This is a genomic window from Ruegeria sp. AL12 (assembly GCF_056540885.1).
The window spans coordinates 1,350,084-1,404,652 of record NZ_JBQFXN010000001.1; the positions used below are offsets into that span (position 1 = coordinate 1,350,084).

The 54,569-nt window shown below is 58.2% G+C and carries 62 protein-coding genes and 1 tRNA gene (2 of these 63 cut by a window edge); 33 read left to right on the top strand and 30 right to left on the bottom strand.

Annotated features, from left to right (window positions below; all coding sequences use genetic code 11):
• The 3 genes from ACR0C6_RS06780 to ACR0C6_RS06790 form a co-directional block, all read left to right on the top strand.
• Window positions 1–594: the 3' portion of an EamA family transporter gene (locus ACR0C6_RS06780; protein WP_171328829.1), read on the top strand. It extends 309 nt beyond the left edge of the window; only the last 594 of its 903 coding nucleotides appear in the window; its start codon lies beyond the left edge, outside the window; its stop codon occupies window positions 592–594.
• 16 nt (window positions 595–610) lie between these two features.
• Window positions 611–1,216, top strand: a complete 606-nt coding sequence (locus ACR0C6_RS06785; protein ID WP_480444776.1) for an inner membrane-spanning protein YciB — start codon at window positions 611–613, stop codon at window positions 1,214–1,216.
• 115 nt (window positions 1,217–1,331) lie between these two features.
• Window positions 1,332–2,000, top strand: a complete 669-nt coding sequence (locus ACR0C6_RS06790) for a Crp/Fnr family transcriptional regulator (RefSeq protein ID WP_171170683.1) — start codon at window positions 1,332–1,334, stop codon at window positions 1,998–2,000.
• A 223-nt stretch (window positions 2,001–2,223) separates the two neighbouring features.
• On the opposite strand, the gene ACR0C6_RS06795 is transcribed toward ACR0C6_RS06790, so the two are convergent.
• The 6 genes from ACR0C6_RS06795 to rpiA all read right to left on the bottom strand — a co-directional run bounded on the left by ACR0C6_RS06795 (window position 2,224) and on the right by rpiA (window position 8,427).
• A complete protein-coding gene (locus tag ACR0C6_RS06795; RefSeq protein ID WP_480444775.1) occupies window positions 2,224–3,738 on the bottom strand; it encodes a Do family serine endopeptidase in 1,515 nt (504 codons plus the stop codon).
• A 110-nt stretch (window positions 3,739–3,848) separates the two neighbouring features.
• The gene (locus ACR0C6_RS06800; protein ID WP_152457591.1) at window positions 3,849–4,043 is read right to left on the bottom strand and encodes a DUF2065 domain-containing protein; all 195 of its coding nucleotides are present in this window, start codon (window positions 4,041–4,043) and stop codon (window positions 3,849–3,851) included.
• Window positions 4,043–4,939, bottom strand: coding sequence for a protease modulator HflC (hflC, locus tag ACR0C6_RS06805; protein WP_152457590.1), 897 nt, complete (start codon window positions 4,937–4,939; stop codon window positions 4,043–4,045). Before hflC ends, ACR0C6_RS06800 begins: the two co-directional genes overlap by 1 nt.
• A complete protein-coding gene (hflK, locus tag ACR0C6_RS06810; protein WP_152457589.1) occupies window positions 4,939–6,081 on the bottom strand; it encodes an FtsH protease activity modulator HflK in 1,143 nt (380 codons plus the stop codon). The genes hflC and hflK overlap by 1 nt, the downstream gene beginning before the upstream one ends.
• 72 nt (window positions 6,082–6,153) lie before the next feature.
• Window positions 6,154–7,512 (bottom strand): glutathione-disulfide reductase, encoded by a 1,359-nt coding sequence (gene gor, locus ACR0C6_RS06815; RefSeq protein ID WP_480444774.1) that lies wholly within the window; start codon window positions 7,510–7,512, stop codon window positions 6,154–6,156.
• A gap of 126 nt (window positions 7,513–7,638) precedes the next feature.
• Entirely contained in the window at window positions 7,639–8,427 is a 789-nt protein-coding gene (rpiA, locus tag ACR0C6_RS06820) for a ribose-5-phosphate isomerase RpiA (RefSeq protein ID WP_152457587.1), read from the bottom strand.
• A gap of 167 nt (window positions 8,428–8,594) precedes the next feature.
• Here rpiA and ACR0C6_RS06825 point away from each other — a divergent pair, with 167 nt between their 5' ends.
• From ACR0C6_RS06825 to ACR0C6_RS06840, 4 genes are read left to right on the top strand one after another with little or no spacing between them, the layout of a single operon-like run.
• Window positions 8,595–9,296, top strand: coding sequence for a glutathione S-transferase family protein (locus ACR0C6_RS06825; RefSeq protein ID WP_171363172.1), 702 nt, complete (start codon window positions 8,595–8,597; stop codon window positions 9,294–9,296).
• Window position 9,297: 1 nt separating this feature from the next.
• Window positions 9,298–10,671: an L-serine ammonia-lyase gene (locus tag ACR0C6_RS06830; RefSeq protein ID WP_480618711.1), complete on the top strand. Its 1,374-nt coding sequence runs from the start codon at window positions 9,298–9,300 to the stop codon at window positions 10,669–10,671.
• A gap of 23 nt (window positions 10,672–10,694) precedes the next feature.
• Window positions 10,695–11,111, top strand: a complete 417-nt coding sequence (locus ACR0C6_RS06835; protein ID WP_171231881.1) for a GFA family protein — start codon at window positions 10,695–10,697, stop codon at window positions 11,109–11,111.
• A 45-nt stretch (window positions 11,112–11,156) separates the two neighbouring features.
• Entirely contained in the window at window positions 11,157–12,071 is a 915-nt protein-coding gene (locus tag ACR0C6_RS06840; RefSeq protein WP_480618712.1) for a DMT family transporter, read from the top strand.
• Here the strand turns inward: ACR0C6_RS06840 and ACR0C6_RS06845 are convergent.
• Window positions 12,016–12,723 (bottom strand): thiamine diphosphokinase, encoded by a 708-nt coding sequence (locus ACR0C6_RS06845; protein ID WP_480618713.1) that lies wholly within the window; start codon window positions 12,721–12,723, stop codon window positions 12,016–12,018. The two genes, ACR0C6_RS06840 and ACR0C6_RS06845, sit on opposite strands and share 56 nt — an antisense overlap.
• Window positions 12,724–12,846: 123 nt before the next feature.
• Here ACR0C6_RS06845 and ACR0C6_RS06850 point away from each other — a divergent pair, with 123 nt between their 5' ends.
• Window positions 12,847–14,547, top strand: coding sequence for a hypothetical protein (locus ACR0C6_RS06850; RefSeq protein ID WP_480618714.1), 1,701 nt, complete (start codon window positions 12,847–12,849; stop codon window positions 14,545–14,547).
• A gap of 149 nt (window positions 14,548–14,696) precedes the next feature.
• Here ACR0C6_RS06850 and ACR0C6_RS06855 read toward each other — a convergent pair whose 3' ends face one another.
• The 5 genes from ACR0C6_RS06855 to nthA form a co-directional block, all read right to left on the bottom strand.
• Window positions 14,697–14,933, bottom strand: a complete 237-nt coding sequence (locus ACR0C6_RS06855) for a DUF2842 domain-containing protein (RefSeq protein WP_171228487.1) — start codon at window positions 14,931–14,933, stop codon at window positions 14,697–14,699.
• Window positions 14,933–16,228, bottom strand: coding sequence for an adenylosuccinate synthase (locus ACR0C6_RS06860; RefSeq protein WP_152457579.1), 1,296 nt, complete (start codon window positions 16,226–16,228; stop codon window positions 14,933–14,935). The genes ACR0C6_RS06855 and ACR0C6_RS06860 overlap by 1 nt, the downstream gene beginning before the upstream one ends.
• 223 nt (window positions 16,229–16,451) lie before the next feature.
• Window positions 16,452–16,781: a nitrile hydratase accessory protein gene (locus ACR0C6_RS06865; protein ID WP_480444767.1), complete on the bottom strand. Its 330-nt coding sequence runs from the start codon at window positions 16,779–16,781 to the stop codon at window positions 16,452–16,454.
• Window positions 16,778–17,455 carry a nitrile hydratase subunit beta gene (gene nthB, locus ACR0C6_RS06870; protein ID WP_480444765.1) on the bottom strand — a complete coding sequence of 226 codons (678 nt, stop codon included), beginning with the start codon at window positions 17,453–17,455 and terminating at the stop codon, window positions 16,778–16,780. Before nthB ends, ACR0C6_RS06865 begins: the two co-directional genes overlap by 4 nt.
• A complete protein-coding gene (gene nthA, locus ACR0C6_RS06875) occupies window positions 17,452–18,066 on the bottom strand; it encodes a nitrile hydratase subunit alpha (protein ID WP_480444763.1) in 615 nt (204 codons plus the stop codon). The genes nthB and nthA overlap by 4 nt, the downstream gene beginning before the upstream one ends.
• 151 nt (window positions 18,067–18,217) lie before the next feature.
• Between nthA and secG the strand changes: the two genes are divergently transcribed.
• The 12 genes from secG to ACR0C6_RS06935 all read left to right on the top strand — a co-directional run bounded on the left by secG (window position 18,218) and on the right by ACR0C6_RS06935 (window position 27,458).
• Complete coding sequence (gene secG, locus ACR0C6_RS06880) at window positions 18,218–18,580, top strand: preprotein translocase subunit SecG (RefSeq protein ID WP_480618715.1); 363 nt, start codon at window positions 18,218–18,220, stop codon at window positions 18,578–18,580.
• A 160-nt stretch (window positions 18,581–18,740) separates the two neighbouring features.
• Window positions 18,741–20,384: a CTP synthase gene (locus ACR0C6_RS06885; protein WP_152457574.1), complete on the top strand. Its 1,644-nt coding sequence runs from the start codon at window positions 18,741–18,743 to the stop codon at window positions 20,382–20,384.
• Window positions 20,385–20,506: 122 nt separating this feature from the next.
• Window positions 20,507–20,989 carry a bacterioferritin gene (locus ACR0C6_RS06890; RefSeq protein WP_480618716.1) on the top strand — a complete coding sequence of 161 codons (483 nt, stop codon included), beginning with the start codon at window positions 20,507–20,509 and terminating at the stop codon, window positions 20,987–20,989.
• A 167-nt stretch (window positions 20,990–21,156) separates the two neighbouring features.
• Window positions 21,157–21,933, top strand: a complete 777-nt coding sequence (locus ACR0C6_RS06895; RefSeq protein WP_480618717.1) for an isocitrate lyase/PEP mutase family protein — start codon at window positions 21,157–21,159, stop codon at window positions 21,931–21,933.
• Between the two features lie 75 nt (window positions 21,934–22,008).
• Window positions 22,009–22,302 (top strand): DUF1330 domain-containing protein, encoded by a 294-nt coding sequence (locus tag ACR0C6_RS06900; protein WP_152457571.1) that lies wholly within the window; start codon window positions 22,009–22,011, stop codon window positions 22,300–22,302.
• Between the two features lie 42 nt (window positions 22,303–22,344).
• Window positions 22,345–22,794 carry a tellurite resistance TerB family protein gene (locus tag ACR0C6_RS06905; protein WP_152457570.1) on the top strand — a complete coding sequence of 150 codons (450 nt, stop codon included), beginning with the start codon at window positions 22,345–22,347 and terminating at the stop codon, window positions 22,792–22,794.
• Between the two features lie 20 nt (window positions 22,795–22,814).
• Window positions 22,815–23,252 carry a tellurite resistance TerB family protein gene (locus ACR0C6_RS06910; RefSeq protein WP_152457569.1) on the top strand — a complete coding sequence of 146 codons (438 nt, stop codon included), beginning with the start codon at window positions 22,815–22,817 and terminating at the stop codon, window positions 23,250–23,252.
• Window positions 23,253–23,257: 5 nt separating this feature from the next.
• Window positions 23,258–24,016: a phosphate/phosphite/phosphonate ABC transporter substrate-binding protein gene (locus ACR0C6_RS06915; protein WP_480618822.1), complete on the top strand. Its 759-nt coding sequence runs from the start codon at window positions 23,258–23,260 to the stop codon at window positions 24,014–24,016.
• A gap of 109 nt (window positions 24,017–24,125) precedes the next feature.
• Window positions 24,126–24,902, top strand: a complete 777-nt coding sequence (locus ACR0C6_RS06920; protein ID WP_152457567.1) for an ABC transporter ATP-binding protein — start codon at window positions 24,126–24,128, stop codon at window positions 24,900–24,902.
• Window positions 24,903–24,935: 33 nt separating this feature from the next.
• Complete coding sequence (locus tag ACR0C6_RS06925) at window positions 24,936–25,685, top strand: transporter substrate-binding domain-containing protein (RefSeq protein ID WP_480444759.1); 750 nt, start codon at window positions 24,936–24,938, stop codon at window positions 25,683–25,685.
• Between the two features lie 82 nt (window positions 25,686–25,767).
• Window positions 25,768–26,655 carry an ABC transporter permease gene (locus ACR0C6_RS06930; protein WP_171170555.1) on the top strand — a complete coding sequence of 296 codons (888 nt, stop codon included), beginning with the start codon at window positions 25,768–25,770 and terminating at the stop codon, window positions 26,653–26,655.
• Window positions 26,652–27,458 carry an ABC transporter permease gene (locus ACR0C6_RS06935; RefSeq protein ID WP_152457564.1) on the top strand — a complete coding sequence of 269 codons (807 nt, stop codon included), beginning with the start codon at window positions 26,652–26,654 and terminating at the stop codon, window positions 27,456–27,458. The genes ACR0C6_RS06930 and ACR0C6_RS06935 overlap by 4 nt, the downstream gene beginning before the upstream one ends.
• A 94-nt stretch (window positions 27,459–27,552) precedes the next feature.
• On the opposite strand, the gene ACR0C6_RS06940 is transcribed toward ACR0C6_RS06935, so the two are convergent.
• Together ACR0C6_RS06940 and ACR0C6_RS06945 are read right to left on the bottom strand one after the other, a co-directional pair.
• Window positions 27,553–27,629, bottom strand: a tRNA-His gene (locus tag ACR0C6_RS06940).
• A gap of 47 nt (window positions 27,630–27,676) precedes the next feature.
• Complete coding sequence (locus ACR0C6_RS06945; protein ID WP_480444757.1) at window positions 27,677–28,159, bottom strand: N-acetyltransferase family protein; 483 nt, start codon at window positions 28,157–28,159, stop codon at window positions 27,677–27,679.
• 77 nt (window positions 28,160–28,236) lie between these two features.
• Here ACR0C6_RS06945 and ACR0C6_RS06950 point away from each other — a divergent pair, with 77 nt between their 5' ends.
• Window positions 28,237–28,425 (top strand): DUF6324 family protein, encoded by a 189-nt coding sequence (locus ACR0C6_RS06950; protein ID WP_171228478.1) that lies wholly within the window; start codon window positions 28,237–28,239, stop codon window positions 28,423–28,425.
• Window positions 28,426–28,427: 2 nt separating this feature from the next.
• Here the strand turns inward: ACR0C6_RS06950 and ACR0C6_RS06955 are convergent, their stop codons facing one another.
• Window positions 28,428–28,859 carry an MmcB family DNA repair protein gene (locus tag ACR0C6_RS06955; RefSeq protein ID WP_152457561.1) on the bottom strand — a complete coding sequence of 144 codons (432 nt, stop codon included), beginning with the start codon at window positions 28,857–28,859 and terminating at the stop codon, window positions 28,428–28,430.
• Window positions 28,860–28,973: 114 nt separating this feature from the next.
• On the opposite strand from ACR0C6_RS06955, the gene ACR0C6_RS06960 reads away from it, so the two are divergent.
• A complete protein-coding gene (locus tag ACR0C6_RS06960; RefSeq protein WP_152457560.1) occupies window positions 28,974–29,297 on the top strand; it encodes an ArsR/SmtB family transcription factor in 324 nt (107 codons plus the stop codon).
• Complete coding sequence (locus ACR0C6_RS06965; RefSeq protein ID WP_171170550.1) at window positions 29,290–29,715, top strand: SRPBCC family protein; 426 nt, start codon at window positions 29,290–29,292, stop codon at window positions 29,713–29,715. Before ACR0C6_RS06960 ends, ACR0C6_RS06965 begins: the two co-directional genes overlap by 8 nt.
• Window positions 29,716–29,929: 214 nt before the next feature.
• On the opposite strand, the gene ACR0C6_RS06970 is transcribed toward ACR0C6_RS06965, so the two are convergent.
• The 5 genes from ACR0C6_RS06970 to ACR0C6_RS06990 all read right to left on the bottom strand — a co-directional run bounded on the left by ACR0C6_RS06970 (window position 29,930) and on the right by ACR0C6_RS06990 (window position 33,136).
• The gene (locus tag ACR0C6_RS06970; RefSeq protein WP_152457558.1) at window positions 29,930–30,235 is read right to left on the bottom strand and encodes a hypothetical protein; all 306 of its coding nucleotides are present in this window, start codon (window positions 30,233–30,235) and stop codon (window positions 29,930–29,932) included.
• A 59-nt stretch (window positions 30,236–30,294) separates the two neighbouring features.
• A complete protein-coding gene (gene nusB / locus ACR0C6_RS06975) occupies window positions 30,295–30,777 on the bottom strand; it encodes a transcription antitermination factor NusB (RefSeq protein ID WP_152457557.1) in 483 nt (160 codons plus the stop codon).
• Entirely contained in the window at window positions 30,774–31,325 is a 552-nt protein-coding gene (locus tag ACR0C6_RS06980; protein ID WP_171206893.1) for a 6,7-dimethyl-8-ribityllumazine synthase, read from the bottom strand. Before ACR0C6_RS06980 ends, nusB begins: the two co-directional genes overlap by 4 nt.
• Window positions 31,326–31,327: 2 nt before the next feature.
• Window positions 31,328–32,449, bottom strand: coding sequence for a 3,4-dihydroxy-2-butanone-4-phosphate synthase (ribB, locus tag ACR0C6_RS06985; protein WP_170346543.1), 1,122 nt, complete (start codon window positions 32,447–32,449; stop codon window positions 31,328–31,330).
• A 99-nt stretch (window positions 32,450–32,548) separates the two neighbouring features.
• Window positions 32,549–33,136: a riboflavin synthase gene (locus ACR0C6_RS06990; RefSeq protein WP_480444755.1), complete on the bottom strand. Its 588-nt coding sequence runs from the start codon at window positions 33,134–33,136 to the stop codon at window positions 32,549–32,551.
• Window positions 33,137–33,286: 150 nt separating this feature from the next.
• Here ACR0C6_RS06990 and ACR0C6_RS06995 point away from each other — a divergent pair, with 150 nt between their 5' ends.
• The 3 genes from ACR0C6_RS06995 to ACR0C6_RS07005 are packed head-to-tail and all read left to right on the top strand — an operon-like array spanning window position 33,287 to window position 37,794.
• A complete protein-coding gene (locus ACR0C6_RS06995) occupies window positions 33,287–34,603 on the top strand; it encodes a capsule biosynthesis protein (RefSeq protein ID WP_480618718.1) in 1,317 nt (438 codons plus the stop codon).
• Between the two features lie 53 nt (window positions 34,604–34,656).
• Window positions 34,657–35,790: a polysaccharide biosynthesis/export family protein gene (locus tag ACR0C6_RS07000; protein WP_480618719.1), complete on the top strand. Its 1,134-nt coding sequence runs from the start codon at window positions 34,657–34,659 to the stop codon at window positions 35,788–35,790.
• A gap of 3 nt (window positions 35,791–35,793) precedes the next feature.
• On the top strand, window positions 35,794–37,794 hold the full coding sequence (locus tag ACR0C6_RS07005) for a capsular polysaccharide biosynthesis protein (RefSeq protein ID WP_480618720.1): 2,001 nt from the start codon (window positions 35,794–35,796) through the stop codon (window positions 37,792–37,794).
• Between the two features lie 2 nt (window positions 37,795–37,796).
• Here the strand turns inward: ACR0C6_RS07005 and ribD are convergent, their stop codons facing one another.
• From ribD to ACR0C6_RS07025, 4 genes are all read right to left on the bottom strand, one after another.
• Window positions 37,797–38,897 carry a bifunctional diaminohydroxyphosphoribosylaminopyrimidine deaminase/5-amino-6-(5-phosphoribosylamino)uracil reductase RibD gene (gene ribD / locus ACR0C6_RS07010; protein WP_480618721.1) on the bottom strand — a complete coding sequence of 367 codons (1,101 nt, stop codon included), beginning with the start codon at window positions 38,895–38,897 and terminating at the stop codon, window positions 37,797–37,799.
• Window positions 38,894–39,364, bottom strand: coding sequence for a transcriptional regulator NrdR (gene nrdR / locus ACR0C6_RS07015; RefSeq protein ID WP_117869416.1), 471 nt, complete (start codon window positions 39,362–39,364; stop codon window positions 38,894–38,896). Before nrdR ends, ribD begins: the two co-directional genes overlap by 4 nt.
• A 120-nt stretch (window positions 39,365–39,484) precedes the next feature.
• Window positions 39,485–39,898, bottom strand: coding sequence for a secondary thiamine-phosphate synthase enzyme YjbQ (locus ACR0C6_RS07020; protein ID WP_480618722.1), 414 nt, complete (start codon window positions 39,896–39,898; stop codon window positions 39,485–39,487).
• Window positions 39,899–39,919: 21 nt separating this feature from the next.
• Window positions 39,920–40,324, bottom strand: a complete 405-nt coding sequence (locus ACR0C6_RS07025; protein ID WP_152457548.1) for a hypothetical protein — start codon at window positions 40,322–40,324, stop codon at window positions 39,920–39,922.
• Window positions 40,325–40,783: 459 nt separating this feature from the next.
• On the opposite strand from ACR0C6_RS07025, the gene ACR0C6_RS07030 reads away from it, so the two are divergent.
• Window positions 40,784–41,824, top strand: a complete 1,041-nt coding sequence (locus tag ACR0C6_RS07030; protein ID WP_171639737.1) for a helix-turn-helix domain-containing protein — start codon at window positions 40,784–40,786, stop codon at window positions 41,822–41,824.
• A 161-nt stretch (window positions 41,825–41,985) separates the two neighbouring features.
• On the opposite strand, the gene rpoD is transcribed toward ACR0C6_RS07030, so the two are convergent.
• The 4 genes from rpoD to ACR0C6_RS07050 all read right to left on the bottom strand — a co-directional run bounded on the left by rpoD (window position 41,986) and on the right by ACR0C6_RS07050 (window position 47,961).
• A complete protein-coding gene (gene rpoD, locus ACR0C6_RS07035; RefSeq protein WP_171119526.1) occupies window positions 41,986–43,974 on the bottom strand; it encodes an RNA polymerase sigma factor RpoD in 1,989 nt (662 codons plus the stop codon).
• Between the two features lie 113 nt (window positions 43,975–44,087).
• Entirely contained in the window at window positions 44,088–46,034 is a 1,947-nt protein-coding gene (dnaG, locus tag ACR0C6_RS07040) for a DNA primase (protein WP_480444742.1), read from the bottom strand.
• An 80-nt stretch (window positions 46,035–46,114) separates the two neighbouring features.
• Window positions 46,115–46,411, bottom strand: coding sequence for a hypothetical protein (locus tag ACR0C6_RS07045; RefSeq protein ID WP_152457544.1), 297 nt, complete (start codon window positions 46,409–46,411; stop codon window positions 46,115–46,117).
• A gap of 119 nt (window positions 46,412–46,530) precedes the next feature.
• Window positions 46,531–47,961 (bottom strand): Glu/Leu/Phe/Val family dehydrogenase, encoded by a 1,431-nt coding sequence (locus ACR0C6_RS07050; protein WP_152457543.1) that lies wholly within the window; start codon window positions 47,959–47,961, stop codon window positions 46,531–46,533.
• 402 nt (window positions 47,962–48,363) lie between these two features.
• On the opposite strand from ACR0C6_RS07050, the gene ACR0C6_RS07055 reads away from it, so the two are divergent.
• Genes ACR0C6_RS07055 through ACR0C6_RS07065 form a run of 3 tightly spaced genes read left to right on the top strand, consistent with a single transcriptional unit; the run spans window position 48,364 to window position 51,123 of the window.
• Window positions 48,364–49,992, top strand: coding sequence for a Tad domain-containing protein (locus ACR0C6_RS07055; protein ID WP_480618723.1), 1,629 nt, complete (start codon window positions 48,364–48,366; stop codon window positions 49,990–49,992).
• A complete protein-coding gene (locus tag ACR0C6_RS07060; protein ID WP_480618724.1) occupies window positions 49,989–50,519 on the top strand; it encodes a TadE/TadG family type IV pilus assembly protein in 531 nt (176 codons plus the stop codon). The genes ACR0C6_RS07055 and ACR0C6_RS07060 overlap by 4 nt, the downstream gene beginning before the upstream one ends.
• A gap of 4 nt (window positions 50,520–50,523) precedes the next feature.
• Window positions 50,524–51,123 (top strand): TadE/TadG family type IV pilus assembly protein, encoded by a 600-nt coding sequence (locus tag ACR0C6_RS07065; RefSeq protein ID WP_152457540.1) that lies wholly within the window; start codon window positions 50,524–50,526, stop codon window positions 51,121–51,123.
• On the opposite strand, the gene ACR0C6_RS07070 is transcribed toward ACR0C6_RS07065, so the two are convergent.
• A complete protein-coding gene (locus tag ACR0C6_RS07070; protein ID WP_480618725.1) occupies window positions 51,082–51,564 on the bottom strand; it encodes a hypothetical protein in 483 nt (160 codons plus the stop codon). The two genes, ACR0C6_RS07065 and ACR0C6_RS07070, sit on opposite strands and share 42 nt — an antisense overlap.
• Before the next feature lie 157 nt (window positions 51,565–51,721).
• Here ACR0C6_RS07070 and ACR0C6_RS07075 point away from each other — a divergent pair, with 157 nt between their 5' ends.
• Window positions 51,722–52,633, top strand: a complete 912-nt coding sequence (locus tag ACR0C6_RS07075) for a pirin family protein (RefSeq protein ID WP_480618726.1) — start codon at window positions 51,722–51,724, stop codon at window positions 52,631–52,633.
• Between the two features lie 21 nt (window positions 52,634–52,654).
• Here ACR0C6_RS07075 and ACR0C6_RS07080 read toward each other — a convergent pair whose 3' ends face one another.
• Complete coding sequence (locus ACR0C6_RS07080) at window positions 52,655–53,242, bottom strand: TetR/AcrR family transcriptional regulator (protein ID WP_171170526.1); 588 nt, start codon at window positions 53,240–53,242, stop codon at window positions 52,655–52,657.
• Between the two features lie 102 nt (window positions 53,243–53,344).
• Here ACR0C6_RS07080 and ACR0C6_RS07085 point away from each other — a divergent pair, with 102 nt between their 5' ends.
• Window positions 53,345–53,593, top strand: coding sequence for a hypothetical protein (locus ACR0C6_RS07085; protein WP_171119520.1), 249 nt, complete (start codon window positions 53,345–53,347; stop codon window positions 53,591–53,593).
• Window positions 53,594–53,720: 127 nt separating this feature from the next.
• On the top strand, window positions 53,721–54,569 hold the 5' portion of the coding sequence (locus ACR0C6_RS07090) for a homoserine dehydrogenase (protein ID WP_480618727.1). It continues 438 nt past the right edge of the window; only the first 849 of its 1,287 coding nucleotides appear in the window; its start codon is at window positions 53,721–53,723; its stop codon lies beyond the right edge, outside the window.

Below are 54,569 nucleotides of genomic sequence, written 5' to 3' on the forward strand. Positions count from 1 at the left end.
CCGGTGGTGCGCGGGACGGGCCCGCTGTTCACGGTCATCGGTGCCTATCTTCTGTTCGGCGAAACATTCTCGGCCGTTCAATGGCTGGGCGTGGCCACCTTGCTGGCGGGGATTTTCGGGTTGGCTGCCTACAACTTCAGGTTCCTGGAAACCAACAGGGATACGCTAGGCATCGCGCTGACACTGGCGATCATCACTGGCCTGTTTGTGGCCCTGTACACCACCTATGACGCCTATGGCATTCGCGCCACCGCCGATCCGTTCACCTTTCTGGCCTGGTTCTTCATGATCGACGGCGCGGCCATGCCGATCTACGCATTTCTCAGGTGGCGCGCGATGGCGCACAGACCTGCGCCTGGTCCGCTGATGCTGCGCGGCCTCGCTGGCGGTATCATCGCCCCTTTGTCCTTCGGGGCGATCATGCTGGCCACCCGGCTGGACAAAGTCGGTGAAGCAGCCGTTCTGCGCGAAACCTCAACAGTCTTCGCTGCGCTGATCGGCTGGCTTGTGCTAAAGGAAACGGTTGGCCCAAGACGCATTGCCCTGATGGCATTGATTGCACTTGGCGCCGTAATAGTTGAAATGGGCGGATAAGCAGCAGGAAGTACAGATGACAGGCAAAAAAGACATCAACCCGTTTCTGAAACAGGTTCTGGAACTTGGCCCCCCGCTGGCCTTCTTCTTCATCTACCTGCGCCTGCGCGACGACAGCTTTCTGATCGGCGGCATCGAGTATTCCGGCTTCATTATCGCCACGATTATCTTTGTCCCCCTGATGCTGGTGGCAATGGGTATCCTATGGTATTTGACCGGCAAACTCAGCCGGATGCAGATCTTCACGGCCATCATGGTGATTTTCTTCGGCGGTCTCACAGCCTGGTTCAACGACGAGCGGTTCTTCAAGATGAAAACCACACTTGTCTATGGTCTGTTTGCCCTGATCCTCGGCATCGGTCTGATGCAAAAGAAATCCTACCTGGCCTATGTTCTGGACGAAATGCTGCCGATGAAACACGAAGGCTGGATGATACTCACGCGCCGTCTGTGTGCTTGTTTCGCCGTTCTGGCCGCCGCAAACGAATTCGTCTGGCGCACCATGTCGACGGATCTGTGGGTCAAGATCGAGACCTTCGGCTTTCCCATCGCGCTGATGGCCTTCCTGATGCTTCAGTTCAGCATTCTGCAACGCTATATGGACGATCCCGAGCAGAAATAGCGGCCTTTACACCCGCCAGACCTGCCAAAACAAACAAAATTCTTGGCTTGAGCGCCCAGCTATGGGAAGTTGTGCCACCACCCACTCTCATACCCTGCCCAAGATCGGTGCATACATGACGGCCTTTCCCACCAGCGGCTTCCTTGCCGAAGCTTCCGACGGGCTCAGAGAAATGCTTTCGGCGCAGGCGACCGAAATATCTCTGTCCCAAGGTGAAATACTTTTTGAACAAGGTGACGAGGGCGACTCTCTCTATGCCATTTTGGAAGGCACGTTAGAGGTTTCCTTTCTGGCAATGAGCGGCCGCAAACTGACACTTACCTTGATGCGCCCCGGCGAAGTCTTCGGTGAAATCGCGTTGTTCGACAATGGTCCGCGTACGGCCACCATTGCGGCGGCAGAAAAGTCGCGTGTACTGCGCGTGCGCCGCAACGACGTTATGAACCAGATCAGACAACAGCCAGACCTTGCCGTGGATATGATCCGTCTGGCCGGATTGCGGATGCGATGGATGGGATTGCAATTGAACGAGCAGGTCTTTCTGCCCATGCCTATTCGGCTGGCCCGCAAGCTGCTGCACCTGTCCAGTTTGCAGGACGACCCGGCCGCGCGCATCACCCTGTCGCAGAGCGAACTGGCCGAATTTGTCGGTGCCACACGCGAGGCAGTATCCAAAACCATCTCGATCTGGAAACGCGACAACATGGTCGAAGCCTCTCGAGGTGGTTTGCTGATCCAGGACTTTGAAGCCCTGCGAGAATTGGCTGATTCAGATCTTATTTGATCCGGTGTGATCTGGTTCACAGACCATCGATTACGCTTTGACCTAACGTGAGATTGTTACCGTAGGAGGTCAGAGAATCATCCCCGATATCTGTCCACTGACCTCTCCCTGTATCTGAGCCATACGCAATCACTGCGTATGGCTCATTTTTTTGGCGCATCAGTGATACCTGGTCTGGCCCGCAATCAGAAAAAAGGCCGGGAGGTTTTCCCGGCCTGTTCAATCAGTTCTCGAGGCTCAGCGCCACAAAACGCGGATCGCCGCCCCTGCGCACCAACAGCAGCAGAGATTTGCGACCAGCTTCGCGCGATTCTTCCATGCGGGCTTCGAGATCTCCGATGGTTTCCACCTTTTGCTGGCCTGCTTCGGTGATCAGATCACCTGCCCGCATTCCCTTGGCATACGCCTCAGATGCTTCATCGACATCTGTAATCACAAGGCCGTCTGCATCACCATCCAGACCCAAATCTGCACGCAGCGTATCGTTCAGGGGGGAAATCGTCAGGCCCAGAATATCCGCGTTCTCTTCAATCGGAGCTTCCTGCGGTTCCTCCTCGCCAGTGTCAGCGCGTTCCGCATCTTCCCGACGCCCCAGTGTCACAAGTACGGTCTGGGTTCCGCCGTCGCGGTGCACGACCACTCTGACCGACTTGCCAACTTCTGCTTCGCCGACCTGACGCACCAGACCTCGGGTGTCTTCCACCTCGACGCCATCAAAGCTGAGGATCACGTCACCCGCCTTCAACCCAGCTTCCTTGGCGGGGCCGTCCGGTACATCGCTGATCAGCGCCCCGCCCGGCTTTTCCAGGCCCATGGCCTCGGCCATGTCCTCGGTTACGTCCTGAATACGGACGCCCAACCAACCGCGGCGGGTCTCGCCATATTTGCGCAATTGATCCACGACTTTTACGACAACATTCGACGCCATCGAGAAACCGATGCCGATTGAACCGCCGTTGGGCGAAAGGATTGCGGTGTTAACTCCGATCACTTCGCCGTCCATGTTGAACAGCGGTCCGCCCGAGTTGCCCCGGTTGATCGCCGCGTCCGTTTGAATGTAATCGTCATAGGTTCCGCTCAGCGCTCGGTTGCGTGCTGAAACGATCCCTGCCGATACCGAAAAGCCTTGCCCAAGCGGGTTGCCCATGGCGATAACCCAGTCACCCACACGTGCTACGTCGCTGTCGCCGAATTTCACATATTTTAGTGGGCCCGAAGCCTCGACCTTGAGCAGCGCGATATCGGTTTTCTCATCCGTTCCGATAACCTTGGCCACCAGCTCTTTCTTGGGTTGGCCATCGCCGGGGAAGAATTCCACAAGTATCTCATCAGCTTCGGCGATCACATGGTTGTTTGTGACGATAAAGCCATCTTCCGAGATCACGAACCCAGATCCCAGCGCGTTGCTTCTGCGCGGCGCGTTGTCACCGTTGTCACCGTTGCGATCCTGAAACTCGCGAAAGAAATCCTCGAACGGAGAGCCTTCAGGAACAATACCTTGCGGTCCAGTTTGGCCTTCGATCAAAGTGCTGGTGGTAATGTTCACTACTGCCGGGCTGATTTCCTCGGCCAGCGGTGCCAAACTTTCACTTTTGGCCTGCGCCGCAACCGATTGCGCCAGCAACAGCAGTGAACCTGCAAAAGCCAGCCACATCAGCCGCATCCAAACACTCACTTCGTCCCACCGGACGGATACACTGCGCGCTTTCGCCTGCACTTGAGCTCTCCTTGTCGACATTCACGCCAAGACCGCTTGTTCTCGGCCTTTCTTACAAACCAATGTAGTCAGTTTGCCCCCACGAGCAACTCGGGATCGCAGCGAAATCACCAGCAAGTGAAACCACAGCGTCAAAATCCCAATTGTTGCGCGCCCCAAAGCAGGACCAAACCGCTGATCACGCATAGCAATCCGACCAGGCGCCGGGCTTGCTCTGGCATGTCCCGCAAGGCTTCAAGCATCCGCTCGATAAGCGAAGGGGCCAGCGCATAGGCCAGCCCCTCGACAATCAGTACCAGCCCGAAAGCCAGAAGGATCATACCCATTATTCAGACGCCGCAGCCGCCGGTGCTCGCCGTCCGGTTGGCGAAGCGAGGTAGTTGAAAAACTCGGAATCCGGGCTCAGGATCAATGAGCTATTACCACCTTGCAGCGCATTTTCATACGCGGTCAGCGAACGGTAGAACTCGAAGAACTCCGGGTCTGCACCATACGCTTCTGCAAAGATCGCGTTGCGTTCGGCGTCAGCTTCACCGCGGATGATTTCCGCCTCACGTCGGGCATCCGAGACCAGTTCGACCACGGTACGGTCTGCCTGAGCGCGAACACGTTGTGCAGCTTCGTTACCGCGGGCGCGCTCGTCGGTTGCCTCACGTTCGCGTTCAGCCTTCATCCGGTCGAAGGTTGCCTCGAGGTTCGCCTGCGGCAGGTCGGTTGCCTTCAGGCGCACGTCGATCACGTTGACGCCCAGCGCACGTGCCTCGGCAATCGCACTATTGCGGATGCGCAGCATCAGCGCGGCACGGTCTGAACTGAGGATGTCACGCGAGGACACCGAACCCAGTACTTCGCGGGTTTCAGCGCGCAGGATACGATCCAGACGGTCTTCGGCGACCGGAATACCACCGACACCAACGGCCTGACGGAACTGTTCCAGATCCGAAATTCGATAGCGGGCAAAAGCGTCCACCACCAGTCGGCGATCATCCAGAGGCGTAACCTCCAACGGCTGAACGTCGATGGACAGGATCCGGTCGTCATAGCGGACAACTTCCTGAATCAGCGGGATCTTGAACGCCAGACCCGGCTCTTCCTTGACCGCAACAACGCGGCCAAATTGCAGAACCAACGCGCGCTCACGTTCATCCACGATAAAGATCGAGGACAGTACACCAACAATCGCGATGAAAACGATCGGCAGAATAAAGGTCGCTTTACGCATCAGTTGCTCTCCTGTCCGGAATTGCGGCGCAGTTCGTTCAGCGGCAGGTAAGGTACGACGCCCTGCCCCGATCCGGTCGAGTTTTCGTCCAGAATGATCTTGTCGACATCACCCAGAACCTGCTCCATCCGCTCCAGGTACAGACGTTTGCGAGTCACATCAGGCGCTTTGGAATATTCTTCCAGAACCGCGCTGAAACGGCTCGCCTCACCCATGGCGCTGTTGATCTGCTGTGCGCGGTAGGCTTCGGCTTCTTCCAGTACCTGGGCAGCTTCACCGCGCGCCTCAGCCAAAACCCGGTTGGCGTAGGCGTCGGCGACGTTTTGCAGCCGATCACGCTCCTGCGCGGCGGCCTGAACATCGCGGAAGGCGGCGATCACGTCCTGCGGCGGGTCGGCCTTGTCGAAGTTCACGCGGATGATGTTCACACCCGAATCGTAGCTGTCCATCGTCGTCTGGATCAGTTCCTGCAGGCGCTCGGCAATGATGCCGCGATCCCGGTTCAGGATTGGTGCCAGCTCGCTCTGCGCGATAATCTCACGCATCGCCGATTCCGACACGGCGCGGATCGTCTGACGCGGATCACGCAGATTGAACAGGAACTTGGCCGGGTCGTTGATATTCCAGACGACCTGGTAATCGATATCGACCACGTTTTCGTCGCCGGTCAGCATGAGGCCATCGTCGCTGCCCCGGGCTCCGCCCATATCTTCGGTCTGTTCGCGGGTGACCGGAATCACCTCGGCAGTGACAAACGGCCATGGCGCGAAGTTCAGACCCGGATTGCCAACCGCAGAAAACTCACCCAGAAACAGCTCAACTGACTGTTCTTCCGGTTTTACAGTATAAAAGCTGGCCAGCCCCCACAAAACGGCAGCCGCCACCAGACCAATCGCAACTGTACCTTTAGTAAAGGCCGGGCCTCCACCGCCCTGACCACCGCTGCCACCACGGCCACCGCCGCCGCGACCGCCCATCAGGACGCGCAGCTGCTCTTGGCCTTTTTTCATCAGCTCGTCGATCTCGGGAATCTGCGGGCCTTCGCCTTCGGGTGGGCGTCGCCCGTCCCCGTTGTTACCCCGATTTCCTCCACCTCCTGAAGAGCCTCCGCCCCCCCAGGGGCCACCGCTGTTGCCCGCCATATGTATCATTTCCTTCGTTTAGGCCCGTGTGATCACGGGCACACTTGTAACTTGTGTGCGCGCGCTTGCAAATCAAGCGGAGCGTACAGGTTGCCGCATTGTCACCAGTTCTTCCGCCATAACGGGATGTACTGCAACCGTGCGATCGAAATCTTCCTTTGTCGCGCCCATCTTTACGGCAATTCCGGCCAGCTGGATCATCTCTCCTGCTCCGGGGGCGACAATATGGCAACCCAGTACCTTGCGCGTGGCCTGAGACACGATCAGTTTCATCAGAACCCGTTGCGTGCCACCGGCAAACGCCTTCTGCATCGGTTTGAATGAAGTGGCATACACATCGATCGGTTCCAGGGCCGAGGCTTCTTCCTCGCTCAGGCCAACTGTGCCGAATTCCGGTTGCGTGAAAATGGCGGTTGGGATCAGCGCGTGATCCACAGGCGTGGGGTTGCCTTTGAAGACGGTTTCCACAAAGGCCATACCCTCGCGGATGGCCACGGGTGTCAGGTTGACCCGGTCGGTGACATCGCCAATGGCATAGATCGACGGAACGGCGGTCTGGCTGTATTCATCCACGACGATCTCGCCCTTGCGCCCACGTTCAACGCCCAGCTCTTCCAGCCCGAGGTTATCGGCATTCGGTGCCCGACCGGTGGCGTACATGACAACGTCAAAACGATCCTCGGTGCCGTCCGTCGCCTTGACACGTATCTGGTCGCCATCTTTGGCCATTTCCAGCACATTGGTGCCCAGCCGTACGTCGATGCCGTTCTGGCGCATCTCTTCGCAGATCAGCCCACGCGCTTCTTCATCAAAGCCACGCAGGATCTGCGCACCGCGGTAGAATTGCGTGGTCTTGACGCCCAGACCGTTCATGATCCCGGCAAATTCGCTGGCGATATAGCCACCGCCGACGATCAGGATGCTTTCGGGCAGCTTGTCCAGATGGAAAATCTCATTCGACGTGATCGCAAGATCCGATCCCGGGAAATCCGGCACCACCGGTCGACCGCCTGTTGCAATCAAGATGTGTCTGGCGGTTTTGCGGGTGCCATCGGCCAGCTCGACCGTGTGCGCATCCACCAGGCGCGCGCGCCGATCAAAGCTTTCAACGCCGTTGTTTTTCAGGATGCTGCGATAAATCCCTTCCAACCGGTCCAGTTCTGCAACCAGTTTGCCGTGAAACATGTCCCAGTCAAACGCGCCGGGCTGAACATCCCAACCATAAGCTTGCGCATCTTCGATCATGCCCGAGTATTCACTGGCAAAAACCATCAGTTTCTTAGGCACGCAGCCCCGGATCACACAGGTGCCGCCATAGCGGTCTTCTTCAGCCAGCGCGACCTTTGCACCGGCTTCACCCGCTGCCACGCGTGCCGCCCGGACCCCGCCCGAGCCTCCGCCGATCACAAAAAGATCATAGTCAAAGCTCATGCCGGGTTCCTTCGTTCAACTTGCAAAAATCCTCTGGATATCTGGGCGCGAAAACCCCGGTGCCAACCCCCGGGCGTGGAATTTTCGATCTTTTGCCGACGCTTGTCCGATTGGCTTGCATAAAACTCAGTCCGTTTGGTCGGAAAACAGGTTTTCCCGGGATCCGCTCAGCAGCTGATCCAGTTCCAGGGTGCCCGCGTTGATATCCCGCAGTTCGACCCGCCCGTCGCCGTGGCCGATGATAACCTTGTCACAGATATCGATGAACAGGCCGTTTTCCACCACGCCGGGAACCTGGTTGAGGATCAGGGCCATCTGACGGGGATTGCCGATGCGTTGCAGGTGCAGGTCCAGAATGTGGTTGCCCTCATCCGTCACGAACGGGGCCGCGCCATTCATACGCAGCGCCGACGAGGTCCCAAGTACATCCATCGCGTCCAGCGCTTCTTCGATCAGTGTTCGCGTGGTTTGCCAGCCAAATGGAACAACCTCGACCGGCAAGGGGAAAGCACCCAGCGTTTCCACCTCTTTCCCGGCATCTGCGATGACGATCATCTGATCGCTGGCCGTGGCAACGATCTTTTCCTGCAAATGCGCGCCGCCGCCGCCTTTGATCAGGTTCAGGTCAGGGTCGAATTCATCCGCGCCGTCGATGGTCATGTCCAGCCACCCGGCCTGATCCAGAGAAATGACTTCGATCCCGACTTCGCGTGCCAGCTGCGCGGTGCGGGTGGACGTGGGAACGCCCTTGATCCGCAGACCTTCGTCTTGCACCCGTTCGCCCAAACGACGGACCAGCCAGGCCGCAGTGGATCCCGTTCCAAGACCCACGCGCATGCCGTCCTCGACCATCTCGGCGGCACGACATGCGGCCACGTATTTTGCGGTGTCGATGGGCGACAGTTCTCCGGTCATGGCAGCTTTCCCAGTTTGGCCTGCCGGAGTTATAGGGAATGCGCCGCGCGACTGCGACCACAATTTGCGGTTCGGCAAGCGTAAAGATGCCTGAAGACTGCGCGTTTCCTATCGGAAACGTCGCAATCATGTCTTACGCCCTCGTCTTTGTCATATAGATTGCCCACATGTTGACCCGATACCGCCTGCACTACGCCCCTGACAACGCCTCGCTGGTGATCCGGCTGGTGCTGGAAGAAATGGGTGTGCCCTATGAAACTGTGCTGGTCGATCGGCGTCGCAACGAACAGGACAGCGCGGCGTACAGGGCATTGAACCCCAACGGGCTGATCCCGGTGCTTGAAACTCCGCAAGGGCCGATCTTTGAAACGGCGGCAATCCTGCTGTGGCTGTCCGAGCGCCACGGGCAACTGGCCCCGGCGGCAGGCGCCCCCGAACGCGCAGAGTTTTTGAAATGGCTGTTCTTTGCGTCCAACACGCTGCACGCCGATCTGCGCATTCTGTTCTATGCCGAGAAATACATCACCCCACCACAGGCTGATACCCTGCGCGCAGGCATCAGACCCCGTTTGAAGCAGCACCTGCAACTGCTGGACGCGCTGGCAAAACGCGCGCCAGCCTGGTTTTGCGCGGAATGCCCGTCGGTTTTGACCTATTATGTCGCCTGCATGATGCGTTGGATGGCCTTGTATCCGGCCGAGGCAGATCGCAGTTGGTATGCGCTGCCTGACACCCCGGCCATGCAAACCATCCTGGCACAGCTCGAGACACGCCCCGCCACTCACACGGCCATCGCGGCCGAGGGTCTGGGCCCCGCACCCTACACCTCTCCAATTTACGCCAACCCCTTAGAAGGCTCAGCTACCTGACATGTTCCTCTCTGTCTTCGATATGTTCAAAGTGGGCATCGGCCCGTCCTCCTCGCACACCATGGGCCCCATGGTGGCGGCGGCGCGCTTTCTGGATATGATGCGTGCTTCACCCTTTGAATTTGCGGGTCTGAAGGGCTCGTTGCATGGCTCGCTCGCCTTTACCGGCGTCGGCCATGCGACCGACCGGGCGACCATACTGGGCCTGGCCGGCTTCGTTCCGGACACCTACGACAATAACAAGGCCGAGGCCGCATTGGCGAATATTGCCAAGACGCACACGGTTACCCCCGACGGCCTGCCGACGCTTCAGTTCGATCCCAAAACAGACCTGATTTTCGACTATGACACCAACCTGCCGGGACACGCCAACGGGATGATCCTGATGGCCACGGACGCGCAGGGGGACGTGATCCTGCGCCAGGTGTTCTATTCCATCGGTGGCGGTTTTGTCCTGACCGAAGAAGAACTGGCCGAAGGCAAGGCAACGGATGAGGGCGCACCGGTGCCGTTCCCGTTCAAATCCGCGGCTGAAATGCTGGAGATGGCCAAGTCCAGCGGCAAAACCATCGCCGAGATGAAGCGCGCCAATGAGATTGCGCGCGGCTGCGCCGACAGTTTCGCCAAGGGCTGCGCCCGTCTGTGGGACGTCATGAATGCCTGTATCGAACGCGGTTTGACGACCGACGGCATTCTGCCCGGCGGGCTGAAAGTGCGACGCAGGGCAAAGGGTATCTATGACGCACTGATGGCCGAACGCGGCATGAACCTGACCGCGCCGCATACGATCAACGACTGGATGAGTGTCTACGCCATGGCGGTCAACGAAGAAAACGCCGCCGGTGGGCAAGTCGTAACGGCACCGACCAATGGGGCGGCGGGCGTTCTTCCTGCGGTGCTGCGCTATTACCTGGACCACGTTCCTGGTGCCTCGGAGAGCCATATCGAAGATTTCCTTCTGACCGCGGCCGCGATTGGCGGGCTGGTCAAATACAATGCGTCCATCTCGGGGGCCGAAGCGGGGTGCCAGGCCGAGGTCGGCAGCGCATCAGCCATGGCCGCGGCGGGGCTCTGCGCCGTGATGGGCGGTACGCCCGAACAGGTTGAAAACGCCGCCGAGATCGCGTTGGAGCATCATTTGGGCATGACCTGCGATCCCGTCGCCGGGTTGGTTCAGGTGCCCTGTATCGAACGCAACGGGCTGGGGGCCATCAAGGCTGTGTCCGCTGCGTCTTTGTCCCTTCGCGGGGATGGAGAGCATTTCGTGCCGCTGGATGCGGTGATCGAAACGATGCGTCAGACCGGTCATGACATGCACGAAAAATACAAGGAAACCTCGCTTGGTGGATTGGCCGTGAACGTGCCAAACTGCTGAGATCGCAACAAATGGGGGTCGATATGCGTGGACATTGCCTGTGCGGCAGCATCAAGTACGAAATCGACCCTCCTGCCCTGTCCTGCGTCACCTGTCATTGCGACAGCTGCCGACGCCAATGCGCCGCGCCGATGACAACCTATTTCGCGGTTCGTGACGGTCAGTGGCGCTGGATCGGAGAAGAGCCAAAACGCTTCAACTCTTCGCCCGGAGTCGAGCGCAGCTTTTGCCCGGATTGCGGCACGCCAATCTCGTTCCGCTCGGCCAAAATGTCGGATGTGCTGCATCTTTACGTCGCCACTTTGGAGAACCCCGAAGCAATGCAGCCCACATTGCACGTGGCTCATGAAGAAAGGCTGAGCTGGCTGCATCTGGATGACAACCTGCCCACCTGCACCGGGCCGGATTACACAAAGGTTCAACCCCTGCCCGAGGCCTGACATTCGACCTTTCCACTGCGCCGCGAAGCAGATAGCGTCGCGCGCATGACTCAGGATCGTCCCGTCTTGGGCATCTTCTTGATGCTCGGTTTTTGCGTGCTTGCACCCTTGGGGGATGCGATGGCAAAGCTGTTGGGCGAAACGACACCGTTGGGTTTGCTGGTTGCAGCCCGGTTCGCGGTGCAAGCGCTGATTCTTATCCCGTTGGTGATGATAACAGGCCGGCCCTGGCGGATGCACGGGCGTATCCTGCGCCTGACAGTCATCCGCACGCTGTTGCACATCATCGGCATAACCGCGATGTTCAGTGCGTTGCAGTTCCTGCCCCTGGCTGATGCCGTCGCCATTGCCTTTGTCATGCCGTTCATCATGTTGCTGCTGGGCAGATACGTTCTGGGCGAAGAGGTCGGCGCGCGGCGCCTCGTGGCCTGCATCGTCGGTTTCATCGGCACACTTCTGGTCATCCAGCCCAGCTTTGCCGAGGTGGGCTTACCTGCCCTGCTGCCGTTGATCGTTGCCGTGGTCTTTGCCCTTTTCATGCTGGTCACGCGGCAAATCGCCAAAGAAACTGATCCAATTTCCTTGCAGGCGGTGTCTGGTGTCATGGCCACTGTGGGGCTGGTTCCTGTCCTTGTGATCGGAACATCGCTTGGTATCTGGAACCTGTCAGCTGCCTTGCCCGCCCCCGATTTGTATTGGCTGCTGATCGCGATAGGAGTTTTGGGAACTGTCGCACATCTGCTGATGACATGGTCGCTGCGCTATGCACCTTCGGCCACGCTGGCCCCGATGCAATATCTGGAAATCCCTGTGGCGACTCTGATTGGCTGGGCCATCTTCAGCGACCTGCCCGACGGGCTGGCGGCGGTTGGGATCATGATCACGGTCGCCGCCGGTCTGTACGTTATTCTTCGCGAACGGGCCACCGCTCGCTCTGCCCCGACAGAAACACCTGCATAAGCGGATCGAGTGCGGCGCGGGGAACCATCACCAACAGGCCGGGCCCATCCATCTGCAATTCAACATACGACAGCGCGCGATTGGAGGTACCCACCTGCCCGTCCGGTTGCAACCGCAGGCCGTCGATGGGCCATTCCAGCCCGGTGCTGCGCCCCGTCACAGGGCGCATTGGAAACAGCGACACCACATCCCCCGGCAAAACCGGCAGCCGGATTTGGCGGGGCGCATGAAACACCACCTCATGCGCGCCCAGCAGAATGCAGGCCTGTTCCTGACGCCTGACCAGCACGTTCAGAACGGCAAGCTGATGGTCAAGCCGTCCGCCCAGAAAACCGGCCCCCAAAACCAGTGGAGCCTGCACATTGCGCAAGGCCTTGTCGAAATCGGTGCTGTCCTGTTCACGAATGGCGAAAAGCCGGTCAGACGGGATTTTGGCTTTCGTTGCTTTGTCCAGCGAATCGAAGTCCCCGATGACCGCATCCGGAATCCGGCCTGATTCTGTCAGAACCGCCGCTCCACCATCCGCTGCAACGACAGAAGTGACGCGGTTCAGCACCAAATTCAGGTCCTCGGAACCAACAAAACCACCCCCAAACAACCCGATTGGATCGGCAGAGCGTACAATTGGTTCATTTTTCCAAAGATTGGCCATTTTTCCCGGATTTGGACACATTAAGACCACAAAATGATAGGTTCATGCATAAAGTTCAGAGCCTTCGTGTGCTCCCGATTCCGGGTAAGTGGGCTCTCGTAGTTTGTAAAGGACGTGCGTCTGATGGTACAGAATAACAAGGTATTGACCGTTTCATATGGAACCTTCTCCTGCACTTTGGAAGGATTCGACGATTCCTTTGAAACGATGAAAGCCATTGCCGAATATTTCCGCGATCTTGCTGCAGATGATCGTTACTTCGGCTCAGAGCCTCCACAACCAGACGCCGAAATGCTGACCCGTATCGCACGCCGCGACGCATCGCAACGCGTCGAAGCCAGCCAAAACGAATCCGGGCTTCTGCTGCGTGCCGCTCCAAACACCGAAGCCCCGGCACCGGTCGCTTCTGACGCACCGGTCCCGCACGCGCAAAATGCAGATGCCATGACCACTCCCCCTCCCACATATACCCAACCAAACCCGGGGCAGACCGCGTTCACGGACGCGGAGGCCGTCGACGTCACCACATCTCCGCCGGCCGACAGCATTGCCGCAAAACTGCAACGCATCCGGGCCGTTGTTTCCCATTCGGACGTCCCCCCTACTGCTTATTCCGAAGACGAGGAATCTTCGCTGCTGGCCAACACCGCCCCTCCGGTGGACGCCGTGGCCGCCGCGTTCGAAGCAGGTGCTCTCAATGCGGATGACTTTGCTGAACCTGCTGAGCCCGAGGCCGCAGAAATCGAGGATCTGCAAGCGCTTGACGCGGAAGACGTACAAGACGACGCGCCGGCAGTATCTGAACACCAGGCCTTCGAATCCGCCGCGCCGAGTATCGAGAACGATTCCGAACAGCAGGTGCAATTGACCCCCGACCACCTGCGAGATGAAGAAATCGAGGTCGCAACGGACGACGCGCAGCTTCCTGCTGAGCCCCTGTTCTCGGATATGGAAGAGGATACCGACGAGGAAATCGACGAAGAAGATGTTCCAAACATCCTCAACGTCGAAGACGTGGCGATCGAATCCGAAGATGAAGCAGATGACGAGCCGCAAGACGATCAGGCGCAAGGAGTATTGTCGGAAGAGGACGAAATTCAGCTGCTGTCCGAGATTTCCGAAATCGAAAAAGACATGGCAGGCCGTTCAGGCCAAAAACTGACGGATGACGCCGATCCTGATCAGGATATCTCGCGACTGATGGCCAAAACCGGTGAACATATGGAGGATCCCTCCAGCAGCGACGCGCGAGAAACCTATTCGCACCTTCGCACCGCCGTTGCCGCGACCGAGGCCGACCGTGATGACCAACCGGCCCCGAAAACCTCGCCTGTTGATGAGTATCGCGTTGATCTTGCGTCAGCGGTCAGCCCGCGCCGCCCCGAAGTGAACGTGACCAGCATACGCCCGGAGGCAGATACTCCGGCTCCGTTGAAGCTGGTTGCTGAGCAGCGCGTGGACGATCAAAGCGAATCCAATGGCCCCGTGATGCCGCGTCGCGTGACCACTCAGGTGGAAGAAACCGGGTCGGAAGAAGGCGGTTTTGCGCAATTCGCACAGGATCAGGGTGCACAGTCGCTTCAGGACCTGCTTGAAGCGGCCGCAGCCTATCTGTCTTTCATTGAAGGACAGCAACAATTCTCGCGCCCGCAACTGATGAACAAAGTCCGTTCTTTGAAGCAGGATGAGTTCAATCGCGAAGAAAGCCTGCGTTCCTTCGGACAGCTGCTGCGCGATGGAAAAATCGAAAAAGCCGGTGGCGGCCGTTTTGCGGCCTCTGACCTGATCGGCTTCCGTCCTAATAATGAGCGCGCAGTAGGCTGACTGCCGCGCCAATTGACAAAAAGGGCCGGGTAAACCCCGGCCCTTTTGCTATGGCGCGCCCAGAGACAAACGCACGTTGTTAAACAAGACACAGCGTTGCCCATTGTACCGGGCCCGACCAGCCGCCTTGGTCCGAGCAATGGCCCGGCTCAGGATTGATCTGGGTCCTCTTTGCCAACGCCGCGAAAAACGAACTTGAACGGCAGGGCCCAAAGAATGCCCAGAACGATATAGACCAGAAGTTCCACCCATATTGGGGGGCGCTCCAGCCAGTTCAGAACCGTCACCACCGCCACAATGTAAAGTGGCAGGCCGATCACAAGAATAACCAACGACCAACGCCGGCGCGCCTTATAGCTCAGACCTGTTTTCTGCTCTTTGTTCATCAATCTGCAAACGGGTCGGTCACCAGAATGGTGTCGTCCCGCTCCGGGCTGGTGGACAAAAGGGCCACAGGGCATTCGATCAGCTCTTCCACCCGGCGCACATACTTGATTGCGTTCGCGGGCAAATCGGCCCAGCTGCGCGCGCCTTCAGTGGATTCGCTCCAGCCCGGCATTTCTTCGTAGATCGGGGTGCAGCGCGCCTGCTGTTCTGCGGCAGTCGGCAGATAGTCGAGGCGCTCGCCGTCCAGTTCATAGCCTGTGCAGATCTTCAGGGTTTCAAACCCATCCAGAACGTCCAGTTTTGTCAACGAGATACCGTTCACGCCACTGGTCGCGCAGGTCTGACGGACCAGGCACGCATCGAACCAGCCACAGCGGCGCTTTCGACCTGTCGTCGTTCCGAACTCATGCCCGCGTTCCCCAAGGCGCTGACCATCCGCATCCTCAAGTTCTGTCGGGAATGGGCCTTCGCCGACACGGGTGGTGTAGGCTTTGACAATCCCCAGCACAAAGTCGATCGATCCCGGTCCAATCCCCACCCCGGTCGCGGCCTGACCTGCGATCACGTTGGACGAGGTCACGAATGGATAGGTGCCGAAATCGATGTCAAGCAGAGCGCCTTGCGCCCCTTCGAACAGGATGCGTTTACCCGCTTTGCGCTTTTCGTTCAGCACTTTCCACACAGGCGCAGCAAATGGCAGAATCTCTTGCGCGATCTCTTTCAATTGGGCGATCAGCGCGTCGCGGTCGACCGGCTCGATTCCCAGACCCTTGCGCAGCGGGTCATGGTGCTGCAAAGCACGGTCCACCCGAGCCTCGAGCGTGGCCTCATCCGCCAGATCCGCGACGCGAACGGAACGGCGCCCGACCTTGTCTTCATACGCGGGTCCAATCCCACGACCTGTAGTGCCGATCTTGGTTCCCTTGCTGGCCGCCTGTTCGCGCGCACGATCCAACTCGCCGTGGATCGGCAGGATCAACGGGGTGTTCTCGGCAATCATCAGCGTATCGGGGGTGATTTCCACACCTTGTGCCTGGATGGTCGCGATTTCCTTGACCAGATGCCAGGGGTCCAACACCACGCCGTTGCCGATGACGCTCAGCTTACCGCCGCGCACGACACCGGACGGCAGAGCGTGCAGCTTGTAAACTTCGCCATCAATCACCAGCGTATGTCCGGCATTATGCCCGCCCTGAAAACGCGCGATCACGTCCGCCCGTTCGCTGAGCCAGTCGACGATCTTGCCTTTTCCTTCGTCACCCCACTGGGCGCCGACAACAACCACGTTGGCCATATCCGGTCCTTTTGCGCTGAGTTATCAAACCCGGCTCATATAGCGGGGCGCAAACGGCAGGGAAACCGATATTTCGCCGCAGATGAAAATCGCGCGAACGCGCGATGCCTCCGGCGGGGATATTTATGGCCAGATGAAAAGCGGTCCCCTGCTTCATCTGGCTGAAAATATCCCGGGGGAGCCGCACGGAACGGGCGGCGGGGGCAGAGCCCCCTGCCCGGCATCAACGCAGATGCACCGGTTGCCCATGAGGTGTCGTCAGATAAGCCTCTTCCCAGGACTGACGTAGCCCTTTTACCTCCTGTGGCGGCGCGACGCCCTGCTCGGCCAGCAACCCCTCGAGCGTTTCCAGCCATGCATGGAAATAGTCGTCGCCGCCGTCCAGCTCTCGCGCGAGCCCGTGGCGTTTCAACGTGCTCGAGAACCGTGCCGCCCAATCGGACCAATCGAACCGCCCCGCCTCGTTCAGGGCAACGGTGACGGCAAAGACCTGAGCGTGCCAGGGTTCGGCAAACACCGGTTCTGGGGCTGAATGCTCGTTGCAGCCGCTCATGCCGGTTCCAGATAACTTTGCCATAGGTCCAGTACCACTTCGTCATCCGGATGCTCCGGGCTGGTCCAAAGTTCCGAAGCGGGGAAGACCACGGCATAGATCGGTTCGGGCGCTTCGCCCAGCCCATGAGCATTGGAATCGGGCAGGACATGGGTTCCGTGCAGGCGCAGTATTCGACCCCTGGCACCGGACGCATAATTCGGCAGGCGTGTGTGCCCGCCATCCACAATGCGATTTCCCGCCGGACGGGTCGTGACCACTTGTTGACCGACGGAAAACTGTACCGCCACGTTCGAAGGTCTGTCCGCTGGTCCACCTTTGGCCAGGGCGGCTGACACGGCGTCCGCCTTGAGCATCCGTTCCGCCAACGGATGCGGCCCATCCTCTCCGCCGCTGCGCAGGTCATCCAGAGAAAGAACGCCGCGTTCAACCAACAGGTCAGCCAGGCCCGAAATCCATTTCTCGTAATATGAAAACCGGGCATAGTCCTTTGGCGACAACCGTTCCCTTGCGTGGCGGGATACGTCGATATTCCACTGCCCCAGAAAGCCGGATGCAAGTGTCACCGCCAGCGCCCGTGCGTGCCAGTCTTCGGCAAAAACCGGCCCATCCTCGGCCTCGGGATTTATCGGACCATCTCCAAAGCGGCCGCCCATATCGTGAACGCGGGTCATGAAGGGGCCTTCGGCAGGCCCGTGCCGATCATGCTGTCACGTGTCACAAGTGCGGCAAGCGCCTCCTCACTCATCCCATCAGTTCCATCAGGACGCATCGGCAGAACGAGATAGCGAACCTCGGCCGTCGAATCCCAGACCCGCACCGAAGTGTCTTCAGGCAGGGTGAGGCCGAATTCGGCCAGTACCTTGCGGGGTTCACGCACCGCTCGGGCACGGTAGGCATCAGATTTGTACCAGCCCGGCGGGATACCCAACAACGGCCAAGGATAGCAGCTGCACAAGGTGCAGACGACCATGTTGTGCCGGGTTGGCGTGTTCTCGACAACAACCATGTGTTCACCCTGGCGACCATAATAACCAAGATCCGCGACCATCGAGGTGGCGTCTTCCAGCAGAGCGGCCTTGAAAGCTGGGTCGCGCCAGGCTTTGGCAACCACCCGCGCACCGTTCTGCGGGCCAATCTTGTTCTGATAGGTGTCGATGATTTCGTCCAGAGCCGCCGGGTCGATCAGGCCCTTGCGGGTCAGAATCGTTTCCAGCGCTTTGACGCGCAGCGCGGGTTCGGGCGGCAAAAGGGCGTGCGGGTGGTCGTGGTCGTCATGAGGCATGGGCCGCAGCCTGCGTCACGCATCGGCGTTCTGTCCAGTCCCTTTGACGTGATATGACATATCACGTGCGGTGATGCGAACTCCTCACTTGCCCCCGCTGGCAAACTTGCATAGATACCACGCGATACACGCCACGCTGTACAGGACCACCATGGAAAACGTCGTTCTCATCATCCACCTTCTTTTGGCTCTGGGCCTGATTGCCGTTGTTCTGATGCAGCGGTCCGAAGGCGGTGGCCTTGGCATGGGCGGCGGCGGCGGTGCCATGACAGGCCGTGCAGCAGCGACCGCTTTGGGCAAACTGACCTGGATCCTTGCCGCTTGCTTCATCGTGACCTCGATCACGCTGACGATTCTGGCGGCGCAGAAATCTTCGGGCAGCTCGGTGATCGACCGTTTGGGCGTGCCGGCTCCGACTTCAAGCGAAGAAAATACTCCGGCGATTCCGTCGGCGGATGACCTTCTGCCGCCTGCACAGGGCGACAACGCGCCGCTGATCCCGCAGGCCGACTGACCTACAAAACCTAGAAACCTGGAAGAGGACTGCAACAGCATCTTGCGGTTCTCTTGCGCTTTTGGCGCGAATCCTTTATACGTGAAGTCCCGTGATGCAGCGGTTTTTCGAAACCGTCGGGCAGCTGATAATGACGTCTCACGGGAGCAGCCGAAAAACTATGGCGCGTTTTATTTTCATCACTGGTGGTGTGGTTTCGTCCTTGGGCAAAGGACTGGCTTCGGCGGCGTTGGGCGCCTTGTTGCAGGCCCGGGGATACTCGGTACGGCTGCGCAAGCTGGACCCCTATCTGAACGTCGATCCGGGGACGATGTCGCCGTTTGAGCATGGCGAAGTATTCGTCACCGATGACGGGGCCGAAACCGACCTGGACCTGGGCCATTACGAACGGTTCACCGGCGTGGCCGCGCGCAAGACCGACTCGGTCAGTTCGGGGCGGATCTATTCCAACGTGCTCGAAAAGGAACGCCGCGGGGATTATCTGGGCAAGACCATTCAGGTGATCCCGCACGTCACCAACGAGATCAAGGATTTCATCGCCATCGGCGAGGATGAGGTTGATTTCATGCTATGCGAAATCGGCGGCACCGTGGGCGATATCGAGGGTCTGCCGTTTTTCGAGGCGATCCGCCAGTTCAGTCAGGACAAGCCGCGCGGGCAGTGCATTTTCATGCACCTGACGCTGCTGCCTTATATCAAGGCCTCGGGCGAGCTGAAGACCAAACCGACTCAGCACTCGGTGAAGGAACTGCGCTCGATCGGTCTGGCGCCCGATATTCTGGTTTGCCGCTCGGAAGGGCCGATCCCGACCAAGGAGCGCGAGAAACTGGCCCTGTTCTGCAACGTGCGCCCCGACAGTGTGATCGCAGCGCAGGACCTGAGCACCATCTATGACGCGCCGCTGGCCTATCACCGCGAAGGTCTGGATCAGGCCGTTCTGGACGCGTTCCAAATCAGCCCTGCGCCCAAACCCGATCTGGCAAAATGGGAAGATGTCAGCGACCGCATCCACAACGCCGAGGGTGAAGTGAAGGTCGCCATCGTAGGCAAGTATACGCAGCTTGAAGACGCCTATAAATCGATTGCCGAGGCACTGACCCATGGCGGCATGGCCAACCGGGTCAAGGTCAAGGTCGAATGGGTTGATGCCGAGGTGTTCGACAACGAAGACGTCGCACCCTATCTTGAGGGTTTCCACGCCATCCTCGTCCCCGGAGGCTTTGGCGAACGCGGCACAGAGGGCAAAATCAAGGCCGCGCAATATGCGCGCGAGCACAAAGTCCCCTATCTGGGCATCTGCCTTGGGATGCAGATGGCCGTGATCGAGGCCGCCCGAAATGCGGCTGGCATCAAGGAAGCTGGTTCGGAAGAATTCGACCACGAAGCCGGGAAGAAACGTTTTGAACCTGTCGTGTACCATCTGAAGGAATGGGTGCAGGGCAATCACAAGGTCGAACGCAAGGTCGGTGACGACAAGGGCGGCACCATGCGCCTGGGCGCTTACAATGCGGTGCTGGCAGAAGGATCGAAAGTCGCTGAAGTTTATGGCGGCACACAGATCGAAGAGCGCCACCGTCACCGCTATGAAGTGGACATCAAGTACCGTGAGCAGCTTGAAAAGGCCGGGCTCAATTTCTCGGGCATGTCGCCGGACGGACGCCTGCCTGAGATCGTGGAATGGTCGGATCACCCGTGGTTCATCGGCGTGCAGTACCACCCGGAACTGAAGTCCAAGCCGTTCGACCCGCATCCCCTGTTCCGCGATTTCGTGCGCGCTGCGAAAGACACCTCGCGCCTGGTCTGACCCTGGGCTGTGTCGGACTGTCACCCCGCGTTGTTTTGTGCGGGCTGATCTCTTAACTGTATGTGCAAGCAGAATTTCTGCTTCGTAGGCTCAATGCCGTTCAGAGTTTCAGGAGATTTCCGATGAGCAACGCAACAACGATTACCAACCTCCAGCAAGCGCTTCATATGGAGCTGACGGCGGCGCACCAGTACCAGCTGCATGCCCATGTGCTGGAGGACTGGGGGCTGGACATCCTTGCCGAAAAAATGCGCGCTGAAATGCAGGAAGAATTGGGTCACTCCGACGCGTTCATCGAGCGTATCCTGTTCCTTGGCGGCGTGCCCGAGCTTGCGTTTCAGAAAAGCCCAGTCGCCGCGGGGTCTCTGGAAGACATGTTTGCTGCGGACCTGAAGGATGAAACCGAGGCGGTCGACTTCTATACCAAGGCCGCGTTGCAGGCCGCCGAGGTCGGCGATGTCGGGTCAAGGACCTTGTTCGAACGCATCTTGCTGGAAGAAGAAGGCCACAAGGACTGGCTGGACACTCAGCTGAAACTGTTGAAGCGTTTGGGTGAGGCCAACTTCAGCGCAAAATTCGTATCCGGCGCCGCAGAAGAAGCCTGAGGCACGCACCGCCGCTTGCCCATGCACCAGCATGGCCCGGACCATCTTGCAATGGACCGGGCCGTGCGGTTTCCGTCACTTCAATGTGACGCTGCCGAGCAAAAAACCTCTACTCGGTCTGCCCTCATGGGGTTAACTGTTGATCACACGACGACAGGAGAGCCCCGATGAGCGATCAATCCCAAAGCGCGAAGACCTTTGCCAGCCTTCACAAAAAGGGCGACCCCGTCATTCTGTTCAACATCTGGGATGCTGGCAGTGCCGGCGCGGTGCGGGATGCAGGCGCGCAAGCCATTGCAACCGGCAGTGCACCTGTTGCCATGGCACAGGGTTTTGGCGACGGTCAGAACATCCCGCTTGAGGCCGCATTGAACAATGCGCGCCGCATCGTTGCTGCGGTTGATCTTCCGGTGACACTGGATTTCGAAGGGGCATATGCCGAAGATCCACAGGGCATTGCGCAAAACGTCAAGCGTGCGCTGGATTGCGGCGTGGTAGGTTTCAACTTCGAAGATCAGATCATCGGCGGCGACGGGCTGTACGATACAGCGGTTCAGGCCAAACGCGTCGAAGCCATGCGCGCGGCCTGCGAAGACGCGGGCATACCTGCCTATGTCAACGCAAGAACCGACATTTTCCTGAAAGCCCCGGCAGAAACACATGATGAGGCCATGCTGAACGACGCCATTGCCCGTGCTTCGGCCTATGAGGCTGCGGGCGCCAGCGGTTTTTTTGCTCCGGGGCTGAAAGACGAGGCGATGATCGGCCATCTGTGCGAGCGCACGAACCTTCCGGTCAACATCATCGCCCTGCCCGGCACCCCCGGCACACCGCGTCTGGCTGAACTGGGGGTTGCGCGCGTCAGCTATGGTCCGGTTCCTTATCGTCAGATGATCAAGTGGTTAACAGATCAGGCGCACGCCGCTATTCACTACCGCAACTGATCACCCTGAAGTTGTGGGATTGCAATTGCCGTCACTTCTCATCACCCTGCTTTTGAAACCAAACAGGAGGCAAGCCTGATGAAAGGCTATTGGGTTGCACATGTCGATGTGGACGACATGGACACGTACAAGACCTACATTGCTGCAAATGCGGAGCCCTTTGCAGCTTATGGTGCGCGCTTTCTGACGCGCGGAGGAAAGCGCGAAGTTAAGGAAGGCGCAGCGCGCGCCCGGACCGTTGTGATCGAATTTCCCAGCTATGAGGATGCGCTTGCCTGTTACGAAAGCGAAGCATACCAGAAAGCCAAAGCACTGCGCGCCCCGGTATCGATGGGCGATCTTGTGATCATTCAAGGCTATGACGGGTAGACTACGCTTGGCGCACCACAAAATATGGAATAATCTTTTGCCATGTTGAAAAAGTTCCTTCAGGCGCTCAGACCGCCCCAGCATGAACATCTTCCGGACCCGGATGCCGAACTTGCTCTGGGTGCGCTCATGGTGCGCGTGGCGCAGGCTGATCGGGACTACAAGCTGGAAGAGATCCGCCTGATCGACAAAATCCTGGCCCGTCTTTACCAGCACAACGCGATCGAAGCAGCCAAGGTGCGCGCCACATGCGAAAAGCTTCACGCGGCAGCGCCGGATACCGATACCTTCGGCAAGCTGATCCGTGAGACCACGGATCTGAAGGAACGCCTGGCCGCTCTGGATGCGCTATGGGAAGTTGTTCTGGCAGATGGAAACACCGACGAAGGCGAGGTGAAAATCGTCGAGGAAGCCCGCGTTGCCATGGGGTTGAGCTTTAACGACAGCAAGGCTGCGCGTGAACGCGTTCAAAGCCGCTTGGATGTGAGTTAGTCGCTCGCTATATCTAACGCATGTTCAGTGAATTTCTTTCCAGGCTCACGCAGCCTCAGCCCGATCCTCTTGTCGACGATGACGCCCGCCTGGCCCTGACGGCCCTGCTGGTGCGTCTGGCACGGTCCGACAATGACTATTCCGATACCGAAATGGCCCGTATCGACCGAATTTCGGCGCAACGCTATGGCCTGTCCCCGTTCGAATGCGCCGCCCTGCGTGCCCGCGCAGAAGATCTTGAGGCCGAGGCCCCGGACACCGTCCGCTTTACCCGAGCCATCAAAGAGGCGGTTGCCTACGAAGATCGTCTTGCGGTCGTTCAGGCGCTGTGGTCCGTGGCGTTGGCCGATGGGCACCGTACAAGCGAGGAAGATTCGCTGCTGCGTCTGGTGGTCAGTCTTCTGGGCGTGAGTGACGTGGATTCCGCTTTGGCACGGCAAAAGGCTGCAAAATCGTGATTGCCATGCTGGGCATGTATGACATGCCTGCCCTGCAAGCCGCCAATGACAGGTTCTGGAACCTGATTCGCGCCCAACTTGGATCAGGCCCGGAACACCTTACCCGCGACAAAGACGTGTGGACGGTCTGGCAGGACCCAAAACTGATTCTGGCACAAACCTGTGGCATGCCGTTTCGAACCCGATTGCATGGTCACGTGCAACTGGTTGGCACCCCGGACTATGACCTGCCCGGATGTCCCCCCGGATACTATTGCTCTGTCTTTGTGGCGCGGCATGACGACGATCGGGATCTGGCGGGGCTGAGCACAGGGGTTTTCGCGTATAATGAGGGCTTGTCCCAATCCGGCTGGGCAGCCCCGATCACACATATGACCCAGGCAAACCTGCACCCCACTGGATTGTTGGAAACCGGCGGGCATGCGCTGTCTGCCCAAGCCGTCGCAGATGGCAAAGCGGACTTTGCCGCACTGGACATGCTGACGTGGCTGATGCTGCAACAACATAGCAATTTGGGGACCAAACTGCGCGAACTGGCAAGAACGACTCCGACTCCGACCCTGCCCTACATCACATCGATGGGTCAGAATCCGCAGGTCATTGCAGGCGCTGTTCGGGCCGCGATTGACCAGCTTTGCGACGACGATCAACGATTGCTGTATATACGCGGGTTGATCGGTATTCCCGCGGCGCACTACTTGGCTGTCCCCACTCCGGCGCCCCCCAAAGACGGCGGATCAACGACTGCCCAATTTGTCGACTGATTTTGGCCAATTTGGGTGTTTCTCCGCTTGATTCTGTCATTTGCACATTGCATTGACCTTTTTTTTCGGTCCTAGTACCGGACCAACACCACCAACCACTGGACTGCCCGTGACAGAAACTGCACCCGTTATCGAAATCAAAGACCTTCACAAAAGCTTCGGAAATCTTGAAGTGTTGAAGGGGGTCGATATCACGGCACATCGCGGTGACGTGGTATCACTGATCGGGTCGTCCGGGTCCGGCAAGTCGACGCTTCTGCGATGCTGCAATCTTCTGGAAGACAGCCAGCAAGGAGAAATCCTTTTCAAGGGTGAGCCTGTGAAATGGTCCGGGGAAAGCCACGGCCGCCGCCCCGCCGACTCCAAACAGGTTCTGCGCATACGCACCAACCTGTCGATGGTGTTTCAACAATTCAATCTTTGGGCGCATATGACCATCCTGCAAAATGTGATGGAAGCCCCCGTGACCGTTCTGGGGCGCGACAGGGCCGAGGTGGAAGAGAGCGCGCGCAAGTATCTGGACAAGGTTGGCATCGGCGACAAATGCGACGCCTATCCGGCGCAATTGTCCGGCGGGCAGCAACAGCGCGCCGCCATCGCCCGCGGCCTGTGCATGGAACCCGAAGCCCTGCTGTTTGATGAACCGACTTCGGCTTTGGACCCTGAACTGGAACAGGAAGTGATCAAGGTGATCAAGGACTTGGCCGCCGAAGGGCGTACCATGATCATCGTGACGCATGACATGAAAATGGCCGCCGACATTTCAAGCCACGTGGTGTTCCTGCACCAGGGCCTGATCGAGGAAGAAGGCACGCCCGAAGATATCTTCACATCTCCTGAATCCGAACGGCTTCGGGGTTTTCTCTCCGCCACTCAGGCGGCTTAACTTCAAAAACAGAACCAAACTGGGGAGCAACCAATGAAAAATCTGATTCTGTCCACTGCCGCACTGGCGCTGACCGCCGGTATCGCCATGGCCGACACGGTCCGCATGGGAACCGAGGGCGCCTACCCTCCGTACAACTTCATCAATGATGCGGGCGAAATCGACGGCTTTGAGCGTGAAGTCGGCGACGAACTGTGCAAGCGCGCAAACCTTGAATGTGAATGGGTCAAGAACGACTGGGATTCGATCATTCCGAACCTGGTCTCGGGCAACTACGACACCATCATCGCGGGTATGTCGATCACCGACGAACGTGACGAAGTCATCGACTTCACCCAGAACTACTTCCCGCCTGCGGCCTCGGCCTATGTCGGTGCGTCTGCGGATGTTGATGTCACCACCGGCGTCGTTGCCGCACAGACCGCCACCATTCAGGCAGGCCACGTAGCCGAGTCGGGCGCGACTCTGGTCGAGTTTGCAACTCCGGAAGAAACCATCGCAGCCGTGCGCAACGGTGAAGCCGATGCCGTGTTTGCCGACAAGGACTTCTTGGTGCCGATCGTCGAGGAATCCGCCGGAGAACTGGTCTTCGTGGGTGATGACGTTCCGCTGGGCGGTGGCATCGGGCTGGGCATCCGTGAATCGGATGGCGAACTGCGCGCAAAGTTTGACGAGGCGATCACCTCGATGAAAGCGGACGGTTCGTTGAACGAACTGATCATCAAGTGGTTCGGCGAAGGCGTTCCGACCTACAACGCTGACGGTTCGGTCGTTACAAACTAATCTGTATCAAGCGGTTCGGCGCGTCCATCGCGCCGAACCCTGCCCGGTGGAACAACCGGGTACGACGTTCGAAAGACGCTACATGTTTTCCTATTGCGCTGACCCTGACACGCTCGGAACATTCCGATGGTTCTCCTGCTATCTGACCAACGGCGTGCACTGGTCCTTCTACCTGTCGTTCCTCAAGGTGTTGGGATTGCTGGCGGTGACCGCGCCGGTCGCATTGGCGTTTGGTTTTGTTGGCGCAATGGCCGCCCGATCACATTTCCCGCCGCTAAGCTGGCTGGGCAAAGGGTATATTGCCATCGTGCGTGGTGTTCCGGACATCGCTTTCTTCCTGTTTTTCGTTATAGCCTTGGATCAGGCATTCGAATGGACGCGGCATAAGATATTGTGCCCCGAATGGACCGACCCGATCCGGCAGGGAAATGACTTTATCGTCTGTCAGGCGGCCAAGCTGCCATTGGGGACCGCACCGGAATGGGTGCATGAAACCTACGGCTTTTTCCTGGCCGTCGTTACCTTCTCGATTGTTTTCGGGGCGTTTGCGGCAAACGTTTTGTTTGGTGGAATGCGCGCCGTGCCCCACGCGCAACTAGAAACCGCCGAAGCATATGGCATGTCCCGTCGTCAGACCTTCTGGCGCATCCTTGTGCCGCAGATGTGGGTCTATGCCCTGCCCGGCCTGTCGAATCTTTGGATGGTTCTCATCAAGGCCACTCCGCTGCTGTTCCTGCTGGGGATCGAAGACATCGTTTATTGGGCCCGCGAACTTGGCGGCACCAAGACGTCAAAGTTCACTCAGTATCCGCATGGCGACTGGCGCATGTGGTACTTCCTGTTCCTGCTTGTCTTCTACCTCGGCATGACGCGCGTATCTGAACTTGGGCTTGAAAAGCTGATGCGGAAACTGTCCCACGGGCAGGCCACGTCCGGCGGCGAGCTTCTGCGCAAGGAGACCACGGCATGAGCTGCTTGCAGACGATTCAAGATTACGGCCTGCGGTCCCTGGGTATCGGCGAGCGGCTGCTGCCCAAAAGTGACTTCACCCTGTGCGAACAGTTCACGCTGATCGGGTCGGGGATGATCTGGAATGTCTATTTCGGGATCATGGCGCTGGCGACCGGCTTCTTTCTGGCCACGGCCCTGGCCGTCGGCAAGGCGTCAGCAAACAAATGGCTTCGCAAGCCTTCGGAATGGTTCATTTTCCTGTTTCGCGGCTCGCCCTTGTTTATCCAGTTTTTCTTCGCCTATTTCCTGTTCTTGTCGCTGAAGAAATCCAACCCGATGTTCGACGCCTTCACCTCAGCCTGGCTGGGGGCGCTGATCGTGCTGTTCCTCAACACCGCAGCCTATTCGGGCGAGATCTTTTACGGAGCGCTAAGGTCCATTCCCAAGGGCGATATCGAAGCCGCAGATGCCTATGGCATGTCAGGCTGGGCCCGTTTTCGCCGGATCGTCTGGCCCACCATGTTGCGGCTTGCCTGGCCTGCCTACACAAACGAAGCGATCTTTCTTTTCCACGCAACAACGCTGGTCTTCTTTTCAGCCTTCCCGGCATGGCAGCAACGCGGAGACGCCCTGTATTACGCCAGTTACTTTGCAGACAAGACGTTCAACCCGTTCATCCCATACCCGATACTGGCGTTCTATTTCATCCTGCTGACGCTGGTGATTGTCGGGGGCTTTGGCCTGATCAATAAACGCCTGAACCGGCACCTGCCGGTCGCAAAACGGGCCAAGATGCGGTTCAAACTGAACCTGGCGCGCTGAGTTTCGGCGCGCCAGTCACGTCTGGACACCAAACCAAATCAACGCCAATCACCGCGCGCCCGCGCGCTTTACAGCACATTCAAAAGGGGAGAAGTGGTACCGCCTCCCTGGCTTGAACAGGGGACCTCTGGATCCACAATCCAGCGCTCTAACCAACTGAGCTAAGGCGGCACTCGTGAGGGGCGATGTACCGAACACGCCCGCGGAATGCAAGAGCATTAAAGCCGAAATTTCCAGCTTTGTTCGACAAGATCGACACCGAAGGAATGCACCGCTTTGCTGTCTGTCAATTCCCAGCCGGACGCCTTGTAAAGTGCGCAGGCGGCGGTATGGCTTTCGTGCGTCCACAGAACCATTTCTTTGTATCCTGCCCCGCGTGCGAAGGCAGTGCATGCTTGCAACAGGCGCTTTCCCAGCCCCAGCCCTCGTGCTTGCGGGACAAGCAGAAACAGCCGCAACTTGGCGGTATTCCGGTCAACAGCAACGCAGAATATACTGCCCAGACGTTGCCCGTCCTGCTCGGCGATCCAGCCTCTTTCAAGCTCGGGGTCACTGTTGGTGATGAAGTCGTCAAGGATGCTGGCCACCAGGGGCGCAAAGCTGTCATCAAACCCTTCGTCGCGCGCATAAAGCAGACCGTGCTGTTCAACCAGCCACGCGGCGTCATCGGGGTGAAAGGGTCTGAGAACGGCGTCTTCCATATCTCATCTGACCGCAAAGGTGACTTGATTCTCAACCCCGTGCGCGCTAGCAGGAACGCTCAGTCTCGGAGGCACAGATGGGCATCAATACCGAACGCGACATTCAGGCAAACCTGCAAATCGGTCCGACCGATCAGGGTATGGTCCGCCTGTTCATCGAAGCTGACGGCATCGAAATACCGATGGATTTTGACCCGGAAGAAGCAGAAGAAATCGCCGACGAAATTCGTGCTGCGGTACAAGCCGCCCTTTCGGTCAAAGGCTGACCTTACAGCCTGGGATCCCGAAGCGCGTGTAAACGGCGCGCCGCATCCGTTGCAAATTTCTGGATCATCTTCTTGCGCCGCGCCGGTGCGATTTTGTCCTCGGGCGCCATGCGCACGATTTCCGCGTCATAGGCATCGGCGATGATCAGGCCTGTTTCATCTGGCAACAGATCGGTCGGGAATTCCGTGTCGACGGCCCAAAAGAATCGGTCACACCATTCCAAATAGCCCTGCCATTTCGAATCCGACTGATAATCGGCACGGCTGGATTTGCATTCAATCACCCACAACTCACCCTTTGGCCCCAGCCCCATCACGTCAACGCGCAACCCGCGCGCAGGCACGAATTCCTCCACGGAAACAAAGCCATGCGCCGCAAGATGCCGCGCGACGCCACGTGCCAGTCTCTGTCCAGGTTGCAGATCCAAAGTCATAGCTGAAAATGTGAACAATTAGCGAACAAAAGTAAAGTGCCTTTGCGTCTTGACATAGTACCTTTTGGTATTGCACTAATATGACACCAAAAGGTACTATTTCTGGGGTTGCTTATGGAGAACCAAACTCAAAACGCGTTTCGCGCGCTGGCCGATCCCACACGCCGGAACATCGTGCGACTGCTCTCGTCACAGGACATGACGATCGGGCAGTTGACGGACCGGTTCGACATGACCCGCGCTGCGGTCAAAAAACACCTGACGATTCTGTCCGACGGTGGGTTGATCACAGTCGAAGCGCGCGGCCGGGAACGCATCAATCGACTTGAACCACAGGGTATGGCCCCGGTGCTCGACTGGCTCAGCTATTTTGACCAGTTCTGGGACGATCGCCTCAACTCTCTCAAGGAAGCCATTGAAAGGAAACAAAATGACTGATGCCGTATTGAAGAAATCGATTTTCCTCAGGGCGGAACCGGAAACCGTTTGGGCCTATCTGACGGAACCTGAGCATTTGGCGGAATGGTTCCACAAACCTGAAAGAACACTGGCAGAAGGTCAGAAGCTTGAGATGTTCGGCACGACAAGCGGCGACTTGCTGATCTGGGGAGAGGTCCGTGTCGCCCGCCCCCCAAAATATCTTGAACACACCTTCACCGTCAAACCGATGGGAGACGCTGTCAGCGTGGTCAAATGGACATTGGAGCCGGTCTCGGGCGGCACACGTCTTGAGCTTGTGCACGAAGGATTGCCGCAAGGCGTCGCAGCATTTGATCTGATCCTGGCCCTGGACAAAGGATGGGATGAACATTTCGGCAAGTTGCGTGTGGCATTGCACGAAACTGTTGACGCCTGACCTCTTGCGCGAACCCGTCAGACACCCTACTTAAGCGCGTGGCGGGTTCTGCCCTTCTTGTGACAGGTAGCATTCTGGTGGCCTTAAGCAATTCCGAGGGGGCTGGCTCTGTTCAGGTCCTGGCCTGATTACCCGGCGCCCACCTGTACATACAGGTCCTCGGGAATCAAACCGCACGGTTGACTGGTGGTCCCGCCGCACTTTCCCTGAAATATCAGCGCCCTGCGCGGGCTTCCTGTTTCACGGTTGCCGGCTCAAAACTGTGTGCGACCGGTGTTCCCCGACGCGGCCCCTGCGGCTTTTCCGCCATGCTCATGATCTTGTACGCGAACTGAACGCCGGCAAAGACGATGCCGTTCATGAACCAGATCATCACCAACGCGATCAGGCCGATTTCCGACCCGGTGATCAGATGCCGAAGGTTCGCGACGTTCAGCGCCAAGAGCACCCCGACAAACACGGCCGAAATGACGAAACCCCAAGCGACTTGCGTGATATACAGGCGGATCAGTTTGGGCATGGCGAACCTCCTTGCGCTTCGACAACAATGCTAGCGCATGTCTGGTTCAGGTAAACGTGTCAGAACGCCTCGGGCTGGGCCTCGCGCGCCATGTGATCCAGCACGGCATTGACGAATTTTGGTTCTTTACCTTCTGAAAAAAAGGCACGCGCCACATCGACAAACTCGGTGATCACCACCTTGGGCGGTGTGCCGCTTTGGGTCAGTTCCGCACCCGCCGCGCGAAACAGCGCGCGCAGGGTCGGGTCGATGCGCGCGATCGGCCATTTCGCCACCAGCGCGCGGTCGGTCATCTGGTCGATCGGCGCCTGATAGTTCACCGCGTCATCCACCAGCTTGCGGAACAGCGTGCTGTCGCCCTCAAGCATCTCGTCGCCCTCGTAGACCGCGCCGAACCGGTGGTCCAGAAACTCGTTGACCACCTGCTCGGTCGTCTGGCCCGACTGTTCCATCTGGAACAGCGCCTGCACGGCATAAAGCCGCGCTGCGGATTTCATCAGGCGTTTCCGGTTTGCCGGTTTCGGCGTGTCTGTCTGGGTCATGCTGTCGTTGATCCGTTGCTGTCGCCCGCCACCAGGATGGACTCGGACGGCGGCTTGAATCCGACGCCCTTTTTCGAAGCGCCCCACTTACGGCTGAGCGCGATCAGATGCAAGGCCGCAGCGGCCGCGCCGCCCCCTTTATTCATCTTTTCGGGGTTGGCGCGGACTTCGGCCTGCTCGTCATTCTCGACCGTCAGGATGCCGTTGCCGATGCACAGCCCCTGTAGGCCCAGCAGCTGGATCGCGCGGCTGGAGTCGTTGCAGACGGTTTCGTAATGCGTGGTCTCACCGCGGATGACGCAGCCAAGCGCGACATAGCCGTCAAAGTTGCACTGTCGGTCGGCCATTGCGATGGCCGTGGGGATTTCCAGCGCGCCGGGCACTTCGACCACTTCGCAGGTACCGCCAGCCGCTTCGATCTCGGCCGTGGCGCCCGCAATCAGGTTGTCGGCGATCGAGCGGTAGAACGGAGCGGCCACGATCAGCAGTTTCACCGGCTTGTCGAAGCTGGGTGTCGGCAGAATTCCGTGTTTGTCTTGTTCAGCCATGTTCAGTCTTCCTTCAGAATCGAGCGGGTGCCGACGATGGACAGGCCAAACGCGTCCAGCCCAAGATACACCGTTTCAGGAGAGTCGGTCAGAAGCACCAGTTCCTGAATCCCCATCTTGGACAGGATCTGCGCCCCCAGACCGGTTTGCTTGATCGTGCGCGGGCCTTCATCCTCGACCGCATACAACGAGTTGCGCGGCTGGCGGAACAGGCAGACCACACCGCGGCCCTCTTCGGCGATCTTTTCCATTGCGCGCGGCAGCTCGCGGGATGATTTCGGACCAAGCCCCAGGATATCCGGCGCTTCGTGCAGGGCGTGCGTGCGCGTCAGAACGGGCTCGGGCGTGGTGATGTCACCTTTGATCATGACAACATGTTCAATGCCGTGGGTCTGATCGGTGAAAATCCGCATTTCCCACTCACCGCCGTATTCCGAGGTGACTGTTTGACGAGAAGTCTCGACAACCAGATTGTCATTGCGCGCCCGATAGCTGATCAGATCGCTGATCGTGCCGATTTTCATGTCGTGCTTTTTGGCGAACTCGACCAGATCCGGCAGGCGCGCCATGGTTCCGTCTTCATTCATGATCTCGCAGATCACGCCTGACGGGTTCAGCCCGGCAAGACGCGAGATATCCACGGCGGCCTCGGTATGGCCTGCGCGCACCAGCACCCCGCCCCGCTTTGCCCGCAACGGGAAGACATGGCCCGGGGTGGCGATATGCGCCATCGTGTTCTGTTCGTTGATTGCGGTCGCCACGGTCAGCGCCCGGTCGGCGGCTGAAATCCCGGTGCTGACACCTTCGCGCGCCTCAATCGAAACCGTAAAGGCCGTCTCGTGCCGGGACGAGTTGTTCACGGCCATCATCGGCAGGCCCAGCGCATCTATCCGTTCCGCCGTCATCGGCAAACAGATCAGACCGCGCCCGTGGGTGGCCATGAAGTTGATCGCCTCGGCATCCGCAAACTCGGCCGGGATCACCAGATCGCCTTCGTTCTCGCGATCTTCGTGATCGACCAGAATGTACATCCGGCCGGCGCGCGCCTCTTCGATGATTTCTTCGATCGGGCTGATCGCGTCACGCAACTGGGCCTCGACCGGTCCGGGGGTTTCAAAGCTCATGGGGCAGCCTTTCACATGGCGGGTTTGCTCGGCGGAATAGACCACTGAGGGCGCAAAGACCAGTCCACAAACGGCGCAGGGGTTTTCCGACGCGACGTATCAGGACATCTCGGACAGGCGCGCGACGTACCGGGCCAGCGTATCGATCTCAAGATTGACGCGATCGCCCACACCGACATCGCCCCAGGTCGTGACTTCCTTGGTGTGAGGGATGAAATTGATGCCGAACTCGCAATCATTCACGTCATTGACCGTCAGCGATGTCCCGTTCAGCGCAACCGACCCTTTGGGCGCTATGAACCGCGCCAGTTCCTTCGGTGCAAGCAAGGTGACACGTGTACTGTCGCCTTCATCTTCGACCGCGACCACGTCGGCCACGCCATCCACATGACCCGAAACGATGTGACCGCCCAGTTCATCACCGACTTTCAGCGCTCGCTCCAGATTGACGCGTTTGCCGACGGCCCAGGTATCAAGATTGGTCTTCGAAACCGTCTCGGCGCTGATCTGAACGTCATACCAATCGTCGCCCAGCGCGATCACCGTCAGGCACACACCATCACTGGCAATCGAGGCTCCGATATCTATACCGGCCGTGTCATAGGTCGTCTTGATCCGGGCGCGCAGATCCCCCTGCTGTTCCAGCTCGGTGACGGTGCCGATGTCGGTGACGATCCCTGTGAACATTCCGTTAACCCTCTGTTCCTAACCTGTGCCTGCTATTCACCGTCGAGGTAAGCCCAATGGGCCGCGCGGGCAAGCCCCGCCTTGCCGTACAAGGCCCAAACGGGCATAGTTTCCGCAACAAAAACCAAAAGAGCAGTCCAGATGCCGCACATGCCTTCAGGCTCAGACAAACGGGTCTTCCTGTTTCTTCAGGGACCTCACGGACCGTTTTTCTCGACACTCGGGCGGATGTTGCGCGCCACGGGGGCACAGGTCTGGCGGGTTGGGTTCAATGCGGGGGATCAGGCGTTCTGGTTCGACAAGGCAAGTTTCATCGCATTCCGGAACACGCCCGGCGATTGGCCCGAGACATTGAACAGGTTGATTGCCGACAAGGGCGTCACGGATATCGTTCTTTATGGCGACACGAGACCGGTCCACGCCCGCGCAGTTGAGATTGCAAAGTCTCAAGGGCTGACAATTCATGTTTTCGAAGAAGGCTACCTGCGGCCCTGGTGGGTTACGTACGAGCGGGACGGGTCAAACGGGCATTCGCGCCTGATGTCACTGGATGTCGACCAGATGCGGCAGGCTCTGGCCCGCTCGGACAGCAAATCGCCCCCGCCACCGTCGCATTGGGGGGATATGCGGCAACACATATTCTACGGTGCCCTCTATCATTGGTTCGTCATGTTCCTGAACAAGGGATACCGCAATTTCCGGCCTCATCGTGATCTGTCGGTTTCACAGGAATTCCGGTTGTATTTCAAACGCCTGATGCTGATGCCTGTTCATCGCCTGCAACGCAGCATTGCCACGGCGCGCGTCAGATGGGGGGGCTTCCCCTATCACCTCGTGTTGCTGCAACTGGGGCATGACAGTTCGGTTCAGGCCCATTCCGAATTCTCTTGCATGTCCGATTTTCTGGAACTGGTCATCGCAGGATTCGCGCAAGGCGCACCGGCGCATCACAGGCTGGTCGTTAAAGAGCACCCTTTGGAAAACCACCGTGAACCATTGCACCTGCGCGCCATGGAGATTGCCAGAAAACACGGGGTGCAGAACCGTGTTCACTATGTCCCCGGCGGAAAACTGGCAGGTTTGCTGGATGAGGCAAACTCGGCCGTCACCGTGAATTCTACTGCGGGGCAGCAGGTCTTGTGGCGGGGTATTCCGCTGCGTATTTTCGGACGTTCGGTTTATGACAAGACCGACTTCGTATCACAGCAGTCGATCGCTGCTTTTTTTGCTGAACCAAACGCGCCGGATGTCGACGCCTATCGCTGTTACCGGCAATTCCTGCTGGAAACCAGCCAGGTTCCGGGCGGGTTTTATTCCCGGCGCGGCAGGCGGCAGTTGCTGCGCCGCGCCGTGGACATGATGCTCAGCAGCAGTGACCCTTATCAGGCCCTTCTGAACAAGAACGAGGCACCGACGCCACAGTTGAAAATCGTCAAGCAATTCGGGCGCACTGTGACTGGAAGTTGAGCTGCTTCCCGGCTAATCTTCCCGCAACAACAAAAGACTGAGGATATCCGGCAGTGCAATTCTCTCCTAAGCGATGGATGCGAGGGGTTTCCCTTGTAGCCGCAATCGGCTTGATGGCGGCCTGCCAACTTCCGAAATCCGGGCCGAACAAGACCGAAATTCTGGCGGGCGCAGTCCAGAATGGCGGCAACGCGTTTGTCGTCGAAGTCGATGACCGCGTGACACGCCTTACATCCGCCGTGCCTCAGTTCGGCTTTTCGTCCTCGTTCAGCAGCGCCCAGGCCTTGACCGCCGACACTGTCCGCCCCGGTGACGTGCTGGGCCTGACCATATGGGAAAACGTGGACGACGGGTTGCTGTCCGGCGAAACCGGTGCGGCGACCATTCTGGACGAAGTTCAGGTCGACAGCGACGGTTTCATTTTCGTCCCCTATGCGGGTCGGATTCGGGCCGCGGGCAACACGCCCGAACAGCTTCGCGTGTTGATCACGAACAAGCTGCGGGAACAGACACCCGACCCACAGATCGAAGTCCGGCGTGTTGCGGGTGACGGTTCCACCGTCTCGCTGACGGGTACAGTCGCAACCCCCGGCATCTATCCGATCGAACGCCCAACCCGTTCCCTGCTTGGCATGCTGTCCAAGGCGGGCGGGGTCTCAGTAGCGTCGGATATCGCACTGGTGACGCTGATCCGAGGGGATCAAAAGGGCACCGTCTGGTACGAAGATCTGTTCCGCAACCCGAAACTGGACGTCGCTTTGCGGGGCGGCGACCGCATTTTGGTGGAAGAAGACAGCAGATCATACATAGCTCTCGGCGCGACCGGGGGTCAGTCTCGTGTGGCCTTTGACAGTCAGGACCTTACCGCCTTGGAAGCACTGGCTCAGGTCGGTGGTTTGCTAACACTGTCTTCTGATCCAACCGGAATTTTCATCCTGCGAAAAGAGCGTCAGAACATCGCGCGCAACATCACTGGACGCGCCGACCTAAAGGGGGATCAACGCATGATCTACCTGCTGAACCTGACGGCCCCCAACGGCCTGTTCATCGCGCGGGATTTCGTGATCCGCGACGATGATACGATTTATGTGACCGAAGCACCCTATGCACAGTGGAGCAAATCGATCTCGCTGATCGCTGGTGGTCTGACCCCCGTCGCAAACGTCGCCACGCTGACCGGCAACTGATGCATGGTACCCGATCCGGACAGCGCAGCCGGGGCCGAGCGCACCCGGCTGTTCGTCTACAACGGCGGGTTTCTTACGCAAAAACGCCTGAGACGGATTCTGACGCTTGCCGGATATGACATTCGTCTGGGTCTTCCCAAGGATGGCGATTGCGTGGGCATATGGGGCAACAGCCCGACCGCGTATCGGGGCCTGCGCATCGCCGAAAAACACCGTGCACCCGTTCTGCGGGTCGAGGATGCCTTTCTCAGGTCTCTGCACCTGGGGCGCGCCGGTGAACCGCCCTTGGGTCTTTTGCTGGACCGTTCAGGCCCGCAATTCGATGTGGCAGAACCTTCCGACCTTGAGAAGCTGCTGAACACTGATCCCTTGGACGACACCGCGCTGCTGAACCGCGCACGCGCGGCGATGGAGCGGGTCAGGGAATTGCACCTCAGCAAGTATTCCGCGTTTGACCCCGATCTTGCCGCACCTGACCCCGGTTATGTACTGGTCATCGATCAGACGGTTGGCGATGCCGCCGTCACGGCAAGCGGCGCCGATCGTGCCCGTTTTCTTGAAATGCTCGTGGTCGCGCAGGAGGAAAACCCAGGCGCGCGCATTCTGATCAAGACACATCCAGAAACGATGGCAGGTCATCGTCGGGGGCATTTCACCGATCAGGACCTGTCAGACCGGGTCACGTGGTTTGACAAACCGATCAGCCCCTGGCCCCTGCTTGAAGGCGCCGTTGCGGTTTATACCGTTTCCTCGCAACTGGGCTTTGAAGCTATTCTGGCCGGTCACAAACCGCGCGTTTTCGGTCAGCCGTTCTATGCCGGGTGGGGCCTGACGCAGGATGAATTCCCAGTCCAGCGCCGTCAGCGCAACCTGACCCGCGCGCAACTGTTCGCGGCCGCGATGCTGCTTTACCCGACCTGGTACGACCCCTTTCGCGATCAGCTCTGCGAACTGGAAACGGTTCTGGACATTTTGGAGGCGCAGACCCGCGCATGGCGGCAGGACAGGCTCGGTTGGACGGCTGCCGGTATGCGTCTGTGGAAACGCAGGCACATGCAACAGATTTTCGGGCGGCATGGCAAGTTGCGCTTTACGGCCACACAGCCTGATGCCTCGGATCGCCCGCACATGGTCTGGGCCAGTCAGGCGCGCGACAGCGAAGGGGCCGTTCGTGTGGAAGACGGCTTTTTGCGTTCCCGCGGACTGGGGGCGGCGCTTGTTCCGCCCCTATCCCTGGTAACCGACGAAATCGGTATCTACTATGACCCCACAAAGCCCAGCCAGTTGGAAAACCTGATCAGCGAGCGCGCAACATTGCGCCCGGATCAGGAATTGCGCGCTGAACGGCTTGTTGAGAGATTGCTGGCCGATGGTTTGAGCAAATACAACACGGGCCAATCCGCGCCGGTTCTGCCCCATGGGCACCGAATTCTGGTGCCCGGACAGGTTGAAGATGACGCCTCGATCCTGCTGGGCACCAACACGGTGCGCAGCAATCTGGACCTGCTGCAAACAGCGCGCGAAGCCAACCCCGATGCAATCCTGATCTACAAACCGCACCCTGATGTCGAAGCCGGGTTGCGGGATGGCCAGATAGACGCAGAGTCACTTGCGGACCTTGTCGTGACCCGGACTGACCCCGCCTCTTTGCTGACGCAGGTCGACGAGGTTTGGACGATGACATCGCTATTGGGGTTCGAGGCATTGTTGCGCGGGGTGAAGGTCACGACTCTGGGCGCGCCCTTCTATGCGGGATGGGGCCTGACCACCGATCTGGATGCCGTCCCCGTCAGGCGAGGTGCACGACCGTCGCTGATGGGTTTGGTGCACGCCACCTTGATTGACTATCCACGCTATTTCGATCCGATCACCAGACAACCCTGCCCTGTCGAAGTGGCCGTTGAACGCTTGGCGCTGGGGTATTCGGCACCGTCCGGTCCGTTCAACCGGTTTCTGTCAAAGCTTCAGGGCGCGTTCGCAACGCACGCTCATCTTTGGCGTTGACGTCATTCCGACGCTCTGCGCCAACGGTGCAATACATCCCCGCCGACCGCCTGCGTCTCGATCAATTCGAACCTGGGGGCGGCCTCCAGCGTTTCCAGACCTAGTGTCCCGACCGCGGCCAGGCCCTCGGCCCCGATGGTTAAGCCGGCAGTGAACCCGATCAGCTCATCCACCAGATCTTCGGCCAACAGCGAGGCCGCAAGCGCGGCACCGCCTTCGCAGAAGACACTGGTCAAACCGGCCTGACCCAGTTGCTGAAGCAGATCCACCGCATCGATATGATGATCTTTCAACGCACAGGGGATCAGCTTTGCCCCCAATCCCTCCCACGCCTGTGCACGTTCGGCATCCGGGTGATGCGCATGGCAGAGCCAGACAGGTATCTTTGAGGCCGAGCGCGCCAGCTGGCCCATCAGAGGAATATCCATATGGCGGGACACCACGACGCGGACGGGTTGATGCTCAACGCCAAGATCCCGAACGGTCAGCGAGGGGTCGTCGGTGCGCGCCGTCCCTGCCCCGACCATAACCGCATCGTGACGTGCGCGCATGGCATGGACCACACGACGTGCCTGCGGTCCGGTGATCCATTGACTGTGCCCTGTCGAGGTTGCGATACGCCCGTCAAAACTGCTGGCCATCTTCAGCGTCACAAAAGGCCGGCCTTGTTCAGTCTTGAGGAAAAAGCCTTCCAGATCCCGTTCTGCCTGTTGCGCAAGAACGCCAGTTACAACGTCAATCCCCGCCTCGCGCAACATGGCAAAACCCTGCCCGGCCACGCGCGGATCGCTGTCTTCGACAGCGGCCACAACGCGGGATACACCTGCCGCAATCAAGGCCTCGGCGCAGGGTGGTGTTTTGCCGTGATGGGCACAGGGTTCCAGCGTTACATAGGCGGTCGCACCACGCGCACCCTGCCCGGCCTGAGCCAAGGCTTCGGTCTCGGCATGAGGGCGGCCACTCGGCTGTGTCCAGCCCCGCCCAATGATCCGGTCATCACGAACGATGACACACCCCACAGCGGGGTTCGGCCAGCACGTCCCCTGACCGCGCCGCCCCAAAGACAGGGCAAGCGCCATGAATCGCTTATCTGTTTCGTTCACTCGTCAGTCGAAGGCTGCGGCGGGCGCAGTTCGTGGACGAACTCCTCGAAATCATCGGCCGCCTGGAAATTCTTGTACACACTCGCAAAGCGAACATAGGCGACAGTGTCGATCCGCGCCAGAGCTTCCATAACGATCTCACCGATCTTGTTGGACGGGATATCCGTGTCGCCCATGCTTTCCAGACGGCGCACGATGCCCGAAATCATCTGATCGATCCGTTCGGGATCAACGGGGCGTTTCTGCATCGAGATGCGGATCGAACGCTCCAGCTTGTCGCGATCGAAATCTTCGCGTTTTCCATTGGTTTTTATGACAACCAGATCACGCAGTTGCACACGTTCGTAGGTCGTGAACCGTCCGCCACAGGCCGGACAGAACCGGCGTCGGCGGATTGCCACGTGGTCCTCTGCCGGGCGTGAATCTTTCACCTGAGTGTCGATATTTCCGCAAAACGGGCAGCGCATCCGCCGTCTCCTCGTCCCATGTTCGGCCTCTTTTTGTAAGCGCTGCGGCTTACTTATCCACAACTATAGGGCAGCCGCTAGAGTTTGGGTAGTCGGAAATTCAAACCGCTAAATAGTGGGTCAGGCCAGATACGCCGCAACCTTCCTTTGATGCGGCGCAGTGCGGTGTTCAAACAGGTAAATCCCTTGCCATGTTCCCAGAACAGGTCGTCCCTGCGACACCGGGATCGTCAACGAAACCGGCAAGAGCGCGGCCTTGATATGCGCAGGCATATCGTCCGGGCCTTCATAGGTGTGCCGCAGATACGACATGGCAGGGTTGTCTGACGGTGGAACCAGCCGTTCGAAGAACGCCTGAAGATCTTTTTGAACTTCGGGGTCCGCGTTTTCCTGAATCAGCAATGAGCAGGAAGTGTGGCGAACGAAAAGGGTCAAGACCCCATCTTTCGCCACCCGTTCAAGCCATTGCAGAACGTCGGACGTGAATTCGTACAGCCCCGGTCCTTGGGTGTGCAAAACGAACTCGGTCTGCATCGTGTCTATCCTGCGCGTTTGTCAGTCGTTGAAGAACGGTCGATAATTACACCGTGCATTCGCACCTTGTACAGATTCACTGTTGCCAGGCTGAAACCCGAACGAGACAAAGCTGCTGGGTTGCACATCAACCGTTTGAGGTTGCTTGATCGAAAACTGAACCGCTGTTCTGCGACCGGTTGTGACACTGGGCCCGTACCCCCGCAGCACGTAAATCCGGTCCGTCCAACCCAATCCCAAGGTTCGGCGCGCATAATCTGCGGCCGCGCACCAATAGCCTTCGGTACGCATGTCGCCGCGGGGGATGACCTCAAAATCAGTGGCGTTTATGGGTTCCGTTCGAAATCCGTTCCGTGCAGCATCTGCTGTCAATGGAACACTGAAGGCCAAGGCTGCCAACGCGGCGAAAGTGTATGACTGTTTCATGGTAACTTCTTCCCTGATTGCTTGTTTCAAATAGCGATCCCCAAATAGGTTAGTCGAACTTCACCGCGTTCACAGGGTACCTCACGATCAATTCAGCCCGCCAGGTACATAGCGTGATCCGGTGTGAGTCAGCCTTGACAGCGGATCAGCAGGCCCAAGCCCGGTGTCGCAGACCAACGCGTCACCTGCGGGAAAAAGAGCGTGCCGGGGAGCCCTGAGCAGAGATTGGTGATTTCTCCGAGGCTCTGACCTCATCCCCATAAAGGTCCCGACCCGGCAACAAAGCTGATTTGGACAGCCGCGCGCTACACTTCATGCGTGTTCCGGTCAAAACCTTTCGAGAACTTGCCAACAAGTAGTACTCAAGTGCAAAATCCTTTCTGCCAAAAGCCAAAGTCAACAAAGGGATTTCCCTGATAAACTGTTAGTGTATTTGAGAACGTAAGGTGTTGTACCACGATGGATGTAGATATCGACCGACTACATTTTTTGATCCAGGCACTGGATCGCCACGCCGGCAACAGCAAAGTATCCCAGCGGGTATTGAAACAGGCTGGGCTGCGTCAGCAGGATATCGCGCCCCCTGCCGCAGTCTACAGCGCACACAAAGAGGCCCTGTTCATCCGGCACGCCTGTGACGCCGTTGGTGACATCACATTTGCGGCGCGCACCGGGCTCGAGGTCACATCGGCTTCGACCGTAACAGGGTATATCAGTAAATACTCACGCGATTTGAGGCAGGTGATGGAAAACCTGTCCCGTTTTCACGGCATCATCGATCCGGCCATCGGGCTCAGCTTCCGTGTTGCCGGTAACTTCGCGGCCCTTGAGGCCGATTGGAAAGACGCCAGCTTTGCCCGCTATCATCGGCGCACGGAATTCCTGTTGTTCGCTGCGCTGGCCAGGATGAGAAACCTCACGCAGGTGAAGTTGCACCCGATCGAGATGCGCTTTCAGCACAAAGTTGGAAGCCACGCCAAAACCTACGAAAAGCTGGCGGGCTGCCCGGTGGTTTTCAGCGCTGAAAAGATTGAGATCATTCTGCCGCTATCTGCGCTGGAATTGAAAGTGCCGACCTATGATCCCAAGCTGCGGGAGCATTTGCTGGAATACGGTGAACGTCTGCTGGCCGAAAAACCACTTCCCAAGCACCAGACCCGCGCCCGTGTCGAAGGTCTGATCACCCGATCCCTGCCCGGCGCAATCCTGCAAGCCGAAGATGCGGCGGCTGATCTGGGGATGAGCCTCAGAACCTTCAGTCGACGTCTCAAGGAAGAAGGCACAAGCTATCGCGATATTGTGGACGATCTAAGATGTGATCTGGCCCAGACTTTCATCACAAATGGCATGACTCTGTCTGAAATCTCATATGCGCTGGGGTATGCCGATCAGGCAGCTTTTTCTACGGCCTTCAAACGGTGGACAGGTCAGCCGCCCAGCGCCTTCAAGACCCGAGTGGAACATCCCATTCGGCCAGCTGGCCGGGGGTCATCAGCCTGAAAAGCCTCGCCCCGGCCTGTCCCATGAGTGGACAAGACCGATATAGAAAGGCACACCGCCCCGGCCTTGTGCATTCGCGCCAACGTGATGCGAGAACCAGCCAATGTGAACGAACAAAGGCGCCTCTGACGGGGCGCCTTTGTTCTGATAGATCTTTGTTCTTATTGATCCAGGAAAGACCGGAGTTTTCGTGAACGGCTGGGATGCTTCAGCTTCCGCAGCGCCTTGGCCTCGATCTGACGGATCCGTTCGCGGGTCACGCTGAACTGCTGGCCGACTTCTTCCAAAGTGTGATCGGTGTTCATGCCGATGCCAAAACGCATCCGCAGAACCCGTTCTTCGCGCGGGGTGAGCGAGGCCAGAACCCTTGTGGTGGTTTCCTTGAGGTTTTCCTGAATGGCGCTGTCCAAGGGCAGCACGGCATTCTTGTCCTCGATGAAATCGCCCAGCTGGCTGTCTTCCTCGTCGCCAATTGGTGTTTCCAGAGAAATCGGCTCTTTGGCGATCTTCATCACCTTGCGCACTTTCTCGAGCGGCATCTGCAACTTTTCGGCCAGTTCTTCCGGCGTCGGCTCGCGGCCGATTTCATGCAGCATCTGACGGCCCGTGCGCACCAGCTTGTTGATCGTTTCGATCATATGAACCGGAATACGGATCGTGCGGGCCTGATCCGCGATCGAGCGGGTGATCGCCTGACGGATCCACCAGGTCGCATAGGTCGAGAACTTGTAGCCACGACGGTATTCGAACTTGTCCACCGCCTTCATCAGGCCGATGTTGCCTTCCTGAATAAGATCAAGGAATTGCAGGCCACGGTTCGTGTACTTTTTGGCGATCGAGATCACCAGGCGCAGGTTGGCTTCGACCATTTCCTTCTTGGCCTGCCGCGCCTCTTTCTCGCCCTTCTGAACCTGCTGCACGATGCGGCGGAATTCCGAGATATCCAGACCGACATACTGGCCGACCTGAGCCATGTCGTTGCGCAGTTCCTCGACCTTCGCGGTCGAGCGTTCGATGAACATCTGCCATCCCCGGCCCGGCTTTTCAGCCATCTCGGCCAGCCAGTTCGGATCCAGCTCACGTCCCCGATACGCTTCGATGAACTCACGGCGGTTGATGCGTGCCTGATCGGCCAGCTTGACCATCGCGCTGTCCAGAGACATGACGCGGCGGTTGATACCGTAAAGCTGGTCGATCAGCGCCTCGATCCGGTTGTTGTGCAGGTGAAGGCCATTCACCAGCTCGACGATCTCAGCCCGCAGTTTCTGATAGGTTTCTTCGTCCTTTTCACTGAACGTACCGTCTTCGTTCAGCGTGGCCGAAATCCGGCTGTCCTGCATTTCAGACAGCATCGAGAAGTCGGTCGAGATACGCTCCAACGTGGTCAGGACCTGATCCTTCAGCGCCGCTTCCATCGCGGCCAGCGACATGTTGGCCTGATCGTCTTCGTCGTCATCGTCATCGTTGTTCAGCGGGTTGCCATCCGCATCCAGCTCAGGGCCGGTATCCTTGGCTGGCTTGTTCGCCTGCACGGCCGAGGTATCGACGACCGGCTCTTCAACGTCACCGTCTTCGTCCAACTGGTTGCCGAACGTGGTTTCCAGATCAATGACATCCCGCAGAAGAATGTCTTCGGACAACAATTCGTCATGCCAGATGGTGATCGCCTGGAAGGTCAGCGGGCTTTCACACAGGCCCGCAATCATCGTGTTGCGACCGGCTTCGATCCGCTTGGCGATTGCGATCTCACCCTCGCGGCTCAGCAGTTCGACCGACCCCATCTCACGCAGATACATGCGCACGGGGTCGTCGGTGCGATCCAGCTTCTCAGTGCCGGAACCGGCCAGTGCAACCTCACGGTTGCTTTCCGCGGCAACCAGTTCGGTCGAGCCTTTGTTCTCTTCTTCTTCGGCCTCTTCATCTTCGATGATGTTGATGCCCATCTCGGACAGCATCGACATTACGTCTTCGATCTGTTCCGAACTGACCTGATCAGGCGGCAACACCTGATTGAGCTGGTCGTAGGTAATGTAACCTTTCTCGCGAGCCTCGGCGATCATCTTCTTGACGTTCGCCTGGCTCATGTCCAGCGAGATTTCCTGTTCCTGCTCGTCGGATTTGCGGTCTTCGTTCGTATCCTTGGCGGCCATTCAATGCTCCTGCAGGGATGGGTGATTCGTCTCAGCCGAATCATTAGCGCGTATAAGTGATTCGGCCACCCGTTTACCCGTTTTTCTTTTCCAGTGCCTTACGAAAACACCACTTATCGACGTTTCCGCTCGAATTTGATGCCAGACATGATCGCCGCAAACGCGTCTTTCTCGTCACGATTGATTCGCGCCCCATTGTCAGCAATGTCGAAAACGGCCCTATCCTCGTTCTGACTTCGACTCGTGCGGTTGCGCTCTTCGGCGGCTTGCGCCAGCCGGTATGTCAGCGCCTCATCGGGCAGATCGGACAGTTCCTCTGCCGCTTCGGCAATCTCGGCATCCAACCCCCGGAGCGCTTTGATCTTTGCGAGTTCCTCGGCCAGTGTCATCTCGGCCTTTTCAACGTCGCCTGGCTTGGACACACAGGGGATGACTGCCACATGGCGAAGGGTCAGCAGGTTTTCAAGGGCGTCAGGCCCCATTGATGCGATAATGTGGTCTTTCAGGTTGTCCGGATCATCAATTGCGTGGCGCAGAACAGCATCGCGCAAGGCCGCGTAGTCAGGATTGTGGCATTCCATTTCTTCCAACTGTTGCTCAAATTGGACAACAACCTTGGGATTCAGAATCGAAATCGCCAGAATAGCGGCTTCACGCAGCTGGATATCCGCGTTTTCCGAAGAGGCCAGAAACGAACTGCGCGCGCCCGGCGTCGCGGTTGGCTGCGACTGCCATTTTCCCCGCGGTTGCCAGGGACGGTTTTGAGGTTGTCGTCGCGGGCGGAACAGTTGCCAGCGCAGGTCTTTGATTTCCTGACCGTAATGCAAGCGGATCGAGGGATCCCGGATCAGTTTGATCTTGTCCCGCAGCGCCTTGTCCAGTGCTGCCTTGCGTTCCGGGCTGTCGAATACCTTTCCTTCGGTCTCGCGCTGCCACAGCAGTTTGACCATCGGTATGGCCCCTTCCAGAACGGCCTGAACGGCGCCCGGGCCTTCGGTGCGCAACAGATCGTCCGGGTCCTTGCCTTCGGGCATCAAGGCAAAACGCAGGGATTTTCCGGCCTCCAGCAGCGGCAGTGCCAGATCAACCGCCCGCATGGCCGCCCGCAGACCCGCGGCATCCCCGTCCAGTGCAATGACCGGTTCATCCGCGATCCGCCAGAGCAGCTGCAACTGATGTTCAGTAATGGCCGTTCCCAAAGGCGCAACCGACGCGCCAAAACCCGCCTCGGCCAGCGCGATCACGTCCATATACCCTTCGGCCACGATCAGCGGCTGCCCTTTGCCCGCCGCCTGCCGCGCTGGACCTTGATTGTAAAGGCTGCGCCCCTTGTCGAACAACTCGGTCTCGGGCGAGTTCAGGTATTTCGCGTTGTCATTCGGATCCATCGCGCGGCCACCGAATGCAATGCAGCGCCCACGCGGATCCCGGATCGGGAACATGATCCGGTTGCGGAATGTGTCATAGGGTTTTTTGCCTTTGTTTGAAGGCTTGGCCAGCCCGGCGCCAAGGATCAGCTCCTCTGGGATGCTCTTGCCGCGCAGGTGATCCCAAAGCGCCTGCCAACTGTCCGGCGCAAACCCGATCTCCCACCGATCCAGCGCGCTTTGATCCAAACCCCGGCGCGACAGGTAATCCCGTGCCTCTGCCCCCGCCGCTGTTTTCAGCTGCAAGCGGAAAAACTGCACCGCCTGTTCCATCACATCGGCAAGCTGACTGCGGCGATCCTGCTTTTCCTGTGCTTTCGGATCCCGCGCAGGCATCGGAATGCCAGCCTCGCGGGCGAGGATCTCCACCGCTTCGATGAACGAAACATTTTCCGTTTCTTTCACAAAGCTGATCGCGTCGCCCTTGGCGTGACAGCCGAAGCAGTAATAAAACCCCTTCTGATCATCGACATGGAATGAGGCTGTCTTTTCGTGATGAAACGGGCAAGGCGCCCACATGTCGCCTTTGCCTTGATTGGATTTGCGCTGATCCCAAATCACCTTGCGCCCGACGACCTGAGACAGGCTCAGGCGGGTGCGCAGTTCATCCAGAAATCCGGGGGGCAGTGACATGGGTCAAACCTGACAGAAACAGGAACGCGCGCCAAGGGGATGGCGCGCGTTTGTCCACAGGGAAATGTCCGGGCTGTGGATTATTGCTGCAAACACAGCTCAAGCCAAGCGGCGCCCAGATCCTTTTTGCGCACGTCGCGCATCTTTTGTTCATAGACCCACGGTGTGATCAGCGGAATCGCGGCGTTGTAGTTCTCGGGCCATGTCGGGCCACTATCAGCCACGGCTTGCGCCACATCGCGTTCTTTCACGCGGTCCAGCCGCGCCTTCTGGATCGCTGCCACCACATCCGCCTGATATTTGCAGCTTTGTTCCTTAGTTTCCTGAGCGGCCAAAGGGGTGGCCAGCAGAGCCGCGACAATGGCTATACGCAACATGGAGGTCTCCGGGATTCGTTTCTCTGAGTGTCTACTATCCGTCAAACTAACGGGCCGCCATCGACATTCAAGCCGCGGCGCGTACCGGCGGGGCGAAATGATCACCCCACCCGTCTGCTTCAGAGCCCCTTGGCGCGATAGCTTTTGGCCACGCGGTCGATCGCCACGATATAGGCCGCAGTACGCAGGTCTTCGACATCGTCGCGGCTGTGCCACACTTCACGCATCGACTGGTAGGCGATACGCATCGTGTCGTCGAGGCCCGAGCGCACCAGTTCAAGCTCATCGGCACCCTTGAGGTATTTTGCCTTGAAGTCCGGCGACATCGACCACGCGTCACCCAGATACCTGTCCAGCCGCTCCAGTTCGCTGACGATCAGTTCATGTCGCGCCTCTTCCTGCCGACGCTGCATCCGGCCGAAACGAATGTGGCTGAGGTTCTTGACCCATTCGAAATAAGACACCGTCACACCACCCGCGTTGGCATACATATCCGGGATGATAACGGTACCTTTCTTGCGAAGAATCTCATCCGCGCCAGCGGTGACCGGGCCGTTCGCTGCTTCGATGATCAAAGGAGCCTTGATCCGTTCGGCGTTGGAAAGGTTGATGACACCCTCCAGGGCAGCCGGGATCAAAATATCACACTCAGCCTCCAGAACGCTTGTGCCTTCCGCTGAATGAGTCGCGTCCGGATAATCCTTGACGCCGCCATGCTTGACGATCCACTGGCGGACGGCTTCGACGTCGATACCATCCGGGTTATACAGCGCTCCGTCCCATTCGATGATACCTACAACGCGTGAACCGTCCTCCTCGCTCAGAAACTTCGCAGCGTGATAGCCCACATTGCCGAGCCCCTGCACCACAACACGCTTGCCGTCCAGCTTGCCCGACAGGCCGGCCGCCCTGACATCTTCGGGGTGACGGAAAAATTCGCGCAGAGCGTACTGAATGCCACGTCCGGTGGCTTCGACCCGCCCAGCGATACCACCTGCGTTCAATGGCTTGCCGGTCACACAGGCCCGTGCATTGATGTCGGTGGTGTTCATCCGGGCGTATTGGTCGGCCATCCAGGCCATTTCGCGTTCGCCCGTTCCCATGTCGGGCGCGGGAACGTTTTGCGACGGGTTGATCAGATCCCGCTTTGCAAGTTCATAGGCAAAGCGTCGCGTGATTTGCTCCAGCTCGTGTTCTTCATATTTCCTGGGATCAATGCAAAGCCCGCCTTTCGATCCGCCAAAAGGCGTTTCGACAAGAGCGCATTTGTACGTCATCAACGCAGCCAGCGCTTCGACCTCATCCTGGTTCACCGCAGTGGCATAGCGAATGCCGCCTTTGACCGGCTCCATATGTTCGGAATGGACAGACCTGTACCCGGTGAACGTATGGATCTCACCGCGCAGACGCACACCAAACCGAACTGTATAGGTCGCGTTGCAAACCCGGATTTTCTGCTCCAGCCCCGGCGGCAGTTCCATCAGGGCGGCCGCCCTGTTGAACATCAGGTCAACACTCTCGCGAAAGCTTGGTTCTTGGATGCCGGTCATAAAATCCTCCGTACCGCTGGATGACGAAACGTCATGACGTTTTGTCGCACCACTCAAGTCTGGCTGCAATCAAACAATGCACTTTTTTTCATCACCTTCTTAATCACCTTCTTAACAGAGACTTGAGGGCCTGATGGTGAGTCGCCCAATCCAGTCAATCGCTTAACTGATTGTCTTCATTTCATCGACAGACCAGGGGAAAACGTGAAAATTATACCCCTTGAGTGCGCAAAAAGGCCAAAACCTAGCCTTTTTCGCCCAATTCACGCCACGTTTGAAAATTAAATTTAACCGGAATTTCCTTTCTTTGGCGCACGACTTCTATGTGCGAGGCGGAGTCATCAAATGATAATTTTCTCGCTTCAGAACGACGGCTCGAAGCCGAAACACAAGATTTCCCGGTTGCGGCTGTTTGCCCGAAAAGAAGACGGCACTTTTACGATATTCACCCTGCTCATTTTAATCCTGATGCTGGCCATTACCGGCATGGCGATGGATCTGATGACGTACGAGCGCGACCGCGCCAGCCTGCAGTCCACGCTGGACCGCGCGGTGCTTGCTGCGGCAGATCTTGACCAAAAGCTGCCACCCAAGGATGTTGTCGACGCCTATATGGAAAAGGCCGGGCTGGGCCATCTTGAGAAAACCGTGACCGTCACCGAAGGGTTTGGCTCCAGAAAGGTGGCCGCGACCGCCAATGCAGTCGTTCCGACGCGTTTCATGAGGTTCGGAAAAGTTACCGAACTGAATATGAAAGCGGCAAGCACTGCCATAGAGTCCATCGGTTCTGTTGAAATCTCGCTGGTTCTGGACATGTCCGGTTCCATGACAAGGTCTTCTGCGACCGCCGGAAAGTCGAAGATCGAAGTCTTGAGAACTGCGGCGAAGGGCTTTGTCACCAAAATGCTTGAGGAATCTGGTGAAACGAAGATTTCGATGTCGATTGTCCCCTATGCCACTCAGGTCAATGCCGGGCAGGACATACTGGGTAAATTCACCAACGTGACCTCAGAGCACAACTATTCCCATTGCGTGAACTTTACTTCCGGACAATTCGGATCTGCGACGCTTAGCCCGAATACCTTCTATCAGCGCACTGGGCATTTCGATCCTTGGCGATACAATTGGGCAAACGTCAATGGCGTCTCAACCGATGGAGAACAGCCCCCGGCCTATTTCGTATGCCCTGTTCGCGCCGGCAGTGAAATTACAGCTGTCACCGACAATGTCCAATATCTGCACAACCGCATCGATGCCCTGACCGCGAGTGGCAACACATCTATCGACGTAGGCATGAAATGGGGTGTCGGCATGCTGGATCCGTCATTCCAGCCTGTGATCAATGCCTTGGTCACCGAAAACAAGGTTCCTGCAAAATTCGCTCTGCGCCCGGAATCTTATGACTCGGACGTGCTTAAGGTCGTAATCGTAATGACCGACGGGCAAAACACTTCGCAGTACATGTTGGACTCGTCCGCGCGTAGTGGACTGACTGAAGTTTGGTTCAACCCTGACTATCAAAGGCCCGACGGGAAAAAGGGTGAATATAGTATCCGCTATTCGACCAACCCGGATCGTTGGGTCTGGATGCAACATACAGAAGAAAACGGCGGCTATGTCACGGCAGGCCATCCTTTTGGGAATCCACCCAATGAAAACTCCTCTAACGAAGAGATCGGCACCGCCACTCGCCTGACCTATCCCGAGCTTTTTGCCCGAGCTTCGCTGTGGTGGAACGCCAAGAACAACTTCTATTGGCAAAGCAACCACGAGAATAACTGGTACTACAGCCTCAGAAAATCAGTGGGATCTTCCACAAAGAACGCGCGCACGACCAGCATCTGCGGCGCGGCCAAAGACAAGGGTGTCATCATCTATGGCATCGCTTTCGAGGCCCCCACCAGCGGCTTGAACACCATCAAGTCCTGCGCAAGCTCGGACAGCCATGTTCACAATGTAGCTGGATTGGATCTGGACAAGGCGTTTACTGCGATTGCTTCGTCCATCCGCAAATTGAGGCTGACGCAATGATCCGCAAATCACTGTCAAAACTCGGTACTTTCAAGCGATCCGAGGCCGGGAACGCGACGATCGAATTTGTCATGATCATTCCGTTTTTCCTGGCATTCATTGGTATTGGTGGAGAGATGTCGATAATCACCACCAAGCACGCCGCGCTGGAACGGGGTGTTGATCTGGTCGTTCGGGATATCCGTCTGGGCACAGGCACCAACTGGAGCCACGATGTAATCAAGGACCGGATTTGCGACATTTCCGGTATCAAGAATTGTAAAACCAACCTGCGGCTGCAAATGCTTCGCCAGAATGCATTCAATGGCATCGTACTTTCGGACGAAATACCCTGCACCGACAGTTCGGAAGACCCCAAACCAGTGCTCGACTTCAAAAGCGGGGCCTCAAACGAGTTGATGATCTTACGGGCCTGCCTGCGTATCGATCCTGTTCTGGAAAGCTCGATCATCGCAAACACAGTGGTCGACGAAAGTGGCCACTATGCAGTGACCGCAACGACCGCATTCGTGCAGGAGCCACGGTAAAGCTATGTTTGTATTCAGAAACGTGAAAAACCGCATCAAGGCCTTCAAGCAGGACGAAAGTGGTATTCTGACCGTCGAGGCCATCATGATCTTCCCACTGTTGCTGTGGACGATTACGTTTACGTTCACCGCATTCGAGGGATTTCGTCAAAGCGCGTCGAACCTGAAAGCCGCCTATACGGTCAGCGATCTGATCTCACGTGAATCGGCCGCTGTGACTGATGTTTACATCGACTCGCTTCACGAACTTATGGGCGAAATGGTCAACAACCGGTCTGAAGTGCGCATGCGTGTCTCTCTGATCCGTTTTGACGAGAACGACAACCGCCACTACGTGGATTGGTCGACCGTGCGCGGCTATGACACGGAATGGAACGACAACAACATCCAGGAAATCGAAAACCGTCTGCCGCCGATGCCGGATCAGGACACGGTCATTCTGGTGGAAACATCCAACGAGTATATTCCTCAGTTCAAACCTGGCTGGGATCTGGCGACCGGCATTAACTTTCAAAACTTCATCTTCACCCGTCCCCGCTTTTCCACCAAGGTCGCTTGCAACCTAGTGCGCCCTCCGGTCGTCTGCGTGGATAATAGTGCTTAAGACTTCTGACATGAACTTGGCCTCGGCGGCAGACGTCATGCCGCCCACGCCGACCCGGCGACCAATCCGCCACCACAATCCGGGGGCCCATTGGTACGTATCTTTGTGCTTGGTGCGAACCAGAAAGCCGTTTGACGGCTTGAACGCGAATACGCCGCGATCCACCGACTCAATATCAGCCACCTTTGCGATCATTTGACCTGACCCGGTACGCAATTCTGACTGTGTCAGTTCAATATGGTCCTGGGTCGCGTGCCATACACGATAGGCCAGCCAAAGCGACGCGCCCCCTACAGCAAAAAGAAATACTTGCCACGTCGGTTCGGGCGGAGATGCCAAAGCGACGTATGTGACCAGCACCCCAACCGTCGACAGCATCCCTACTCCGATCCACCGTCTGGGGGATGATGCCTGAATCGTTGCCAGCACTTCGTCCTGCATGGATGTCTCCTGTCCGTTCCGCTTCGACTTAGCGACTTTCCAGGGGAAACAACAGGGCTTTGGTTGCTTAGCAATTTTGCACAGCTCCGGTTAATTAACGCTGATTGACCGCAATCACGCAGGGGTTACATGCTGATCAAACGAACCGGAGGCGAATATGTCCCTTAGACCCACACTGGAAACACGCAGGGCCACCCCAACGACGGAAGGGGCTGGCGTGAAACTTCACCGCGCATTCGGGTTTCAGGACCCTTCCGAACTTGATCCTTTCCTGCTGTTCGACGACTTCAGGAACGAACGCCCGCAGGACTATCAGGCCGGTTTTCCCTGGCATCCGCATCGCGGAATCGAGACGATCACCTATGTTCTGGCCGGATCGGTCGAGCATTCGGATTCGCTGGGCAACACCGGCACTTTGGGCGCGGGCGACGTGCAGTGGATGACGGCGGGGTCCGGCATACTGCATCAGGAAATGCCACAAGGAAACACCTCGGGGCAGATGCACGGGTTTCAGCTGTGGGGTAACCTGCCTTCGGATCAGAAGATGACTGCCCCGCGCTATCAGGATGTTCAAAGCAAGGATATCCCCGAAGTCACTGATGACGACGGCACCACCGTTCGTGTGATTGTCGGAGAGTTCTGGGGCAAAACCGGCCCCGTGGACGGCATCGCGGCAGATCCACAATATCTGGACATCTCGGTTCCCGCGGGTGTGAAGAAGACCTTCCGCATCGACACTTACCGCCGAGCCTTCGCCTATGTCTTTCAAGGTCAGGCAGCTTTTGCAGATGCGTCACGCCCGTCCGGTGTGCTGTTGGAAAAAGAGGTCGCCGGGCAAGAGGTGAATATCCGGGATATGTCGGGTGACCGCACGCTTGTCCGTTTCGGGACGGGGGACGAAATCACCGTTCAGGCTGGCCCCGAAGGCGTTCGGTTTCTGTTGATCTCGGGGGCTCCGATCAATGAGCCCGTCGCATGGCACGGGCCCATTGTGATGAACACGCGGGCCGAATTGGAACAAGCGTTTCGCGAACTGCGAAACGGGACCTTCATTCGCCCTGCGCACTGACACAGTGACGGTCTGGCCCTGTCAGGCCGTCACCGCCTTATGCACCATGTTCCAATAAATCTGTTCGACCTCGTCCAGTGACAGCCGCCCTCCGGACCTGTACCAGGTCATCACACCGTTCAACATGGCAATCACCGCCAGCGTGGCGATCTTGGTGTCCGGTATCGCAAACTGACCAGCCTGCTGGCCAGAGTGAAGGATGTCCTCCAACGCGTTTTCGTATTGGCGTCGAAGGTCTTCGATTTCGGCGAAGTTTTCGGGCGAGAGGTTGCGCAATTCCATATAGGCGATGAACACCTCGTCAGGGCGTTGCAGGTGGAAACGAATGTGAAAACCGACAAATCGGCGTAACGCTTGCCGGCAGTCATCGCAGCGCTCCAGCGCGTTGAGCGCCGAAAGCAGATCCTGCATATGCTCTCGCATCAACCGATACAGCAAACTCTGCTTGTCCGGCGTGTAATTGTATAGCGCCCCCGCCTGAACGCCGACCTCTTTCGCGATCTGCCGCATCGAAACCGCGGCATAGCCGTGGCGGGCAAACAGGTTCAGGGCCGCCTTTCGAATGCGCGGGCCTGTGATGTCAGAGTGGGAGCCTTGAGTACGTGCCATGCGCCCACAGTATCTGAACAAATGTTCATATAGAACCCCGCTTGATCGGCGCCGGTAAAAGGTGCATCACGAAAGGACGAACAAAACCGAAAAGCGTGCCACATGAAACTGCTGCCTGTTCTGCCTCTTATTCTTGTGTTTGCCGGGTGTTCAGACTTTCCCGAACTCGAAGGCAGTGAACCGGCCTCGGTCAAATCGGCCCCCTACCCGCGCCTTGTTCCGGTGCAGGAAACGTTGGGGCCTTCGATTGATCCCGTAAGCCAGGCCGCAGAGGTGGAGGAAGACCTGACGCAGCGCAGCGAGGCGCTTGCGAAAAAGGCCCAGGCGCTGCAAAACGCGCAAACCAACTAAAGCGTGACATTTGACCTCGACAATCCCCCGGTGACGGATTGCACCCTTGGCCTGAACCCGATAAGGCAGCGCTGATCGGGCAGGCGTCCGAATGCAGACAAGTTTCGAGCGGAAAGGAACCCACGACATGACACAGGCACTGCGGCTGGGAATTGCGGGCTTGGGAACTGTCGGTGTGGGTGTCGTCAAGATTGTTCGCCGCCACGCAGATTTGCTGAAGGCGCGCGCGGGCCGGTCGATTGAAATCGTGGCCGTATCGGCGCGGGATCCGAACAAGGACCGCGGCGTGAACCTGTCGGATTATGCCTGGGAAACCGACCCGGTTGCGCTGGCGAAACGTGACGATATCGATGTCTATGTCGAACTGATGGGCGGCGAAAACGGTCCGGCCAAGGCCTCGGTCGAAGCCGCGCTGGCCAGCGGCAAAGACGTCGTGACCGCCAACAAGGCTTTGCTGGCCATTCACGGGCAGGAACTGGCCGAACAGGCCGAAGCTGCTGGCCGCGTCATCCGGTTTGAGGCCGCAGTCGCGGGCGGTATCCCCGTAATCAAATCCCTGACCGAAGGGCTGGCCGGAAACGAGATCACGCGCGTGATGGGCGTAATGAACGGCACCTGCAACTACATTCTGACCCGGATGCAATCGCAGCGTCAGGGCTATAACGCCCTTTTCGACGAATGTGCAAAACTTGGGTATCTTGAGGCTGACCCCAATCTGGATGTCGGTGGCATCGACGCCGCGCACAAACTGGCTTTGCTGGCCTCGATCGCTTTTGGCACCAAGCCCAATTTCGACGGGATTGAGATCGAAGGCATTCAGCAAATCAGCCTCGACGATATCGACCAGGCCGAGGATATGGGCTTTCGCATCAAATTGCTGGGCGTGGCGCAGCGTACCGCGCGCGGGCTGGAACAACGCATGCAGCCTTGCCTTGTGCCCAGCGACTCGCCCTTGGGGCAATTGGAAGGCGGCACC

Bases quoted from the DNA above. Each gene is read 5' to 3' on its own strand.
- ACR0C6_RS07070 (WP_480618725.1), bottom strand. From the start codon at position 51,564: ATGCAGGACGAAGTGCTGGCAACGATTCAGGCATCATCCCCCAGACGG.
- ACR0C6_RS06800 (WP_152457591.1), bottom strand. From the start codon at position 4,043: ATGGGTATGATCCTTCTGGCTTTCGGGCTGGTACTGATTGTCGAGGGG.
- ACR0C6_RS06945 (WP_480444757.1), bottom strand. From the start codon at position 28,159: ATGGAAGACGCCGTTCTCAGACCCTTTCACCCCGATGACGCCGCGTGG.
- ACR0C6_RS06865 (WP_480444767.1), bottom strand. From the start codon at position 16,781: ATGAGCGGCTGCAACGAGCATTCAGCCCCAGAACCGGTGTTTGCCGAA.
- nthB (WP_480444765.1), bottom strand. From the start codon at position 17,455: ATGACCCGCGTTCACGATATGGGCGGCCGCTTTGGAGATGGTCCGATA.
- ACR0C6_RS07065 (WP_152457540.1), top strand. From the start codon at position 50,524: ATGTTTGTATTCAGAAACGTGAAAAACCGCATCAAGGCCTTCAAGCAG.
- ACR0C6_RS06835 (WP_171231881.1), top strand. From the start codon at position 10,695: ATGCGTGGACATTGCCTGTGCGGCAGCATCAAGTACGAAATCGACCCT.
- ACR0C6_RS06855 (WP_171228487.1), bottom strand. From the start codon at position 14,933: ATGAACAAAGAGCAGAAAACAGGTCTGAGCTATAAGGCGCGCCGGCGT.
- ACR0C6_RS06970 (WP_152457558.1), bottom strand. From the start codon at position 30,235: ATGCCCAAACTGATCCGCCTGTATATCACGCAAGTCGCTTGGGGTTTC.
- ACR0C6_RS06980 (WP_171206893.1), bottom strand. From the start codon at position 31,325: ATGGCTGAACAAGACAAACACGGAATTCTGCCGACACCCAGCTTCGAC.
- ACR0C6_RS06840 (WP_480618712.1), top strand. From the start codon at position 11,157: ATGACTCAGGATCGTCCCGTCTTGGGCATCTTCTTGATGCTCGGTTTT.
- ACR0C6_RS06895 (WP_480618717.1), top strand. From the start codon at position 21,157: ATGAGCGATCAATCCCAAAGCGCGAAGACCTTTGCCAGCCTTCACAAA.
- ACR0C6_RS06825 (WP_171363172.1), top strand. From the start codon at position 8,595: ATGTTGACCCGATACCGCCTGCACTACGCCCCTGACAACGCCTCGCTG.
- ACR0C6_RS06795 (WP_480444775.1), bottom strand. From the start codon at position 3,738: ATGTCGACAAGGAGAGCTCAAGTGCAGGCGAAAGCGCGCAGTGTATCC.
- ACR0C6_RS07075 (WP_480618726.1), top strand. From the start codon at position 51,722: ATGTCCCTTAGACCCACACTGGAAACACGCAGGGCCACCCCAACGACG.
- gor (WP_480444774.1), bottom strand. From the start codon at position 7,512: ATGAGCTTTGACTATGATCTTTTTGTGATCGGCGGAGGCTCGGGCGGG.
- ACR0C6_RS07045 (WP_152457544.1), bottom strand. From the start codon at position 46,411: ATGTTGCGTATAGCCATTGTCGCGGCTCTGCTGGCCACCCCTTTGGCC.
- ACR0C6_RS06950 (WP_171228478.1), top strand. From the start codon at position 28,237: ATGGGCATCAATACCGAACGCGACATTCAGGCAAACCTGCAAATCGGT.
- ACR0C6_RS06925 (WP_480444759.1), top strand. From the start codon at position 24,936: ATGAAAAATCTGATTCTGTCCACTGCCGCACTGGCGCTGACCGCCGGT.
- ACR0C6_RS06885 (WP_152457574.1), top strand. From the start codon at position 18,741: ATGGCGCGTTTTATTTTCATCACTGGTGGTGTGGTTTCGTCCTTGGGC.
- ACR0C6_RS06890 (WP_480618716.1), top strand. From the start codon at position 20,507: ATGAGCAACGCAACAACGATTACCAACCTCCAGCAAGCGCTTCATATG.
- ACR0C6_RS06860 (WP_152457579.1), bottom strand. From the start codon at position 16,228: ATGGCCAACGTGGTTGTTGTCGGCGCCCAGTGGGGTGACGAAGGAAAA.
- secG (WP_480618715.1), top strand. From the start codon at position 18,218: ATGGAAAACGTCGTTCTCATCATCCACCTTCTTTTGGCTCTGGGCCTG.
- rpiA (WP_152457587.1), bottom strand. From the start codon at position 8,427: ATGACCGGAGAACTGTCGCCCATCGACACCGCAAAATACGTGGCCGCA.
- ACR0C6_RS06990 (WP_480444755.1), bottom strand. From the start codon at position 33,136: ATGTTCACAGGGATCGTCACCGACATCGGCACCGTCACCGAGCTGGAA.
- ACR0C6_RS07060 (WP_480618724.1), top strand. From the start codon at position 49,989: ATGATCCGCAAATCACTGTCAAAACTCGGTACTTTCAAGCGATCCGAG.
- ACR0C6_RS06965 (WP_171170550.1), top strand. From the start codon at position 29,290: ATGACTGATGCCGTATTGAAGAAATCGATTTTCCTCAGGGCGGAACCG.
- ACR0C6_RS06935 (WP_152457564.1), top strand. From the start codon at position 26,652: ATGAGCTGCTTGCAGACGATTCAAGATTACGGCCTGCGGTCCCTGGGT.
- nthA (WP_480444763.1), bottom strand. From the start codon at position 18,066: ATGCCTCATGACGACCACGACCACCCGCACGCCCTTTTGCCGCCCGAA.
- nusB (WP_152457557.1), bottom strand. From the start codon at position 30,777: ATGACCCAGACAGACACGCCGAAACCGGCAAACCGGAAACGCCTGATG.
- ACR0C6_RS07030 (WP_171639737.1), top strand. From the start codon at position 40,784: ATGGATGTAGATATCGACCGACTACATTTTTTGATCCAGGCACTGGAT.
- ACR0C6_RS07085 (WP_171119520.1), top strand. From the start codon at position 53,345: ATGAAACTGCTGCCTGTTCTGCCTCTTATTCTTGTGTTTGCCGGGTGT.
- nrdR (WP_117869416.1), bottom strand. From the start codon at position 39,364: ATGCGCTGCCCGTTTTGCGGAAATATCGACACTCAGGTGAAAGATTCA.
- ACR0C6_RS06830 (WP_480618711.1), top strand. From the start codon at position 9,298: ATGTTCCTCTCTGTCTTCGATATGTTCAAAGTGGGCATCGGCCCGTCC.
- ACR0C6_RS06910 (WP_152457569.1), top strand. From the start codon at position 22,815: ATGTTCAGTGAATTTCTTTCCAGGCTCACGCAGCCTCAGCCCGATCCT.
- hflC (WP_152457590.1), bottom strand. From the start codon at position 4,939: ATGCGTAAAGCGACCTTTATTCTGCCGATCGTTTTCATCGCGATTGTT.
- ACR0C6_RS06785 (WP_480444776.1), top strand. From the start codon at position 611: ATGACAGGCAAAAAAGACATCAACCCGTTTCTGAAACAGGTTCTGGAA.
- ACR0C6_RS07020 (WP_480618722.1), bottom strand. From the start codon at position 39,898: ATGCAGACCGAGTTCGTTTTGCACACCCAAGGACCGGGGCTGTACGAA.
- ribB (WP_170346543.1), bottom strand. From the start codon at position 32,449: ATGAGCTTTGAAACCCCCGGACCGGTCGAGGCCCAGTTGCGTGACGCG.
- hflK (WP_152457589.1), bottom strand. From the start codon at position 6,081: ATGGCGGGCAACAGCGGTGGCCCCTGGGGGGGCGGAGGCTCTTCAGGA.
- ACR0C6_RS06995 (WP_480618718.1), top strand. From the start codon at position 33,287: ATGCCTTCAGGCTCAGACAAACGGGTCTTCCTGTTTCTTCAGGGACCT.
- ACR0C6_RS07005 (WP_480618720.1), top strand. From the start codon at position 35,794: ATGGTACCCGATCCGGACAGCGCAGCCGGGGCCGAGCGCACCCGGCTG.
- ACR0C6_RS06930 (WP_171170555.1), top strand. From the start codon at position 25,768: ATGTTTTCCTATTGCGCTGACCCTGACACGCTCGGAACATTCCGATGG.
- ACR0C6_RS06845 (WP_480618713.1), bottom strand. From the start codon at position 12,723: ATGGCCAATCTTTGGAAAAATGAACCAATTGTACGCTCTGCCGATCCA.
- ACR0C6_RS06915 (WP_480618822.1), top strand. From the start codon at position 23,258: ATGCTGGGCATGTATGACATGCCTGCCCTGCAAGCCGCCAATGACAGG.
- ACR0C6_RS06960 (WP_152457560.1), top strand. From the start codon at position 28,974: ATGGAGAACCAAACTCAAAACGCGTTTCGCGCGCTGGCCGATCCCACA.
- rpoD (WP_171119526.1), bottom strand. From the start codon at position 43,974: ATGGCCGCCAAGGATACGAACGAAGACCGCAAATCCGACGAGCAGGAA.
- ACR0C6_RS06905 (WP_152457570.1), top strand. From the start codon at position 22,345: ATGTTGAAAAAGTTCCTTCAGGCGCTCAGACCGCCCCAGCATGAACAT.
- ACR0C6_RS06850 (WP_480618714.1), top strand. From the start codon at position 12,847: ATGGTACAGAATAACAAGGTATTGACCGTTTCATATGGAACCTTCTCC.
- ACR0C6_RS07080 (WP_171170526.1), bottom strand. From the start codon at position 53,242: ATGGCACGTACTCAAGGCTCCCACTCTGACATCACAGGCCCGCGCATT.
- ACR0C6_RS07025 (WP_152457548.1), bottom strand. From the start codon at position 40,324: ATGAAACAGTCATACACTTTCGCCGCGTTGGCAGCCTTGGCCTTCAGT.
- ACR0C6_RS07050 (WP_152457543.1), bottom strand. From the start codon at position 47,961: ATGACCGGCATCCAAGAACCAAGCTTTCGCGAGAGTGTTGACCTGATG.
- dnaG (WP_480444742.1), bottom strand. From the start codon at position 46,034: ATGTCACTGCCCCCCGGATTTCTGGATGAACTGCGCACCCGCCTGAGC.
- ACR0C6_RS06955 (WP_152457561.1), bottom strand. From the start codon at position 28,859: ATGACTTTGGATCTGCAACCTGGACAGAGACTGGCACGTGGCGTCGCG.
- ACR0C6_RS06790 (WP_171170683.1), top strand. From the start codon at position 1,332: ATGACGGCCTTTCCCACCAGCGGCTTCCTTGCCGAAGCTTCCGACGGG.